This is a genomic window from Pseudomonas sp. C1C7, assembly GCF_013359595.1.
In the GTDB taxonomy this organism is placed as follows: domain Bacteria; phylum Pseudomonadota; class Gammaproteobacteria; order Pseudomonadales; family Pseudomonadaceae; genus Aquipseudomonas.
In genome coordinates this window covers 1-56,052 of sequence record NZ_JABFMP010000016.1, presented here as the reverse complement: position 1 = coordinate 56,052, position 56,052 = coordinate 1, and the positions used below count along the sequence as shown (strand labels likewise).

Sequence of the window (56,052 nt, the reverse complement as noted above, 5' to 3'; positions counted from 1 at the left end):
GCTATTCGTGTCTGACTACTTTTTCAGACCGTGCCCTGCCGGTTTTCGATCAGAACCTTTACTTACCCTAGCCGTTTCTAACAAGAGAGCATGATGGGCGAATTCGATGCCATCCGACCTTATGACGACAGTGAAGTCCCGGCAGTGCTGGCACGACTGCTCGGCGACAAGGCGTTTCTAGATATCCTCACCCACTTCCGCTTTCCGCGTTTTGCCGGCGCTTTGGGCTGGGCGCTCAAACCTCTTATAGCTCATCGTCTGCGCCGTGAGTTCGCCGGCGTCACGTCGGTGGCCACCCTGCAGGACAAAGTCGAGCACTACGTCGACCACACCATCGAACGCGCCACCGATGGCGTGACCTACACCGGTGTCGAGCAGTTCAAGTCCGGCAGCGCCTACCTGTTCATCGCCAACCACCGCGATATCGTCATGGACCCGGCCTTCGTCAACTACGCCGTGTACCACGCCGGCCTGCCGACGCCGCGTATCGCCATCGGCGACAACCTGCTGCAGAAGCCTTTCGTCAGCGACCTGATGCGCCTGAACAAGAGCTTCATCGTGCACCGCTCGATCACCGGCCGTCGCGAGAAAATGGCGGCGTACCAATTGCTGTCCGCGTACATCAACCATTCGATCCGCAACGATTGCGCGTCGATCTGGATCGCCCAAGCCGAAGGCCGGGCCAAGGACGGCGACGACCGTACCGAGTCGGCGATCCTGAAGATGTTCCACATGAGCCGCAAGGACGAGCCGTTCGGCGAGGTCATTCGTTCGCTGAACCTGACGCCGGTGTCGATCAGCTATGAGTACGACCCGTGCGACCAGGCCAAGGCCCGCGAGCTGTACATCCGCGCCACCACCGGCAGCTACACCAAGGCGCCGGGCGAGGATGACGTGAGCATTGCCAAGGGCATCACCGGCTACAAGGGCCGGGTGCACGTGAACTTTGCCGCGCCGATCACCGAGCTGTTCGAGGACACCAAGCAATTGGCGGTCGAGATGGACAAGCAGATTCTGGGCGGTTACCGCCTGTTCCCCGTGCATTACCTGGCGTATGCACAGTGGAAAGACGCCGATCCGCAGTTGCAGGTGCCAAAAGCTGCCCAGATGTTCGCGGCGGACGAATTGGCCAAGGCTCAGGAGCAATGGCAGCAACGTCTGGATGCCTGCCCTGAGGAGCATCGTCCGTACCTGGTGCTGCAATATGCGACGCCGGTGCGTAATCAGTATCGGGTCAAGGCCGGGTTGCCGCTGTAAGCTTTTTTCAAGATCAAAAGATCGCAGCCTTCGGCAGCTCCTGCATGAAGCCGTGCAGGCGCTGCCGAAGGCTGCGATCTTTTGCTTTAGATCTGGGTACTGATCCAAGAAACCAGCAACGCCAATCCCATGCAGGCAAAGCCGAAGCGATAGAAAAAGCGGTTCATGCGCAGGGTCGCCCAATCCAGCGTGGGCTCTTCGCCGGCACTGTTCTGGCGCTGAGCCTGCAGATTGGCCATCGCGCGCTGCTCGCGGCGGCGGGTGGCGTGCAGCAGCCAGCTACCCGGGAAGGCGAGGAGCAAGGCCAGCAGATTGATTAATTTGGCGGGATGGGCGGTAAACAGCGTCATCAAGTGCAGCGACATCACAAGCCTCAGGCAAAACAGTCAGGACGGACGCCGAGCGACGACCGCGGCGAGGGATTCTACCGAAAGCCTGCCTGACTGCCCTCTCTTTCCGACAATTAACCAAAGGCTGCCTGCAATCCTGTAGGGGGAGAGTGATCAGGCACGAAAAAGCCCGATGCCATCGCTGGCACCGGGCTTTTGTACATCCGGCAGACGCTTACTCGCCGAGAATCTGACCCACAGTCGGATCCTTGAACAATCGAGTCAGCGCATCGCTCAACACATCGCTGACCAGCTTGGTGTTGGTTTCCTGGTTCGGCGCCATGCCGAAACGCTGGTCCAGGGAGGCGCCATAACGGCCGCTGTAGCGACGATTGGCGTTCTGCACGTCGGAGCGGAAGGTCGCGCCGATGGTTGCCTCGGTCACGTACATGCCTTCCTTGGGCGACTGATACTTCAGCTCGGCCAGGGTCACGGTCAGTTGCGGGGCGTTCATCGCATTGGCGGTCGGGGTGAAGCCCAGCAGGCGGACGGCGGCTTCAGCCTGAGCCTGCAGTTTTGGCAGGATCTGCTGACCCTGCACGGTGATCGCGCTGGTCTCAGGGTACAGGCCGCCACGGGTGCCCAGGGTTGGCGACGGACGACCGTCGACCACACGCACCACCACCGGCTGACCATGACCTACCGGGGCAAGTTGCGCCGTCAGCTTCGGTTCCGGGCTCAGTTGTTGCGGGCTGTGGGCGCAGCCGACCAGCGCCAGGCTGGTCACAGTGATCAAACCGAACAACAGGCGTTGCAACATGCTCTTCTCTCCATAATCAGGCACAAACAGGCCGGCAGTATAGCGGTGCCCGATTGCAGCGAACCAGCGCAACAATCAAGGATTAGTCTGACACGATATTCAGACTTCGAGCCTGTCACACAGATTTCACCCTCCGTACACTTTCACGTCACGCTTTTTTGACAACCTTCACAACAGCCCCCTCCAAGGTATCTGTCCATGCGCTACCTGATCTCTTTGTTCGCACCACGCCCACTTCATCGCTGCTTCGCCCTGCTCGATCGCAACGGTCATTGCCAGGCATTCAAGCAGTGCAGCCTGCAGCCCATGGGCGACGGATGGGTGGAAATCGAGGAAGTACGCCTCAATTGGCTGCACAAACCCCTGCCTGCCAGCGCCCGTGTCGAGCAGAAACAGCACCGCCCACGGGTACGACAACTGTTGACCACCTGACCGGATGCCTAATAAAAGTCATTCAACACGCCCATTTCCCTGCATTTCTTAGATACAATCTCCCCCCGATTATAAGGACGTCTCCTGATCGGGCCTCGCAACACCGTCAATGCCCCGGTATTGGCCACCCGCACCGCCCCACAGAGAGCCGCCCACACAGATCGAGTGAAGCTGGCGCGCTTGCTGTTCCTCTGGCAAAACCTCCACTTTTCGCGAATCTGCAGAGCTGTCATTACGCTCGGTCACTGAGCTGTTTGCCCGATTTGCCCGTCATGCATTCCCTGGCGGCCAACCCCGCGGGCACGGTGCCAGGCTGGGACAGCCCTTTTTTGAGGTTCACGTCTTCAAAAGAGCGTGAAAAAAACGGGTTTTCACAACTTCACAAGAGTGTGGCGAGCAAATGAATAGTTTTGCGTCTGGATATGCACCATTAGCGTCTACATCAGCCCGACGACACAGGACCGAGTACCTCACGAATACCGGAGCCTGAAGCCTGTCCGCTACGGATTTGGTTGCACGAACGGATGTATCGACCATAAGTCGAATTGCCAGTCGCCCGTCGAAATGAGTTCATGTGAACTCTGATTAGACCCGGCAGGCAGCGTCCGTCGAAGTTGCAAAAAATTGCGAAGATTCGGACATGGCGATCCTGCCATGAGTTCGAGGGGCATCACTGACTCGCCCCGGAACGCCTGGCAGCCATGCCGTCAATTTGGTGCTGCAGATTTTGGAGACGCGTTAAATGGCGCATAACGAAGCAGTCGACGTAGTACTGGTTGGGGCCGGCATCATGAGTGCCACCCTTGCAGTGCTGCTCAAAGAGCTCGACCCCGCGATCAAGCTGGAAGTCGTCGAGCTGATGGATTCCGGTGCCGCGGAGAGTTCCAACCCGTGGAACAACGCCGGCACCGGTCACGCCGGCCTGTGCGAGCTGAACTACACGCCGCAGTCTGCCGACGGCAAAGTCGACATCAAGAAAGCCGTGCACATCAACACCCAGTTCGAGGTGTCGAAGCAGTTCTGGTCCTACCTGACCAAAAAAGGCACCTTCGGTTCGTGCAAATCCTTCATCAGTCCGGTGCCGCACCTGAGCTTCGTTCAGGGCGACAAAGGCGTGTCGTTCCTCAAGGAACGCTTCAACGTGCTGAGCAAGCACCACGCTTTCAACGACATGGAATACACCGAAGACAAGGCCATCATGGCCGAATGGATGCCGCTGATGATGCCTGGACGCGACAAGGACGAAGTCCTCGCCGCCACCCGCGTGATCAATGGTACCGACGTCAACTTCGGCGCCCTGACCAACCAGTTGCTCAAGCACCTGACCAGCGCACCCGATGCCCAGGTCAAGTACTGCAAGCGCGTGACCGGTCTGAAACGCAACAAGGCCGGCGGCTGGACCGTCAGCATCAAGGACGTCAACAGCGGCAACAGCCGTGAAGTCGATGCCAGGTTCGTGTTCCTCGGCGCGGGTGGCGCGGCATTGCCGCTGCTGCAGGCTTCGGGCATCGAAGAGAGCAAAGGTTTCGGCGGCTTCCCGATCAGCGGCCAGTGGCTGCGTTGCGACAACCCGGAAGTGGTCAAGCACCACCAGGCCAAGGTCTACAGCCAGGCCGCCGTGGGTTCGCCACCGATGTCCGTGCCGCACCTGGACACCCGCGTGGTCGACGGCAAGAAATCCCTGCTGTTCGGACCGTATGCCGGTTTCACCACCAAGTTCCTCAAGCACGGCTCCTTCATGGACCTGCCGATGTCGGTTCGCGCCGGCAACATCGGCCCGATGCTGGCGGTGGCGAAAAACAACATGGACCTGACCAAGTACCTGGTCAGCGAAGTGATGCAATCGATGGAACAGCGCCTGGATTCCCTGCGCCGTTTCTACCCGGAGGCGAAAGCCGAAGACTGGCGCCTGGAAGTGGCCGGCCAACGGGTACAGATCATCAAGAAAGACCCGAAAAAAGGCGGCATCCTGCAATTCGGTACCGAACTGGTTGCAGCCAAGGACGGATCCCTTGCAGCACTGCTCGGCGCTTCCCCAGGCGCCTCGGTGACCGTTTCGATCATGCTGGAACTGATCGAAAAATGCTTCCCGAGCAAAGCCTCCGGCGAATGGGCTGCCAAACTGGCGGAAATCTTCCCGGCTCGCGAAAAAGTCCTGGAAACCGACGCTGCGCTGTATCGCAAGATCAACACGCAGAACAACGTCGCCCTGGAGCTGGTTGAAGCCAGCAGCGAGACCGAAAGCTACGCTTGATTCGGCGCCATGAAAAAACGCCCCGTCCTCATTGAGGGCGGGGCGTTTTTTTGTGCCCTTGTTTCCTGCAGGAGCCGAGCTTGCTCGCGATGGCGATCTCAAGGACGCCTTTGCCGGCAAGCCGTGCTCCTACGGAAATAGGGTCAGCCGCGAGCTTTCTGGATCAGCTCGATGTATTCAGGCGCATTGCGCTGATCCTGGATCAGGGCAACGAAGTCATTCCCCTGCTCGTCCTTGCCATTGAGATCAAAGCCGGCCTCGATGAAGAAGGTCAGGAAACGTTCGAAATCGTCGATGCGCAGGCCACGGTAGGCCTTGATCAGTTTGTGCAACGAAGGCGAAGTGGCGTCGACCGGTTCGAAATCGAGGAACAACTTGATCTGCTCATCGCCGATCTCGTCACCAATCACTTGTTTCTTATCTTTACGCATTGCCGACTCCAGCTCGCAGACATTTCACGGGGCGGGCAGTTTACCCCCGCGCGGGCCCGGCACTCAACGCGGACGAACGCTGCCGGTGTGCAGATCGGCCCAGATATGGCCATTGGCGTAGCTGAGGAACTGGCAATACACGGTGTCATTGCGCAACAAGTCCATGATCACCCGGTACTGCGCCAGCGGGTAATACAGCGTCAGGGTCTTGCTCTGCTCGTCGTAGACCGGCTTTTTCAGGCTTTTGCTCTCGCCATCGAAATTGACCAGCACCTGATTGATCGTCGCGCCCTTGTTCAGGGATTTGCCCTTGAGGCGGATCAGCAACGGCGAAGTGACCGGAATCGGCTGCTGGTTGGACTGACGCTGATTGCCGACCACCACCGAATACTCGGTGACTTGCAGCAATTGTTGCTGCTCGGGCTCGGCGTCACGCAGGGTCAGGTCGTCCGGAGGCAAAAATTGCGCATGCATCGGCGCCGGGGCGGCGGCCAGGGGCAGGCTGAGGGTGAGCAATAGAGCGGCGCAACAGCGAATCAAAGGGCTCATGACAGGCTCCGGGGGCGGGGCCGGGCACTTTAGCATGCGCTAGCACACACATTCCCTTGTGCGAGCGAGCCTGCTCGCGAAAATTATCCGCGCAACGCGGGCATTCAGGACGCCCGCGTTATCGTTGACGTTTATCGCGAGCAGGCTCGCTCCCACAGGATGGAAAGGCGGGTCAGTCGAACTGCGCGCGCATCCAGGCGTGATACTCGGCGACGCCCGGCTCGCCCTCGCGCGGCGCCCAATGGGCCAGTTCACCCTCACCCACCGGACGATATGGGCCGGCCTTGCACTCGAACATCAGGCTATCGGCCTCCAGTACCACCAGACCGTGAAACACGCCCGTCGGCAAATCCACACCGACACAGTCGCCCCCGGCCTGCAGAACCTGCTTTTTCACCACCGCGCCGGTCTCGTCGAAAATCAACAGACCCAAGCGTCCCTTGAGGACCAGCAAGGTTTCAGCCTTGTTTTCGCCCAGGTGACGATGAGGCGGGATATAGGTGTCCGGTTGCAAACCGACCGCCATGCGATGGCAGGCCTCTTCCATCTGGTGGAAGTTGTGGTGCTGACGCCCACGAGGATTGGCCCCGGCTTTCTCGGCCAATTCGGTGAACAGCGTTTGATCAAGAAAGCTCGGTGCGGTCATTGCTTACATTCCTTTAACGGCAAAAATCCCGTTGGCGTTGCGCCAGTAGCCTTTGTAGTCCATGCCGTAACCGAAGATGTAGCGGTCGATGCATGGCAAACCGACGAAATCGGCCTTCAGGTCCGGACGAGCCTTGCGGTCGTGGTCCTTGTCGATCAGCACGGCGGTGTGCACTTTGCGCGCGCCGGCATGTTTGCAGAAGTCGATGATCGCGCCCAGGGTGTGACCTTCGTCGAGGATGTCGTCGATGATCAGCACGTCACGGTCGATGAAGGAGATTTCCGGCTTGGCTTTCCAGAACAGCTCGCCGCCGCTGGTTTCGTTGCGATAGCGGGTGGCGTGCAGGTAGGACGATTCCAGCGGGAAATTCAGATGGGTCAGCAGTTTGCCGGAGAAGATCAGGCCGCCGTTCATCACGCAGAACACCACCGGGTTGCTGTCCGCCAGTTGGTCGTTGATTTGTGCACCGACACGGGCGATGGCCGCCTCGACTTCAGCTTCGGTGTACAGGCAGTCAGCCTCTCGCATGATTTGACGGATATGCTCGAGATCAGCGGACATGGCGCTCTCCAGGGGAATAAGGGGGGTACGGATTTGGAAAAGCGGGCAAAGGTACGCATCCCGCACGGCCAGATCAAGCGTTTGTGGACTAACGTACTCTAATGTCTATAGGACAACACCCTCGGATAGATTAATCTAGGCCGGTTTTTTTGCCCGCCGCCGGAGCCTTTCCCCATGCCTACTCTCGAGATCCGCCATCCGCTGATCCGTCACAAACTCGGCCTCATGCGCCGCGCAGACATCAGCACCAAGAATTTCCGTGAGCTCGCTCAGGAAGTCGGCGCCCTGCTCACCTACGAAGCCACCAAGGACCTGCCGCTGGAAACCTACGACATCGAAGGTTGGTGCGGCACTGTGTCGGTGGAAAAAATCGCCGGCAAGAAGATCACTGTAGTGCCGATCCTGCGTGCCGGTATCGGCATGCTCGACGGCGTACTCAGCCTGATTCCGGGCGCCAAGGTCAGCGCCGTGGGCGTGGCCCGCAACGAGGAAACCCTCGAAGCCCACACCTACCTGGAAAAACTGGTACCGGAAATCGACGAACGCCTGGCCATGATCATCGACCCGATGCTCGCCACCGGCGGTTCGATGGTCGCCACCATCGACCTGCTGAAGAAAGCCGGCTGCAAGGACATCCGCGCCATGGTGCTGGTCGCCGCGCCCGAAGGCATCGCCGTGGTCGAGAAAGCGCACCCGGACGTGACCATCTACACCGCCTCCATCGACCAGAAGCTCAATGAACACGGTTACATCATCCCGGGCCTGGGCGATGCCGGCGACAAGATCTTCGGCACCAAGCAGAAGGACGCGTAACCATGCAGGATGAGTTCAACGATCCGCTCTGGCGCACGGTGCTGTCCGGCGCGCAGATGCTGTTCGTGGCCTTCGGCGCCCTGGTACTGATGCCGCTGATCACCGGTCTTGACCCGAACGTGGCGCTGTTTACCGCAGGCCTGGGGACGATTCTGTTCCAGATCGTCACCGGGCGTCAGGTGCCGGTGTTCCTGGCGTCGAGCTTTGCCTTCATCACCCCGATCATCCTCGCCAAGGGCCAGTTCGGTCTGGCGGCGACCATGGGTGGCGTGATGGCGGCCGGTTTCGTCTACACCTTCCTGGGCCTGGCCGTGAAGATCAAAGGCACCGGCTTCATCGACCGCCTGCTGCCGCCGGTGGTCATTGGCCCGGTGATCATTTCCATCGGCCTGGCCATGGCGCCGATTGCCGCCAACATGGCGATGGGCAAGGCCGGGGACGGTTCCGAACTGATTCACTACCAGACCGCGATGCTGATCTCGATGCCGGCGCTGCTGACCACCTTGATCGTGGCGGTGTTCGGCAAGGGCATTTTCCGCCTTGTGCCGATCATTTCCGGCGTACTGGTGGGGTTTGCCCTGTCGTTCTACTTCGGCGTGGTCGACACCGCGAAGATCGCCGCGGCGCCCTGGTTCGCCCTGCCCGCCTTCACCGCTCCGGAATTCAACTGGCAGGCGATCCTGTTCATCGTTCCGGTGGCCCTGGCTCCGGCCATCGAGCACATCGGCGGCGTGATTGCGGTAGGCAGCGTGACCGGTCGCGATTACCTGAAGAAGCCGGGCCTGCATCGCACCCTGCTCGGTGACGGCATCGCCACCACCGCCGCCGGCCTGTTCGGCGGCCCGCCCAACACCACCTATGCCGAAGTGACTGGCGCGGTGATGCTGACCAAGAACTACAACCCGAAAATCATGACCTGGGCGGCGATCTTCGCCATCTGCCTGGCGTTCATCGGCAAGTTCGGCGCGCTGCTGCAAAGCATTCCGGTGCCGGTGATGGGCGGGATTCTCTGCCTGTTGTTCGGCTCGATCGCGGCGGTGGGCATGAACACCCTGATTCGCCACAAGATCGACCTGGGCGAAGCGCGCAATCTGGTGATCGTTTCGGTGACCCTGGTGTTCGGGATTGGCGGCGTGCTCGTCGGTACCGGTACCGGTCCGGACGATTTCGGCCTCAAAGGCATCGCGCTGTGCGCGGTGGTGGCGATTGCGCTGAACCTGATTCTGCCGGGCAATGACAGCTGGAAGCACAAGAAGGCGGAAGAACCGCTTCTCTAACAAACCATTCGCGGGCAAGCCTTGCTCCTACAGGCCTGTAGGAGCAAGGCTTGCCCGCGAAGCTTTTAAAGCGCCGTTGTAAATGAAATAGCTATCGCGAGCAGGCTCGCTCCCACAGGTTAAACACCTTATCTGTGGGAGCGAGCCTGCTCGCGATCTTTCAAAGCGCCAAAGGCGCTCGCTCACACAACGCACTCAACGCATGCGCCCAGCGCGGATCATCGTTGAGGCACGGCACCAGCACCAACTCCTCCCCTCCTGCCTCGCGGAACTGCTCCAGACCGCGATCGCCGATTTCCTCCAGCGTCTCGATGCAATCGGCCACGAAGGCCGGGCACATCACCAGCACCTTCTTCACGCCGTTTTTGGCCAGCTCATCAAGGCGTGCCTCGGTGTAGGGTTCGATCCATTTGGCGCGGCCCAGGCGCGACTGGAACGACACCGACCACTTGCCGTCCGGCAGCCCCATGCGCCTGGCAAACTCCCGCGCGGTGCGCAGGCACTGGCCGCGATAACAGGTGGCGACCACTTGCGGCGGTGCGCCGGCGCAGCAATCGCCGTCGCCGTCGAAGCGGTGCCCCGGGTTGAGCTTGGTCAGATGGCGTTCCGGCAGGCCGTGGAAGCTGAGCAGCAGGTGATCGTAATCCTGCTCCAGATACGGTTTGGCCGTGGCCACCAGGGCGTCGAGGTATTCCGGTTGATCGTAGAACGGCTGTAGCACCGACAGCTGCACATCGAGCTTCTTCTCGCGCACCACGCGCCTGGCTTCCTCGATCACCGTGGTCGTGGTGCTGTCGGCGAACTGTGGATAAAGCGGCGCCAGGGTGATGCGTTTTTGACCCTGGGCGACCAGACGCAACAGTGCCGATTCAATCGACGGCTCGCCGTAACGCATCGCCAACTCCACCGGGCCGTGATGCCATTGCGTGGTCATCGCCTGCTGCAGGCGCCGGCTGAGCACCACCAGCGGCGAGCCCTCCGCCCACCAGATCGAGGCATAGGCGTGGGCTGATTGCTCGGGTCGCTTGATCAGAATCAGCGACACCAGCAACCGCCGCACCGGCCATGGCAGGTCGATCACGTAAGGGTCCATCAGAAACTGATTGAGGTAGCTGCGCACGTCCGCCACCGAGGTGGAGGCCGGTGAGCCCAGGTTGACCAGGAGCAACGCGTGATCGGTCATGCAACGTCCTATTTCAGAGGCGGCTGGACAGATCGTCCAGGGCCGCGCGCAAATCAGTGAACTGGAAAGTGAAACCCGCCTCGAGCAGGCGAGCCGGCATGGCGCGCTGGCCACCCAACAGCAGCAACGACAATTCGCCCAACCCGACCTTCAACGCAAGCGCCGGCATCGGCATGAACGCCGGACGGTGCAACACGCTGCCCAAGGTCTTGGCGAACTCGCGATTGCGCACCGGCTTCGGCGCGCAGGCATTATAGGGACCCTGGGCTTCATTGCGATGCAGAAGAAAATCGATCAGGGCGATTTGATCCTTGATGTGGATCCACGGCATCCACTGCCGACCGTTGCCAATCGGCCCGCCCAGCCCCAGTTTGAACGGCAGCAACAGCCGCGACAAAAAGCCGCCCTCGGCGGACAGCACCAGCCCCGTGCGCACGAGTATGACGCGAATACCCAGGGTTTCGGCGCGCTGAGCGGTTTCCTCCCAGGCGATGCACAACTGACTGGCGAAATCATCGATGACCGGGGGCGATTCCTCCGTCAGCTCACGCTCGCCACCGTCGCCATACCAGCCCACCGCGGAACCGCAAATCAGCACCTGTGGTTTCTGCTCGCGACTTTCGAGCCACGCCAGCAGGGTTTCGGTCAGCGTGATGCGGCTGCTCCACAACAACGCTTTGCGCTTGTGCGTCCACGGGCGATCGGCGATCGGGGCGCCCGCCAGATTGACGATGGCATCGACAGGCTCCTGCCCCACCTCTTCCAGCCTCGCGATTCCACGCACTTGCGCACCACAGATTTTCGCCACTTTTGCAGGCGTGCGACTCCAGACAGTCAACCGATGCCCCTGGCTCGACCAGTGCCGACAGAGCTGACGTCCTATCAAACCAGTACCGCCGGTCAGCAATATGTGCATGACTTCTTCCTCGCGTGGCGTTTTACCCTGATCACTAGTCTATTTTTATAAGCAAGGGATCTTTGATATCGGGCAGTGTCTGTGTTTAACAATAGGCCAAGCTGTCAGAACGAGAACACACCAAGTTGTACCAAAAAACAAAATTGTACAGGTTTTAACCACGGCGTAGTCTGTACAGAAAGGTAAACGAGGCCCTTATGACTGTACCTATCGCAATCATCGGCACCGGCATTGCCGGGCTCTCAGCCGCCCAGGCCCTGACTGATACAGGGCATGTCGTGCAATTGTTCGATAAAAGCCGCGGCAGCGGCGGACGCATGTCGAGCAAGCGCAGCGATGCGGGCGCTCTGGACATGGGGGCGCAATATTTCACCGCTCGCGACCGCCGCTTCGTCACCGAAGTCCAGCGCTGGCAAGCCAAAGGCTGGGTCGCCGAATGGACGCCGCAGCTGTACACCTACCACGGTGGCCGGCTCGATCTGTCGCCGGACGAACAGACGCGTTGGGTAGGCACCCCGCGCATGAGCGCAATCACCCGCGCCCTGCTCGGCGATCTGGAAGTGCATTTCGCCTGTCGCATCACCGAGGTCTATCGCGGTGAAGAACACTGGCATTTGCAGGACGCCGAAGGTTACACCCACGGGCCGTTCAGCCACGTCGTGGTGGCCACGCCCGCCCCTCAGGCAACCGCCCTGCTGGCCTCCGCGCCGAAGCTCGCCGGTGCCGCCGCCGGGGTGAAAATGGACCCGACCTGGGCCGTCGCCCTGGCGTTCGAAACCCCGTTGGATACGCCCATGGAAGGCTGCTTCCTGCAGGACAGCCCGCTCGACTGGCTGGCACGTAACCGCAGCAAACCCGGACGCGACAACACCCTGGACACCTGGGTGCTGCATGCCACCAGTGCCTGGAGTCGCCAGCACATCGACCTGCCCAAGGAAGCGGTGATCGAGCAATTGCACGGCGCCTTCGCCGAGCTGCTGCACAGCGCCATGCCCGCCCCGACCTTCAGTCTCGCCCACCGCTGGCTCTACGCCCGCCCGGCGAGCAACCACGAATGGGGCACCCTGGCCGACGCCGATCTGGGCCTGTATGCGTGTGGCGACTGGTGCCTGTCCGGACGCGTGGAAGGTGCCTGGCTCAGTGGCCAGGAAGCGGCTCGAAGGCTGCATGAGCATTTGCAGACGCACTGAATTCCATAGGTAGGAGCTGCCGAAGGCTGCGATCTTTTGATCTTGATCTTCAAAAAAGCAAAATCAAAAGATCGCAGCCTTCGGCAGCTCCTACACAAAGCCGCATCACCGCAAGACCCTGTACAAACAATTTGACTTGCACACCTTTGAATCTATGATGAACCTCAGTTATACAGAAAAACCAATCTGTATAGGTTTTCATTCCGAGGTGCGCCCATGCCCCTGCCCGCCGCCAAACCGAAAATCGCCATCAGCGCCTGCCTGATGGGCGCCGAGGTGCGCTACAACGGCGGACACAAGGCATCACGACTCTGCAGCCAGACCCTCACCGACTACTTCGATTTCGTACCGGTCTGCCCGGAAGTCGCCATCGGCCTGGGCATTCCCCGCGAACCCATCCGGCTGGTGGGCGATGCTGATCAACCTGAGGCGATCGGCACCGTCAGCCCGGAACTCAACGTCACCCGACCATTGGCCGAATACGGCCAACACATGGCGATGGAGCTGGATGACATCTGCGGCTATATCTTCATGCAGAAATCGCCGTCCTGTGGCCTGGAGCGGGTCAAGGTCTACCACGCCAACGGTGCCCCGCACGGCAGTGGCCAGGGTATCTACGCCCAGGCCTTTTGCGCGCGGCACCCTGACTTGCCGGTGGAAGAAGACGGTCGACTGAACGATCCGGTCCTGCGGGAAAACTTTCTCACCCGGGTTTTCGCCTACCACGCCTGGCAGCAACTGCTGCAGGAAGGCCTGAGCCGTCGCGGCCTCACGGATTTTCATGCGCGCTACAAGTACCAGCTGATGGCGCACAACCCTGAGCAATACAAAGCCCTGGGCAAGCTGCTGGGCAGCATGGGCGACGCCGATCCGCAGACTTTGGGCCCGCGTTATTTCAGCGAGCTGATGACCGCCCTGAAACGCTGCGCCACCCGTGGCACCCACACCAATGTCCTGCAACACATAAGCGGTTATCTCAGAGAGGCGATAAGCGCCGAGGACAAACAGGAAGTGCAGCACGTGATCGGCCAATATCGCCACGGCATCGTGCCGCTGGTGGTGCCGCTGACCCTGCTCAAGCATCACTTTCGCCAACACCCGGATCCTTACATTGCGCAGCAGGTCTACCTGCAACCGCATCCGGAAAACCTCAGTTTGCGAAACGCCATTTAATGAAAGACCGTCCTGACAGCAGCGCCAGCGAAGATCTCGGCACCGACTTCAAGAAAGCCCTCGACGAAGGCTGGCTACCCATCAGGGAAGTGGCCCGCCAGACCGGCGTCAACGCCATCACCCTGCGCGCCTGGGAACGGCGTTATGGCCTGATCGTGCCGCAGCGCACGCCCAAGGGGCATCGGTTGTTCTCGGCCGAACATGTACAACGCATCCACAACATCCTCATCTGGCTCAACCGTGGCGTCGCCGTCAGCCAGGTCAAGCAGTTGCTCGACGCCCCGCAGGCGATCAGCGAGCCGGTGGAAAACGATTGGCAACGGCTGCGCCAGACACTGCTGCAAGCGGTGACGCGACTGGCCGAGCGCAGCCTGGACGACACCATCAATCAGGCCATGGCGCTGTACCCGCCGAGGACCTTGTGCGAACAGCTGCTGATGCCCTTGCTGGCGGACCTGGAGCAGCGCTGGCAGGGCCAGTTTGGTGCACAGATGGAGCGGGTATTTTTTTATTCCTGGCTACGTAGCAAATTCGGCGCGCGCATCTACCATAACAACCGCCAGTTACACACTTCGCCCCTGCTGTTGATCAATCAATCCGACCTGCCGCTGGAACCGCATCTGTGGCTCACCGCGTGGCTGATCAGCAGTGCCGATTGCCCGGTGGAAGTGTTCGACTGGCCGCTGCCTGCCGGCGAACTGGCGCTGGCGGTGGATCACCTGCAACCCCGGGGCTTACTGCTGTATTCCAGCAAAGCCATGAACCTTTCGCAGCTGAGGAAACTTTTGACTGGCGTCAGCTGCCCAAAAATGATCGCCGGACCAACGGTGTGCATTCACCACGCCGAGTTGTCCGAAAGAGTTTGCGAAACTGCCGAGCTGTACCTGGCTGAAGACCCATTGTTGGCTCACCAGGCACTGATTCAGCGTGGGCTCATTTAATGCGGGCGTGTACATGCAATTGATCTGGCTGCGCTGCGACTTGCGCGTAAACGACAACACCGCCCTCTCGGCCGCCGCCGCGGCCGGGCCTTGCGTGGCGGTGTATCTGCTGAGTCCCGGGCAATGGAAGGCGCACGACGATGCAGCCTGCAAAGTGGACTTCTGGCTGCGTAATCTGCAACAGCTGAGTTCGGCGCTGGGCAAGCTGAACATCCCGCTGTTGATCCGCACGGCTTCGCACTGGGATCAGGCGCCGAAGGTACTGCTCGAGCTGTGCCGGGAACTGAAGATCGACGCCGTGCATTTCAACGAGGAATACGGTGTCCATGAAAGCCGGCGCGATGCGGCGGTGAGCGAGAAGCTGCAAGACGAAGGCATCGCCGTGCACAGCTACCTCGACCAGTTGCTGTTCCAGCCCGGCAGCGTGCTGACCAAGACCGGCACCTACTTCCAAGTGTTCAGCCAGTTCCGCAAGGTCTGCTACGAACGCCTGCACCAATCGTTACCGCATCCGGTGAAGGCGCCCAAGGCGCAAAAGCCATTGAAGCTCGCCAGCGACGAAATTCCCGACCACATCAGGGGTTTTGCCTCTCCCGGCGATCAACTGCGCGAGTTGTGGCCGGCTGGCGAAGCTGAGGCGAAACGTCGGTTGGACAGCTTCACCGATGCTCAGATCGAACACTACCTGGACGAGCGGGACTTTCCGGCGAAACCCGGCACCAGCCAACTGTCGACCTATCTCGCCGCCGGGGTGATTTCCCCGCGACAGTGCCTGCATGCCGCGCTGCAATCCAATCAAGGGGAATTCGACAGCGGCAAAGCCGGCGTATCGACCTGGATCAATGAATTGCTCTGGCGCGAGTTCTATAAACACATTCTGGTGGGCTACCCCAGGGTCTCCCGCCACCGTGCCTTCCGCCCGGAAACCGAAGCCCTGGTCTGGCGCGACGCGCCCGACGACCTTGCCGCCTGGCAGGAAGCCCGTACCGGCTTGCCGATCATTGACGCGGCCATGCGCCAATTGCTGGAAACCGGCTGGATGCACAATCGGCTGCGCATGATCGTGGCCATGTTCCTGACCAAAAACCTGCTGATCGACTGGCGAGAAGGCGAGCGCTTTTTCATGCGTCACCTGATCGATGGCGACCTGGCCGCGAACAACGGCGGCTGGCAGTGGAGTTCATCGACCGGCACCGATTCGGCGCCCTACTTCCGCATTTTCAACCCGCTGAGCCAGTCGGAAAAATTCGACGCCCAAGGCCTGTTCATCAAACACTGGCTACCGGAACTCGCAGATCTCGACAAAAAAGAAGTGCACAACCCGGACGTCAACGGACTGTTCGGGGTCGCGGGCTACCCCTCGCCGATCGTCGACCTGCATGCCTCCCGCGCACGGGCCCTGGCCGCCTTCAAGAACCTGCCCCCGCGTCAAGGCGCTGGAGGCGATCATCAATAGCCACGATTTTCCTGGCCCTCGGCATCGTTTGAATGCCGAGCCACTGTTTTTTGATCTTTTATCGATTTGGGATCGGGGAACCCCTCGGTCAAGAAGGAGCACGGGATGAGTATTACGCCTCCACGACGATACTGGCTGACGGGAGCAGGCAACGGCCTGGGTGCCTCGCTGGCCGAGGAGATATTGAAAAGCGGTGCCCACCTGGCCGTCAGTTCACGCTCGCTGGCGCCATTGAAAGTCCTCTCGCAACGCTATCCGGGGCAAGTGCTGGTGCTCAAAGGCGATATGACCAACAGCCAGACCGTGCGCGAGACAGGCGAGCAGATTGCCGAGATCTGGGGTTCTCTCGACACGCTGATTCTCAATGCCGGCACCTGTGAATACGTGGATGCCAAACAGTTCGATGCCTCGATCGTCGAACACATCGTGCGCACCAACCTGCTTGCCAGCAGCTATTGCGTCGAAGCAGCACTGCCGCTGCTGCGTGCCGGCACCGCGCCGCACCTGGTGGGCCTGGCCAGCCCGGTGACCTACCTGCCACTGCCGCGTTCGGAAGCCTATGGCAATGCCAGGGCCGGCTTGCGTTCCCTGTTCGAATCCATGCGCCTGGACGTTGCATCGGAAGGCGTCGAAGTCACCGTGATCAGCCCCGGCGCCCTCGACTCTTCGCCAGTCGGCAAAAAAGATCCGTCGACGCCCTTCCTCTGGCCAGCCGCTAAAGCGGCACGCTACATCTTCGAAAAACTCAAAAGCCGCCCGCTGGAGATTCACTTTCCGGGCATGACCGTCGCAGAGCTGTGGCCGATGGCGAAACTGCCGGGCAAGACGCAATTGACCATCGGCAGGAGCATGGTGCGCAGCAGTCCGCCAATCCTGGATTTGCCGTAATCACCCGGCCCTGACGGAGGCGGCGCAGCGTCCGTCAGGGCTTTCACACGCAGTCGCTGTCCTGCCTTACACTGCGCGCCATGAAAACCATTCCCCACCTGCAAATCGCCGAATCGGCCGTGACCTGCTCGAGCTGTGCAGCCTGCTGCTGCCAGCTGGAAGTGATGCTGATCACCGACACCGGCGTGCCCGAGCGTTACATCGACACCGATGAATGGGGTGGGGAAGTCATGCTGCGTCTGGATGACGGCTGGTGTGCCGCGCTGGATCGCGACACGATGATGTGCACCATCTACGAAAAACGCCCGCTGATTTGCCGGGAGTTCGAGATGGGTGCGCCGGAATGCCTGGATGAGCGTGAGGGGATTGCGACGGCGTATCGCTGAGACTCCCAGCCCCCTTGCCCTCTGTAGGAGCCAAGCTCGCGATGGTCTGGAGAACGCCGCCGGGTGTCAGATTCCCAGCGTTATCGTTGACGACCATCGCGAGCAAGCTCGGCTCCTACAGGGGGTACAGGCGTTACAGCGGCATCGTGTAATGCAACGCGTAACTCTCTACCCCATCGTTCGGGCTGCTGATCCCGGCATTGGAATAGTGCGTCGCGCGAATGCCGACTTCATGTCCGCCGGCAAAGCGCAGGCCGACACCAAAGCGGTCTTCGAACTGAAAGGCACCGCCCAGTTCGTTGCCTTCCACTTCCGTGTTGGCGAACAACGCCACGCCTACCCCAAGTTCCACATAGGGTTTGACGTTCTGGCCGGAAAACTCGTAAACGAACACAGGCGAGAAAGACAGGCTGTGGTTGCTGGAGGACTCGTCACCTTCCCAGTAGGTATAGGCACCGCTCCAGTAACCGGTGAGTCGACCGACGTCGGTCTGCCACCAACTCTTGTCCCAATCGAATTGCATACCCAGACGATAAGTCATGGTCGAATCACTGGTCTGACCGACCCCGAACTCCACCCCCGCCGCCTGTGCCGTAAAACTTTGCCCCATCAACGCGGCCGCAATCGCGGCCAAACAGAATAGTCGCTTCATAGAAACATCCTTTTCCGAACGATTTCGTTTGGTTTTATTGTTGCTTGACGCTCACAGCTATAGAAGTCGACGGTTTATCAGAAGTTCACCCCAATTGCTGTTTCCCCCTAACTACCTTTCAAAGCTTTGCACAACACCGCGGTTATGCCACAGGATCGGCAATATATTTGTGAAATGCGCAGGGTCGGCGCTGCTCCAGAACTGCGCGGTTCGCGCAGGTCCTTCGGCGAGCAATTCGCGCTCGGCGAGCAGGCGTTGAAGCTGCCGCGCGACGGCGGCGCCGGTGTCGATCAGACTGATGTCATCGGGGATCATCTGCTTGAGCAGCGGCTTGAGAAAGGGGTAATGGGTGCAGCCGAGAATGATGGTGTCGGCGCCAGCGGTGAGCAGCGGCCGAACGTAGCTTTCCAGCAACTGGCGCAGGGCCGCGCTGTGCAGATCGCCACTTTCGATAAGCTCCACCAGCCCGGGGCAAGGCTGAGTGATCACGCGCACATCGCTGGCGAAGCGGTCGAGCAATGCGGCGAACTTGGCGCTCTGCAGAGTGCCCGTCGTCGCCAGCACGCCAACCACGCCGCTGCGGGTCGCGGCCGCCGCCGGCTTGACCGCCGGCTCCATGCCGACGATGGGCCACTCTGGGTAATCGCGCCGCAAATCCGCGACACCGGCAACGGTGGCGGTATTGCAGGCCAGCACCAGCGCCTTTGCGCCGTGCCCTTGAAAGAAATCGGCAATCACGCTGCAACGTTGCTGGATGAATGCCGGCGACTTTTCGCCGTAAGGAACATTGCCGCAATCGGCGACGTACAACAGCGATTCGTTGGGCAGCAAGCGCTGGATCTCGGCCAGCACCGACAGCCCGCCAACACCGGAGTCGAAAACGCCGATCGGCGCTTCACGCATGCGTTGACCCACAGACACTGCAGCCCGGATCGCGCTTGACCCGCAACTCGCGAAAGCGCGAGCCCAGCGCATCGATCAACAGCAGACGCCCCACCAGCGGCTCGCCGAAACCGGCCAGCAACTTGAGTGCTTCGAGCGCCTGCAAGCTGCCCACCAGCCCCACCAACGGACCGACCACGCCAGCTTCGCTGCAGGTCAGTTCGGCCTCGCTGCCGTGCCCGTACAGGCAGTGGTAGCACGGGCTCTCGGCGCGGCGCGGATCGAACACCGACAACTGCCCTTCCAGGCGAATCGCCGCACCACTGACCAGCGGCTTGATCGCCGCGACGCAAGCGGCATTGACCGCTTCGCGGGTGGAAAAGTTATCGGAGCAGTCGAGGACCAGATCCACCCCGGCCACCACTGCCGCGAGTGAGTCTTCATCCAGCGCGGCGCGATGGGCCACCAGCCGGACTTCGGGATTGATGGCCGTCAGACGCTTGATCGCCGAATCGACCTTGGTGGTGCCGACGCTGTCGGTGTCGTGAATGATCTGGCGCTGCAGGTTGGTCAGGTCGACCGTGTCGAAGTCCGCCAGATGCAGTTCACCGACACCTGCCGCCGCCAGGTACAGCGCCACCGGGGCGCCGAGACCACCGAGGCCGACGATCAGCACGCGACTGTCCTTGAGCTTCAGCTGACCGTCGATGTCGATGTGGGCCAACAGGATCTGTCGGCTGTAGCGCAGCAATTCCTGATCATTCAGCACGGCAGGCGTCCCAGACTGATGCGTTGATGGCCGCCCAGGTCGGTGCGGCTGTGGACTTCTTCGAAGCCGCGGGTCAGCAGCAGATCGCGCACGGCTTCGGCCTGATCGTAACCGTGTTCAAGCATCAACCAGCCACCGGCTTCCAGATGATCCGGTGCCTGGGCGACGATCAAGCGCAGATCGTCGAGCCCGTCGACACCGGCGACCAAGGCACTGGCCGGCTCGAAGCGCACATCACCCTCGACCAGGTGCGGGTCGGCGGCGGCGATGTACGGCGGGTTGCTGATGATCAACTGAAAACGCTGGCCTTGCAGCGCACTGAACCAGTGACTGCTGAGCACCGTGGCGTTGTTCAGATGCAGGCGCTGGCGATTGCGCTCGGCCAGGGCCACGGCTTCCAGCACGCGGTCCACGGCGGTGACTTTCCATGCCGGACGTTCGCTGGCCAACGCCAGTGCGATGGCGCCGCTGCCGGTGCCCAGATCCAGGACCTTGGCCGGTGTGGCGGGCAACAGTTCGAGGGCGGCTTCCACCAGCAACTCGGTGTCCGGACGCGGGATCAGGGTGTGCGGCGCCACTTCCAGGTCGAGCTTCCAGAAGCCCTGCTGACCAAGAATATAAGCCACCGGCTCACCGCCACGACGGCGTTGCAGATAATTGGAGAATGTCAGCGCTGCTTCACTGGGCACGATGCGCTCGGGCCACGTGTGCAGAAAGCTGCGGGACTTGCCCAGCGCCGCCGCCAGCAACAGTTCGGCGTCCAGGCGCGCAGTGGGCGAATCGGGCAAATCGGCGGCGCGCAACAGACTGGCGATGATCGTCATTTACTCACCTATCGCTGCCAGTTGATCGGCCTGATATTCGGCCAGCAGCGGCTCGATCACCGCCTCGACACCACCGGCGAGGATTTCGTCCAGGGAGTACAGCGTCAGGTTGACCCGGTGGTCGGTCACCCGGCCCTGGGCAAAGTTGTAGGTGCGGATGCGCTCGGAACGGTCACCGGAACCCACCAGCAACTTGCGCTCGCTGGCAATCGCGTTGGCGGCGGCACTGGTCTGCTGATCGTTGAGCTTGGCCGACAGCCAGGCCATCGCCCGCGCCCGGTTCTTGTGCTGCGAACGCTCTTCCTGGCACTCGACCACGATGCCGGACGGCAAGTGGGTGATGCGGATCGCCGAGTCGGTCTTGTTGACGTGCTGACCACCCGCACCGGAGGAACGGTAGGTATCGATGCGCAGGTCCGCCGGGTTGATCTCGATGGCTTCCTGCTCGTCAGGCTCGGGCAACACGGCCACGGTGCAGGCCGAGGTGTGGATCCGCCCCTGGGACTCGGTCGCCGGAACGCGCTGCACGCGGTGGGCGCCGGATTCGAATTTCAGTTTGCCGTAGACGTTCTCGCCCTCGACCCGGGCGATGACTTCCTTGTAGCCGCCGTGTTCGCCCTCGTTTTCCGAGAGGATTTCCACGCGCCAGCCACGACGCTCGGCGTAACGCGAATACATGCGGAACAGGTCGCCGGAGAAGATCGCCGCCTCGTCACCGCCGGTGCCGGCGCGGATTTCGAGGAACACGTTGCGTCCGTCGTTCGGGTCCTTGGGCAGCAACATGCGTTGCAGGCTGGCTTCCAGTTCGACCAGTTGTTCCTTGGCTTCGCGGACTTCTTCCACGGCCATTTCGCGCATGTCCGGGTCGCTGTCCTTGAGCAGGGCCTGGGCGCTTTCGAGGTCGCCCTGCACTTTGAGCAACTGTTGATAGGCGCTGATGATCGGTTCGACTTCCGCGTATTCCTTGGAATAGGTGCGGAATTTGGCCTGATCGGAAATGACCTCGCCGTCGCCCAGCAAGGCGGTCAATTCCTCGAAGCGGTCCTGGAGAATGTCCAGTTTTTTAAGCAGTGACGCTTTCATTGCGATTTCTTATCCGAAAAGCTTTCCGATGAGCCCTCATTGAGGGCAAAGAGTTCCTGGGCCATCGCCAGCGCATCGAGGCGCCCTTCGGCAGAGAGCTTTTTCAACTGCACGCTCGGGGCGTGCAACAGTTTGTTGGTCAGGCCACGGGCCAGTTGCACCAGCACCTCTTCGGCACTGCCGCCGTTGGCCAGCAGGCGCTGGGCCTTTTGCAGTTCTTCGTCGCGCAGGCGTTCGCTCTGTTGACGATAGGCCTTGAGCACGTCCACCGCCGCCAGTTCGCGCAGGCGGACCATGAAATCCTCGGCGCCGACCGAGACCATTTCTTCCGCGGCCTGCGCGGCGCCCTGACGACTCTTGAGGTTCTCGGCGACCACTTCGTGCAGATCGTCGACGCTGTAGAGGTAAACGTCGTCCAACTCGCCGACTTCAGGTTCGATATCCCGGGGAACGGCAATGTCCACCATGAAAATCGGCTTGTGCTTGCGCAGTTTCAGCGCACTTTCCACAGCGCCCTTGCCAAGGATCGGCAATTGGCTGGCGGTCGAACTGATGACGATATCGCTGCGCACCAGCTCTGCCGGAATGTCCGACAGCAGCACCGCATGGGCGCCGAACTGCTCGGCGAGGATGCTGGCACGCTCCAGCGTGCGGTTGGCCACGACGATGCGTTTTACGCCCAAGTCATGCAGATGGCGGGCGACCAGGGTGATGGTCTCGCCGGCGCCGATCAACAGGGCCTGGCTACGCTGCAGGTCGCTGAAAATCTGCTTGGCCAGGCTGACCGCGGCAAACGCCACGGAAACCGGGTTTTCGCCGATGGCGGTGTCGGTGCGCACCTGCTTGGCCGCGTTGAACGTGGCCTGAAACAGCCGACCGAGCAACGGACCGACGGTGCCGGCTTCGCGGGCCACGGCGTAGGCCGACTTCATCTGGCCGAGAATCTGCGGTTCGCCCAGCACCAGCGAGTCGAGCCCGGAGGCGACGCGCATCATGTGACGAACTGCCGCATCATCTTCATGCACATAAGCGCTTTCGCGCAGCTCTTCGAAGCTCAATTGATGGTATTCGGCCAGCCAGCGCAGCACGATTTCGGCCGACAGGTGATCCTGTTCTATATAGAGTTCACTGCGATTGCAGGTGGAGAGGATCGCAGCTTCGCGGCTGTCGGTGAGTCGGCAGAGCTGCTGCAGGGCCTCAACCAGCTGCTCAGGGGTAAAGGCCACGCGCTCGCGGACGTCTACTGAAGCAGTCTTGTGGTTAATACCGAGTGCGAGGAAGGCCATTCAAAGTCGCTGATGGTGACGTGAAGCCGGCAATTGTCCTACTTCGAAAGATTCAGGACAACTACCCGATATCTATCGCCCCGGTAGAGATCGCCGGCGATTGCGAGCCGTTCTCGTTTGAGCGGACGCCACTGCGGTGAAATCGGTAAATTGGCGGGCCGGTTATGTTTGACCGAAAGCTTGTGTCATGATGGCCCGACCGCAGGTTAGTCGCCCTCTTCCTATATGAATAGATCCTCCGCGTTGCTCCTCGCATTTGTCTTCCTCACCGGCTGCCAGGCCCTGGCCCCGGTATCGCCCGACAGCGCCTCGCCGGTCGAAGACAGCACCCCGGCACCTGAAAAACCCAAGGTTTACAGCTCGTTCAGCCAGGACACGATCTTCAGTCTGCTGAGCGCCGAACTGGCAGGCCAGCGCAATCGCTTCGACATTGCCCTGGACAATTACGTGACCCAGGCGATCAATACCCAGGACCCGGGCGTCTCCGAACGGGCATTTCGCATCGCCGAATACCTGGGCGCCGACCAGCCCGCTCTGGACACCGCCCTGATCTGGGCCAAAAACGCTCCGGACGACCTCGAGGCGCAACGTGCCGCTGCCGTGCAACTGGCGCGCGCCGGGCGTTATGACGACTCGATGGTCTATATGGAGAAAGTCCTGCAGGGCAAGGGCGATACCCATTTCGACTTTTTGGCCCTGTCCGCGGCGGATACCGACCAGGACACCCGCAACGGTCTGATGAAGAGTTTCGACCGTCTGCTGCAACGTCACCCGAACAACGGCCAGCTGATCTTCGGCAAGGCCTTGCTGCTGCAACAGGATGGCGACTCCCGCGCAGCGTTGACCCTGCTGGAGGACAATCCGCCGGAAGACGGCGAAATCGCCCCGATCCTGCTGCGCGCGCGCCTGCTGCAAACCCTGGGTCGCAGCGATGAAGCCCTGCCGCTTCTGCAAAAAAGCATCAAGAAATACCCGGACGACAAGCGCCTGCGCCTGACCTACGCGCGCATGCTGGTCGAACAGGACCGCATGGATGACGCCAAGGCCGAGTTCTCCAGCCTCGTTCAGCAATACCCGGAAGACGACGAACTGCGTTATTCCCTGGCGCTGGTCTGCCTGGAAGCCAAGGCATGGGATGAAGCCAAGGGCTATCTGGAAGACCTGATCGCCCGGGAAAGCCACGTCGATTCGGCGCACCTGAACCTGGGCCGGATCGCCGAAGAGCGCAACGATCCACAGGGCGCGCTGATCGAATACGGCCAGGTCGGACCGGGCAACGACTACCTGCCGGCCCAACTGCGTCAGGCCGATATCCTGATGAACAACGGCAAGACCGCCGAAGCCCAGAGCAAACTGGCCGCCCAGCGCGACGAACAACCGGATTACGCGATCCAGCTGTATCTGATCGAAGCCGAAACCCTGGCTGCCAACAAGCAGGGCGACAAGGCCTGGCAGGTTCTGCAAAAGGCCCTGCAACAATACCCGGATGATCCGAACCTGCTGTACACCCGGGCGATGCAGGCGGAAAAACGCAATGACCTGGCGCAAATGGAGAAAGACCTGCGCCTGATCATCAAGCGCGACCCGGACAATGCGATGGCACTGAACGCCCTCGGTTATACCCTGTCCGATCGTACGACCCGTTATGCCGAAGCCAAGGCCCTGATCGAGCAGGCACACCAGATCAATCCGGAAGATCCGGCGGTACTCGACAGCCTCGGCTGGGTGAATTTCCGCCTGGGCAACCTGGACGAAGCCGAACGCCTGCTGCGTCAGGCCCTGGAACGCTTCCCCGATCAGGAAGTCGCCGCACACCTGGGCGAAGTCCTGTGGGCCAGCGGCAAACAGCGTGAAGCCCGGCAAATCTGGGACAAGTTCCTCAAGGCACAACCCGACAGCCCTATCCTGCGCAGCACCATCAAGCGCCTGACCGGTTCAGAGACTCTTTAAGATCATGTTTTTGCGTCACATCATCGTTTTCAGCTTCATCGCCCTGCTCGCCGGTTGTGCGGGTTTCGGTGCCCGCGAATCGGTCGAGGGGCACGGCAACCCCGCGCAATGGCGCGAACACAAACAGCAACTGACCAACCTCGACGGCTGGCAGATCGACGGCAAGATCGGAATTCGCGCACCGAAAGACTCGGGCAGCGGCACGCTGTTCTGGTTGCAGCGCCAGGATTACTACGACATTCGCCTTTCCGGCCCACTGGGTCGCGGTGCCGCACGCCTGACCGGGCGGCCGGGCAAAGTGTCGCTGGAAGTTGCGAACCAGGGCCGCTATGAAGCGCCGAGCCCGGATGCGCTGCTCGAAGAACAGCTGGGCTGGAAACTGCCGGTCTCCAATCTGGCCTGGTGGGTCCGCGGGCTGCCGGCGCCGGACAGCAAGAGCCGCCTGACCCTGGACGGCGACAGTCGCCTGGCCAATCTGGAACAGGACGGCTGGCAGGTCGAATACACCGCCTACGCCGAGCAGAACGGCTACTGGCTGCCCGAGCGGATCAAGCTGCACGGCAGTGACCTCGACGTCACGCTGGTGATCAAGGCCTGGCAACCGCGCAAGCTGGGGCAATGACATGTCGACCGCTCGCCTGACCCTGCCCTCCCCGGCCAAGCTCAATCTGATGCTGCACATTCTTGGTCGCCGCGAAGACGGTTATCACGAATTGCAGACGCTGTTTCAGTTCCTCGATTACGGCGACGAAATCACCTTCGCCTTGCGCGAAGACGGCGTGATTCAACTGCACACCGAGTTCGAAGGCGTTCCTCACGACAGCAACCTGATCGTGAAGGCGGCGAAAAAACTGCAGGAACAATCGGGCTGCACCCTGGGCATCGATATCTGGATCGACAAGATCCTGCCCATGGGCGGCGGGATCGGCGGCGGCAGTTCGAATGCCGCGACCACCCTGCTGGGGCTCAACCATCTCTGGCAACTGGGCTGGGATGAAGACCGGCTGGCCGCGCTGGGCCTGACCCTGGGGGCCGACGTTCCGGTTTTCGTTCGCGGCCACGCGGCCTTTGCCGAAGGCGTGGGCGAGAAACTCACCCCCGTCGATCCGCAAGAACCCTGGTACGTCGTGCTGGTGCCGCAAGTCTCTGTAAGCACAGCGGAAATTTTTTCCGATCCGTTGTTGACACGTAACACGCCGCCCATTAAAGTGCGCCCCGTTCCTGAGGGAAACAGTCGAAATGACTGCTTGCCGGTGGTAGCAAGACGTTATCCAGAGGTTGGTAATGCCTTGAATTTGCTAGGTAAATTTACCGAAGCAAAACTCACCGGGACTGGAAGTTGTGTGTTTGGGGGCTTCCCAAGCAAAGCTGAAGCTGATAAAGTCTCGGCCCTTCTTACAGAGACCCTTACAGGTTTTGTAGCAAAAGGAAGCAACGTTTCGATGTTGCATCGCAAGCTGCAAACTCTGCTCTAAAGGAACCGAGTACCGGGTACTCGTTGCAACAGATACAGGGGCGTCGCCAAGCGGTAAGGCAGCAGGTTTTGATCCTGCCATGCGTTGGTTCGAATCCAGCCGCCCCTGCCATTTTCCTATACTCATCCAGGTATACCCTCAGCCTTCAGGTACTGCGCGTGTCCAAGATGATGGTCTTTACGGGGAACGCTAACCCCGATCTGGCTCGGCGTGTCGTACGTCAGCTGCATATCCCTCTCGGTGACATCTCTGTCGGCAAGTTTTCCGACGGCGAAATTACTGCCGAGATCAATGAAAACGTTCGCGGTAAAGACGTCTTCATTATTCAGCCGACTTGCGCTCCGACCAACGATAACCTGATGGAACTGGTAGTGATGGCTGATGCCTTCCGCCGCTCCTCGGCTACTCGTATCACTGCTGTTATTCCTTACTTTGGTTATGCCCGTCAGGATCGCCGTCCGCGTTCCGCACGTGTGGCCATCAGCGCGAAAGTCGTTGCTGACATGCTCACCGTAGTCGGCATCGACCGTGTTCTCACGGTTGATCTGCATGCTGACCAGATTCAGGGCTTCTTCGATATTCCGGTAGATAACATCTACGGCTCCCCGGTTCTGGTGGATGACATCGAAGATCAGCGCTTCGAAAACCTGATGATCGTGTCCCCGGACATTGGCGGCGTCGTGCGTGCACGTGCCGTTGCCAAATCCCTGGGCGTGGATCTCGGGATCATCGACAAACGCCGTGAGAAAGCCAATCACTCTGAAGTGATGCATATCATCGGTGATGTCGAAGGGCGTACCTGCATCCTGGTCGATGACATGGTCGATACCGCCGGCACCCTGTGCCACGCGGCCAAGGCCTTGAAAGAGCATGGCGCTGCCAAGGTTTTCGCCTACTGCACGCACCCTGTGCTGTCGGGTCGGGCGATCGAAAACATTGAAAATTCCGTGCTGGACGAGCTGGTGGTGACCAACACCATTCCGCTGTCCGCAGCCGCACAAGCCTGTGCGCGTATCCGTCAACTGGATATCGCACCGGTTGTTGCCGAAGCGGTCCGCCGCATCAGCAACGAAGAATCGATCAGCGCGATGTTCCGCTAAGGGCCCTGCCCTTTCAGAACATCCCGTTGACGAAAAGCGCCCCGCCCCGGCATTCCTGTCGGGGCGGGGCTTTTTTGCCCATACCGTGTCCGGCGCTGGTCGCAAACGCCAACCGGTGATGGCTATTTTGGAGATACAAAATGACTGACTTTACTCTGAACGCTCAAGCGCGTACTGACCTGGGGAAAGGTGCGAGCCGCCGCCTGCGTCACGCCGCCAACATCCCTGCCGTTGTTTACGGTGGTGACAAGCCTGCTCAATCCCTGACCATCGTGGCCAAGGAAATCACCAAGCTGTTCGAAAACGAAGCTGCTTTCAGCCACGTTATCGAGCTGAACGTCGACGGCACCAAGCAAAACGTCGTTGTCAAAGCGATGCAGCGTCACCCAGCCAAGCAATTCATCATGCACGCTGACTTCGTGCGTGTTGTTGCTGGCCAGAAACTGACTGCAAAAGTACCGGTTCACTTCATCAACGAAGAAGCTCCGGTCAAGAAAGGCGGCGAAATTTCTCACGTTCTGAACGAGATCGAAGTTTCCTGCGAAGCCAAGGACCTGCCTGAATTCATCGAAGTTGACCTGGCTGATGCCGAAGTCGGCGCGATCATTCACCTGTCCGACCTCAAGGCTCCTAAAGGCGTTGAGTTTGTTGCTCTGGCACACGGCGATGACAAGGCAGTTGCCAACGTCCACGCTCCACGTGTTGCTCCAGAAGCTGCAGAAGGCGCTGCAGAGTAATTTCACTCTGTACGCCGGAGTGACGGAAACATCGCGGACTGGAACGTAGCGAGAAAGCGGGCGGGAACGCGGAGTTTACATTCATGGTAAATGAGCATTTTTCGTCCACTTTCGCCGCTCGCACCTTTTGCGGCGATGTTATCCACCACTTCAAGGAAGGGCCCCTATCGTGACTGCCATCAAACTGATCGTTGGCCTGGGAAATCCAGGCGCCGAATACGAACAGACCCGGCATAACGCAGGGGCCCTTTTTGTTGAGCGCATCGCGAACGCACAAGGTGTGAATCTTGTGGCCGATCGCAAATATTTCGGCCTGACCGGGCGCTATTCGCATCAGGGTCAGGATGTTCGTCTACTGATTCCCACCACCTACATGAACCGCAGCGGCCAGGCCGTGGCGGCACTCGCCGGTTTCTTCCGCATCAAGCCCGAAGAAATCCTGGTGGCACACGACGAACTCGATCTGCCTCCGGGCGTCGCCAAGCTCAAGGTTGGCGGCGGCCATGGCGGTCACAACGGGTTGCGCGACATCATTGCGCAATTGGGCAATCAGAATACGTTCCATCGCCTGCGGCTTGGCATCGGTCACCCGGGCGTCGCCAGCATGGTTTCAAATTTCGTCCTGGGTCGTGCGCCACGCGCCGAACAGGAAAAACTCGATGCCAGCATCGACTTTGCCCTCGGCGTGCTGCCGGATATCCTCGCCGGTGAATGGAACCGTGCGATGAAAAACCTGCACAGCCAGAAGGCCTGACTCTACTCCGAGGGGAAACACCATGGGATTCAATTGCGGCATCGTCGGCCTGCCTAACGTCGGCAAGTCCACCCTGTTCAACGCCCTGACCAAATCCGGTATCGCGGCCGAGAACTTCCCCTTCTGCACCATCGAGCCCAACAGCGGTATCGTGCCGATGCCGGATTCGCGTCTGGATGCCCTGGCAGCCATCGTCAATCCAAAGCGCATCCTGCCGACCACCATGGAATTCGTCGACATCGCAGGCCTGGTAGCCGGCGCGTCGAAAGGTGAAGGCCTGGGCAACAAGTTCCTGGCCAACATCCGCGAAACCGATGCCATCGCCCACGTGGTCCGCTGCTTCGAAGACGAGAACGTGATTCACGTCTCCAACAGCGTCGACCCGAAACGCGACATCGAGATCATCGACCTGGAACTGATCTTCGCCGACCTCGAGAGCTGCGAGAAGCAACTGCAGAAAGTCGCGCGCAACGCCAAGGGCGGTGACAAGGATGCCGTCGCGCAGAAAGCCCTGCTCGAGCAACTGATCCCGCACTTCACCGAAGGCAAGCCGGCACGCAGCCTGATGAAGAACATGAGCGCCGAAGAAAAGGCGATCATCAAGGGCTTCCACCTGCTGACCACCAAGCCTGTGATGTACATCGCCAACGTGGCTGAAGACGGCTTCGAGAACAACCCGCACCTGGACGTGGTCATGGCCATCGCCGCCGAAGAAGGCGCCGTGGTCGTTCCGGTCTGCAACAAGATCGAAGCAGAAATCGCCGAACTGGATGATGGCGAAGAGAAAGACATGTTCCTCGAAGCCCTGGGCCTGGAAGAACCTGGCCTGAACCGCGTGATCCGCGCCGGCTACGAAATGCTGCACCTGCAGACCTACTTCACCGCCGGTGTCGAAGAAGTCCGCGCCTGGACCGTCCGCGTCGGTGCCACCGCACCACAAGCCGCCGGCGTGATCCACACCGACTTCGAAAAAGGCTTCATCCGCGCCGAAGTGATCGCCTACAACGACTTCATCCAGTTCAAGGGTGAGCCTGGTGCCAAGGAAGCCGGTAAGTGGCGCCTGGAAGGCAAGGACTACATCGTTAAAGACGGCGACGTGATGCACTTCCGCTTCAACGTGTAAGACTGAAGCTCAAGAAAAAGCCGCGCTCATGCGCGGCTTTTTTGTTCCCGCAAATCACTGTAGGAGCGAGGCTTGCCCTAATGCCAGTCACTTAAAAGGTTGAACTGGCGATGAGTACATTGTGGCGAGGGGACTTGTCGAAACGTCGCACCGCCCCTCGCCACAAGTGTGTGTTCGACCAACACATCGACTTCATCGGCGCAACGCTGATAGCTCATCGCCATGGTCTGAATCTTGCCTTGCTTATCCGCTTCAACGCGGCCTCCTTACAAAGGGGGCCGAGAATGGGAAGTTTCGCCACAGAGTCGGCCTACAGAGCTGACGAGGGTGAATTTTCGAGGCCTTTTTGCGGACACGGGTCGGGGACGTACGCACCTCGACGCACACCAATGGTGCGTGGTGTCCAGGGGAGTCGTGGGGCATGCAGGCTTTTTTATCACCGGGGATCGGACTGCTGGGGCGTTTTGGCTTCGCACGCAAATTCCAGCTGTTGTTTCTGTTGTTCATCCTGCCGCTGGCCGGCAGCTTGTGGATGATCGGCCAGGACTATCGCGACAAACTGAACCTGATCTCCGGCGAACGTGCCGGGGTTCGCCAACTGTTGGCCCTCGATGCACTGGATAACCTGCTGGCGGCACAACGCGATCGCGCAGCCCGTTGGCGCGCCACTGAAACCAACCGTCAACCGACGCCTGCCACCCTCGCCGCCATGGCCTCGTTCGATGCGGCTCAACCCGCCGTCGCCCAGGCCACTTCGGACTTGAGCAACACCCTGCAAAAGGAAGGCGCCGAGGGCGAAACCCTGGCTCGCTTTCAGGCGCTGCAAAAAGCCCTCGAAGGCCTGGACTCGAAAAGCCTGGGCAGTGTCGGCTGGTGGCCGGACGGCTACGATCGCTTCACCAGCGCCTTGAGCGCCCTGCAAGCCTTGCGCGAACAGATCGCCATGGACAATCGCCTGACATTGGCGCCATGGCTGGAAACCTATTTGCTGACGCAGATCTCCACTCAGCACGCCCCGGATTTGATCGAACGGGTTGGTCGTCTGGCGGCGGTTGGCCAGGCATCAGTGGTGTCCGGGCAGTTCACCCTGCAGAGCCGCCTGCAACTTCGCGACTTGCGCAGCCGTATCGGTGATGCCCGCGAGCAATTGGTGAAAACCGCGAGCCTGCTGGAAGCGCGGCTGCCCAGCGCCCTGCAAACCTGGGCCGGGCAGTACCAGGACAGCCTCAAGCGTCTGGACGGCGGCCTGAAAGTCCTCGATGACGGCGTTTTCGGCGGCAGCATCAACCTCAAGCCGGAAGACTTCGAGCGCAGCATGGACGCCCTGCTCGCCGACCTCGCGACTTTGCGCCAGCAATCGCTGGTGTCACTGGATCAACGCCTGGATTACTACCATGGTTCGGCGATTCGCCAGTTCATCGTGGTGGCGAGCGTGTTCGGCATCCTGCTGCTTGCAGCCTTGTACCTGTTCATCTGTCTGCAGGCATCGATTCGCCGCAGCGCCAGCGGCATCACCCTGCTCGCCGAAGGCCTGCGCGATGGCAATCTGAGCCTGCAGGCGCCGGTACAGGGTCGCGACGAACTGGCCGCCATCAGCACGGCCCTGAATGTCGCCGTCGTGCAATTGCGCAGCAGCCTGCTGGGTGTCGATCACGAAACCTCGCAATTGAGCCACGCGGTCCAAACCCTCAATCACCACTCCAGCGATGCCCTGGGCGAAGTCGAAGCCCAGCAGTTGCAGATCAGCCAGATCGCCGCAGCCGCCACGCAACTGGCCGCCACCTCCCAAGGGGTCGCCGAAAGCTGCGAACGGGCTTCCGGCAGTGCCCAGCAAACCCGGCGCATCGCCGCCGACAGCAGCCGTGACAGCCAACGCACCACCGCAAGCATCCAGCAGCTGAATCAGCGCCTGAATGACACCGCGGCCGCCCTTGGCCGGGTCAGCGAGCAGGGGCAGCAGATTCAGATGGTGGTCGACACCATTCGCGGTGTCGCCGAGCAGACCAACCTGCTGGCACTGAACGCCGCCATCGAGGCCGCTCGTGCCGGGGAGCAGGGTCGTGGTTTTGCGGTGGTGGCCGACGAGGTGCGCAGCCTCTCGCAACGCACCCAGTCCTCCACCGCGCAGATCGCCGGGACGGTCGACAGCTTGCGCAACACGGTGAACGAAGCGGTCGGCCTGATGGAAGCCGCCTGCGGCCAAGCGCAATCCGATGCGCAGGCCGTGACCGGGCTGGGTGAGCGCCTGGGAGAAATTGCCAGCGCCGTGCAGGGTGTCACCGACACCCTGGCGCAGATCGCCACGGCCGTCGATGAACAAGCGAGCACGGCCGACGAGGTCAGCGGCAACATCCAGCAAGTCGACCAGGCGGCGGTTCGCCTGCTGGAAGGTGCGCGGGCGGTGAACCTTGCAGCCGACACCTTGAGCCACGGCAGCAAGGCCCTGAGCGCGAATACCGGCAGGTTCCAGCTCAAATGATGACCTCCCCCGGGCCGTTTTTCCGGCTCGGGAGGATAAGCGGTTGAAAATGTAGAAAAATATTTTGGAATTACGCTTGACGCATCTGCATTACCGGTGAATAATGCGCGCCACTTGGCTACATAGCTCAGTTGGTTAGAGCATAGCATTCATAATGCTGGGGTCCGGGGTTCAAGTCCCTGTGTAGCCACCAAGTACTAAAAACGGCTTACCGCAAGGTAAGCCGTTTTTTTATGCCCCAAGAAAAGTCAGCTGCCATGCAGAGCGGCAGGACCGCTTTGCATGGCGCTTCGTCTCAGGTGCGAATCGTCGGCAGCGCCGACAGCGCCTTCTCCCAGATCTGCCAAGTTCGAAGCCAGACCATCGCCTGCCAGTCGCTGTCGGCGGGAAAGAATTGCTCCAGCAGGTTGAGCTTGATGTCGCGCCCCGTCGCATCGCTCGGATTGCCATGCAGGTGCAGCCAGTGATCATCGCGGAGATGGCGATGCACGTCCGGCCCGGGATAAGTCCCGCACTCGATGACGAACGGCATCAACCGCACCTGCGGCAAAGCATTGATCAGCGCCTGCGAGGTATAGCCGGTTGCGGTCGCCGCCACGCCGGTTTCGCTCACCGTGCCGGCACCGGTGTGCAAGGTGTAGAGCCACGGGCCATAAATTGCCTGGGCATCGGCCAGCGCCGGATAAGCGGATTCGGTGATGGTCAGCAGCATCGGATGACCGTATTCCCCGGCGCCGGTGTGCAGGTCGAAACACATCGCGACCTCGGCATGGCTCAGGTGCGCTTGCAGGATCCGGTGCAGCGTGCGGTTCGACCAGCTCGGCGCCAGCCCGCCGTAGAACAGGCCATCGGCATGCCCGTGCTGCCCGCCCTCGACAATCGACATGACCGCCGACCAACCGTGCTGGTGGATTTGCTCATTGAGCAGCGCATCGGCCTGATCACGTTCGGGACCTTGCAGCTGCGGGCACCCATAGATGCCGTGCAGCGCGTCATAGGCCCGGTTGTCCGGCAACGGCCCGTCGAAGTTCAGGTGATTGCGGTTCAGGTCGATGTTGTCTTCGTTGACCCGACGCAGCCACGCCATGCCCCACGGGTTGATCGCATGGATCATCACCACCGCGACATCGTCCGGCAACGTGCGTTTGCCGAGGTCTTGCAGCCATTTGATCTGACAACCCGAGCCATAGAAGCCTTCGACGCCGTGGGTGCCGCTGAGCGCGACCAGCAGGCGTTTGGCGCCGGGATCGCCGAGCACCGCCACATCCGTACTCAGATCCTCGCCAAACGGCCCCTTGAGCGGGTGTGGGTACTCGGTCAGCGTCGCTCCGGCTGCACTGACAGCCGCGAGGAATTGTTCGCGCTGGGATCGGTAGCTCGGCTGGGTCGGGAATTCGCTCTGCATGTCGGCCTCTTGTAGATTTTTCTGGCGGGCTATCGGCAATGACCCTACAGAAATTCCATCCATTGATGAAGGATAAAAGCACCGTTGCTGTAGGACGCGGTTTGCGCCCCTTCTCAACGGTGGATAAAGTCCCTGAACCTTTCCCAAGGACAGAGGCCTCCGCGCATGTTTTCAGCCCTCCACTTTCGTCTGCCAGCGCTGTCGCTGCTGGTCGCTGCGTTAACGCTGGCCGCCTGCAACGCACCGCCCTCCTCACCCTCGGTTTCGACCCTGCCCCAGGCCCCGGAAAACGCTTCCGGTTTCCGCACCGACCTGCAAACCCGTCACGCTTCCCGGCACATGGCCGCTGCCGCGAACCCGCTGGCCGCCGAAGCCGGGCGAGAGATGCTGCGTCGTGGCGGTTCGGCGATCGATGCGGCGATTGCGATGCAGGCGGTGCTGACCCTGGTCGAACCGCAATCTTCAGGCATTGGCGGTGGCGCGTTGATCATGCTGTGGGACGGCAAATCCGTGCGCACCTACGATGGCCGGGAAACGGCACCGGCTGGCGCCACGGAGAAACTTTTCCTGCAGGCCAACGGACAACCGATGGCATTTCCCGAGGCGCAGATCGGTGGTCGTTCAGTGGGAACGCCCGGGGTGCTGCGGGCCCTTGAGCTGGCCCATCGAAAACACGGTCGCCTGCCGTGGGCGCAATTGTTCGAACCGGCCATCGAACTTGCCGATCAAGGTTTTGCCATCTCGCCCCGCCTTCATCTGCTGATCGCCTCGGATTCGAAGCTGCGCACCTCGCCCGACATGGCGGCGTACTTCCTGAATGCCGACGGCAGCCCGAAAGCCGTCGGTACGCGCCTGAAGAACCCGGCACTGGCCAATGTCTTCCGGCGCATCGCCAGCGAAGGCGCAGACGCCCTCTACAAAGGCCCCATCGCCGAGGAGATCGTGGCCAAGGTCCAGGGTCACGCCAACCCGGGCAGCCTGTCGCTGAATGACCTCAAGGGCTACAGCGCCAAGGAACGCGCGCCACTGTGCACCGACTACAAGCGCTGGCAGGTCTGCGGCATGCCGCCGCCGTCATCCGGCGGGATTGCCGTGGCTCAGATTCTCGGCACGCTGCAAGCCCTTGAGGGGCAGGACAAGCGCCTTGCCCTGGCGCCGCTGAAGCCGGTCAAGACCAGCGCACCAGCGGGCATCGAGCCATCACCAGAGGCGGTGCACCTGATCTCCGAAGCCGAGCGCCTGGCCTACGCCGACCGCGCCCAGTACGTGGCCGATACCGACTTTGTGCCGGTGCCCGTCAAAGGTCTGGTGGACCCCGCCTATCTGGCCAGCCGCGCCGAACTGATCAGCAATCGCAGCATGGGCACGGCCAAACCCGGAACGCCGCCGGGCATCAAGGTGGCGTTCGCGACGGATCGTTCGCCACTGCGAATCTCCACCTCGCAAGTGGTGGCGGTGGATGATCAGGGTGGCGCGGTCTCCATGACCACCACCATCGAATCCGCCTTCGGCTCGCACCTGATGGTTCAGGGCTTCCTGCTCAACAACGAAATGACCGACTTTTCGTTCATCCCCGAAGAGTACGGAAAGAAAGTCGCCAACCGCGTCGAACCTGGCAAACGCCCGCGCTCGTCCATGGCCCCGACGCTGATCTTCGACCGCCAGAGCGGCGAATTCGTCGCCAGCGTCGGCTCCCCCGGCGGCTCGCAAATCATCGAATACGTCGCCAAGACCACCATCGGCCTGCTCGACTGGAACCTCGACGCACAGTCCGCCATCAACCTGCCCAACTTCGGCAGCCGCAACGGCCCGACCGAACTCGAGGAAGGTCAATTCAGCCCCGCGCTGATCCATGCACTGAAGGACAAAGGCCACAACGTCAGCGAAATAGACATGACCAGCGGCACCCAGGCGATCGTTCGGGTCAAGGACGCACAGGGCAAGGCCTCACTGACAGGAGGCGCCGACCCTCGGCGTGAGGGGGAAGCGTTGGGGGATTGAGTCTTACGTGAGTGTGGGAAAGGGCTTACCGGGAGGTAGGCCCTTTTTGTTGCGATCTGAAATCAGGTCACCGACTGATTTTCAACGCCCGCCGAGCCTGGTGCTTCTCCAGCGCCAACTCGATCAACCGCGTGACCAGCTCGCTATAGGTCATGCCCGCGGCCTGCCACAGTTTCGGGTACATGCTGATGCGGGTGAATCCTGGGAGGGAATTGATTTCGTTGATCAGCACCTCGCCGCTCTCGGTGAGGAATACATCGACCCGCGCCAGGCCGGAACAGCCCAGCACCTCGAACGCCTCGACCGCCATCGCGCGGATGCGCTCGCTGGCTTGCGTGCTGATGTTGGCCGGGACCACCACTTCGGCGGCCTTGTCGTCGATGTATTTGCTGTCGTAGGAGTAAAAGCCGCTGTGCACCACGATCTCGCCGCAACCGCTGGCGATGGCGCTTTCGTTACCCAGCACCGCGCATTCGATTTCACGGCCACTGACGGCGGACTCGACCAGCACCTTTTCATCGAACCCCAGCGCCAGCTCGATTGCCGCGTTGTATTCGGCTTCGTCGGCGGCCTTGCTCACGCCCACGGATGAGCCCTGGTTTGCCGGTTTGACGAACAGGGGCAGGCCCAACTTGGCGACCACCTCGGCAAAATTCGTGCGCCCTGCGGTCCGCCGAGTCAGGGTCACGAACGGCGTAACCGCCAGCCCCGCATCGCGCAGCAGGCGCTTGCTGATGTCCTTGTCCATGCACACCGCCGAACCCAGCACGTCGGAACCGACAAAGGGTAGATCCGCCATGCGCAGCAGGCCTTGCAGGCAACCGTCTTCGCCCAGGGTGCCGTGGACGATCGGGAAGATCACATCGACGTGCCCCAGCAACTCCTGGCTGGCGGTTTCCACCAATTGCTGATGGGGCTTGCCGGGGACGACCGCCAATTCACGATTGGATTGATTCAAGGCAATCAGGGCCGGATTTTCCTGGTTCAGCAGGAAATTCGAAGGATCGTTGAGATGCCAGTGCCCTTGTTTGTCGATGCCGATCAGGACCGGCTCGAAACGCGAACGATCCAGGGCATCGACGATGTTCTTCGCCGATTGCAGCGACACTTCATGCTCGGCCGAGCGGCCGCCAAAGATGATTCCTACACGCAATTTACTCATTGCCTGGCCTCGATGTGAGTGTGTTTAGGGCTGCAACGCTTTGCCGTCCACCGGCGCGCCAATGGTCAAAAAGTGTCCGCCGGCGACGTGATGCAAGGTACGCAGCGCGTCATGGCCCTCGAAGTGCCAGCGCCCGTCACTGAACACGCGCTCATCGGCCTGGGCGGCGATCACTTCGGCGACGAACAGGTCGTATTGCTGATGATTGCCGGGCTCGGGCAGCAACTTGCATTCGAGCCAGGCGACGCAGCCCTCGAGCATCGGCGCGTCGATCTTCTCGGCGTCGAAGGTGGGTAAGTCGTAGATCTGGAATTTGTCGCGCCCGTGTTCTCGGGTCAGTTCAAGGCCAGAGGTCGAGCCGACGGTTTGCGCGATATCGGCCTGTGCGGCGCAGGGAACGTTGAGGACGAAGGTGCCGGAGGCTTCCAGCAGTTGCCGGGTCCAGGTGGATTTATCCAGTACCACGGCGATTTTCGGCGGTTCGAAATCCAGCGGCATGGCCCAGGCCGCGGCCATGATGTTGCGTTCGCCGCCATGGGCCGCGCTGACTAGCACGGTCGGCCCGTGGTTGAGCAAACGATAGGCCTTGGACAAGGGAACCGGGCGGCGGTGGGAGACGCTCATGGATGTCTGCTCCTGGAGAAATGAGCCGATTGTAGCGACATCCCAAATGAAAAGATCGCAGCCTGCGGAGCATCCTGCAGGAGCTGCCGCAGGCTGCGATCCTTTACGAATCAGCTCGCCAGTTGATTGGCAAACTGCCCCACCGCATTGACCACTTTCTGTGCACCGTCCTGGATCTCGACGATCACAGTGCCCGCTTCCGCCGCCAGTGCCAGGCCCTGTTCCGCCTGGAGCTTGCCATCGGTCATCAGGGCCACTGCATTGCGCGCCATGTCCTGATTCTGTCGCACCACCAGCACGATCTCATCGGTGGCCTGGCTGGTGCGCGAGGCCAGTTGCCGGACTTCGTCGGCCACCACGGCAAACCCGCGCCCCTGCTCGCCGGCACGGGCCGCTTCGATGGCGGCGTTCAGCGCCAGCAGGTTAGTCTGTTCGGCAATACCGCTGATGGTTTTGACGATGGTGCCGATGACCAGCGACTGTTCGTTCAAGGCTTCGATGCCATCGCCAGCAGTCTGCATGTGCTTGGCCAAGTCACGCATCACATCCACCGCCTGGGTCACCACGGCGTTTCCGCGCTGGGCGCTCTGGTCGGTCTGCTGCGAGGTGCTGTAGGCGATGTTCGCCGCTTGCGAGACGGCCTGTTCCTGATTGACCTGATCGGTAATCACCGTGGCGAACTTCACCACTTTGTAGAGCTTGTTGTTGGCATCGGCCACAGGGTTGTAAGTTGCCTCCAGCCAGACAGTACGACCATGGCTGTCGACACGCTGGAAACGGTCAGCCACAAACTCGCCAGCGTTCAGGCGGCGCCAGAAACTCTGGTACTCGGCACTGTTGGCGTCTTCCGCCCGGCAGAACATGCGGTGATGTTTGCCCTTGATCTGCGCCAGGCTGTAACCCATGCCGGAGAGGAAACGGTCGTTGGCCGAAAGCACGTTGCCATTGAGGTCGAACTCGATCACCGCCGTCGAACGCACCAGCGCGCCGATCAGGTTTTCATGTTCGCGCGAGGCTTCGATGGTGCGGGTCAGGTCGCTGGAGAAGATCGAGAAATGCCGGATCCGGCCGTCGGATGAGCGTATCGGCTGCACGATCGAGCGCAGCCAGGCTTCTTCTCCCGTTCCGCGCAACAGGCGCACGGCACCGGCAAAGTGCTCGCCGCGGGTCAGTGCTGCCTTGAAACGGTGATGGAAGTCATCGGCCTTGACGTGATCGGGAACGATTTCCTCGATATGCCGACCGATCAGGTCGCTGCTCTTGTAGTGCATCTCGCCGAGGAAGTTCTGGTTGACCGATTGCACCCGCCAATCCGGGTCGAGCGTCAGCACCAGCATCTCGCTTTCCAGGCTTTCCTTCACTTGCTGAAGGCTGGAGAGTTCTTCGCGAAGAGCCTGCAGCTCCTGCTTCAAGCGTTTATTGAACATGGGAAAGCACCGATGGACAGGGATGGAAAACGGTATGCAGCCTAACCATCGGCCTGTCGGGTGTTTTCTGAAGTGCCTTAAGGGTTTGTCCTACAAAAATAATCAGGGGCCTGTGCAAGGCCCCTTTTCAATCACACCGCGCCGGCGACTGAACAACTGCCGACTTTCGGCATGCGCGCCCCGAAATACGCGGCGCTGCCCACGCCCACCGCGCCCATCACCGCGCAGAACATCACGCAGATCCATGGGCTCCACGGCATCAGACCGATCAACAGCAACGGTGTGAAACTCGCCCACGCGGCGTAGGCAATGTTGTAGGTGAAGGAAATGCCGGAAACGCGAATCCGCGCCGGGAACAGGCTGACCATCACCGAGGGCACCGCGCCGACGACGCCACAACTCAGGCCGGCCACCGAATAGGCCAGAGCGATCCAGTTGCCGCCATTGATCAGGCAGGCGTAGAGCACGCCAATGCCCAGCGGCAGCAGCAGGCTGTAAATCATGACCGTGCGCCAGGCACCGATACGATCGACCAGCAACCCGGCCAGCACGCAGCCGATGTTCAAAAAGACGATACCCAACGCGCTCAGGGCGAAGGTGTGGCTGGCGGTCATGCTGAAGGTTTTCTGCATCATGGTCGGGGTGATGACCACGAACACCACCACGGCCGAGGTCAGCACGCAGGTCAGGATCATCGCCGGCAGCATGGCCAGCCGATGTTCGCGCAGGACCGCCCGCAGCGGCAGTTCCATGTGCTCTTCGCGGCGCGCCTGCATGGCCATGAACACCGGGGTTTCACTGAGCCAGCGGCGTAACCACACACCGATCACGCCGAACACGCCGCCGAGCAGGAACGGATATCGCCAGGCGTAATCGAGGATCTCGGTCGGGGTGAAAAGCTGGGCCAGGAAGGTCGCCGTCAGGGCACCCAGCAGGTAACCAAAAGTCAGCCCCGCCTGCAAAAAGCCCAGGGCGTAGCCGCGATGGCCAACCGGCGCATGTTCGGCCACGAACACCCAGGCGCTGGGCACTTCCCCGCCCACCGCGGCACCTTGCAGGACGCGCAGCAACAACAGCAACAGCGGTGCGAAATAGCCGATTTGCGCGTAGGTCGGCATGACCCCGATCAGCAGGCAGGGCAGCGCCATCATCAGGATGCTCAGGCTGAACACCCGCTTGCGCCCCAGCCGGTCGGCGAAATGCGCCATCAGGATGCCGCCCAGGGGGCGTGCCAGGTAGCCGGTGACGAAAATCCCGAAGCTCTGCAACAGGCGCAGCCATTCGGGCATTTCCGGCGGGAAGAACAACTGGCTCAGGGTCAGCGCGAAAAACACGAAGATGATGAAATCGTAGATTTCCAGCGCCCCGCCGAGGGCAGCGAGCCCCAGGGTCTTGTAGTCCGAGCGGCGAAAAGGCGCCGGGCGCGAATCGGTAATGGCATTCATGTAAAAGAACTCTGGCACAGGCAAAAACCAAGGCGCCCATGGTCTACGCAAACGCCGCAAGGAACAACCCGCTAGACCAAAGTCGCATAGCCGTAAAACAGCGTCACAAAATATTTCGCCTTGATTTACTGTAACCGCCTGTCCAGACGGGCCGTCGAGCCCCGAAGACCACAACAAACATAAAAATTCGAGGTATTCCCGTGGCCGCTGATATCGAAGATAGCCGCTCAGCCCGCTTTGCCCTGCGCTGCTCAAGTTTTGCCGAACGCTGGTTTCCCGACTCCTGGGTATTCGCCGCCCTGGCGGTGATCATCGTCGCCGTGGCCACGATGTTCATGGGCGCCAAGCCGACCGATGCCGCGATGGCATTCGGTGATGGTTTCTGGAGCCTGATCCCCTTCACCATGCAGATGGCGTTCGTGGTGATCGGCGGTTATGTGGTGGCCAGCTCGCCGCCCGCGGTGAAGCTGATCGACCGGTTGGCCAGGATCCCGAAAAACGGCCGTTCCGCCGTGGCCTGGGTCGCCCTGATTTCCATGGTCGCTTCGCTGCTGAACTGGGGCCTGTCGCTGGTGTTCGGCGGCCTGCTGGTACGCGCCCTGGCCCGCAGAACCGATCTGAAAATGGATTACCGCGCCGCCGGTGCCGCCGCCTACCTCGGCCTTGGCGCCGTGTGGGCCCTGGGGCTGTCGTCGTCCGCAGCGCAATTGCAGGCCAACCCGGCAAGCCTGCCACCGTCGATTCTGTCGATCACCGGGGTGATTCCATTCACCCAGACGATCTTCCTCTGGCAGTCCGGCGTGATGCTGCTGGCGCTGATTGTCATCTCGGTGATCATCGCCTACGCCACCGCACCGGGTAAAAATTCGGCGCGCGACGCCGAGGCCTGCGGCGTCGACCCGAGCTTCAACCTGCCACCGCTACAACCGCGCACCCGTCCCGGCGAATGGCTGGAACACAGCCCGCTGCTGATCATCCTGCTGGTGCTGCTGGCCGCTGGCTGGCTGTTCCACGAGTTCTCGACCAAACCTGCGATCACCGCGATTTCCGGCCTGAACACCTACAACTTCCTGTTCATCATGCTCGGCGCCCTGCTGCACTGGCGCCCGCGCAGCTTCCTCGACGCCGTGGCCCGCGCAGTACCAACCACCACCGGCGTGCTGATCCAGTTCCCGCTGTATGGCTCGATCGCCGCGCTGATGACCACGGTAAAAGGCGCCGACGCCCAGACCCTGGCCCACCACATCTCGACCTTCTTCGTCAGCATCGCCTCCCATGACACCTACGCGCTGCTCATGGGCGTGTACTCGGCGATCCTCGGCTTCTTCATTCCATCCGGTGGCGGCAAGTGGATCATCGAAGCGCCGTACGTCATGCAAGTGGCCACCGACCTGAACTACCACCTGGGCTGGGCCGTGCAGATCTACAACGCCGCCGAAGCCCTGCCCAACCTGATCAACCCGTTCTACATGCTGCCGCTGCTGGGCGTGCTGGGCTTGAAGGCCCGGGACCTGATCGGGTTTTCGTTCGTGCAGCTGCTGGTGCACACACCGCTGGTGCTGGTGTTGCTGTGGGCACTGGGGACGACGCTGGCGTATATGCCGCCAGTGATGCCTTAAGGCAGAGGGAATTGCACCTGCTGCGAGGCAGGTGCAATCACGAATCGGAAGGCAGGACTTTCAATAATTCAGGTAGTGATCAGTCATACCGGACGCGCCTGATCGAGTACCTGCTGACGAAACTTCAATGGCAAATCCCCTGGCGTCAGCAGATCAACGCTGACCCCCAGCAAATCCTCCAGCTCGAGCTGGAGCCCTCCAAGATCGAACAAGGTAGCACCCGGCAGCGTATCCACCAGCAGGTCAAGATCGCTCCCTTCCTGATCCGTCCCGAACATCACCGAACCGAACACTCGGGGAATGGAAGTCCGAAAGCGGCTTACAACCTCGCGAACGGCTGCTCGTTGCAGATCAAGCGCGCCTGATGTTTCACCTTTTATCGAGGGCGGTATTGCGCCAGTCTAGCAGCGGTCCGGTGCGCCAGACACTGCACGAGCGGTAACGCGAGTGCTACATATAATGTATCCACCCTGTTCAAGGGATCACGCTGAAAGGATCTGAGCATGCAAAAACTCGCAGGACTTACCCTCGCGGCTCTCACCCTGAGTGCCGCTGCTCACGCCGATGTCGGCATGAAGCTGGGCAGCACCGAACGCGTTACCCGCCTGTTTGCCTATCCCAACAACTGCAACGTCATCTGCTTTCGCAACTGGACGCTTGAGCAGACTGTCGAGCATTACCTGACCCAGAGCCTGCAACGCGATGGCTACGGCGATGCGAAGGTGCTGGTCAAAAACGATAACAACCAGCTGCATGCCGAAATCACCGGCGTCCCCAAAAGCTATGAAAAACCGCTGACAGCGCTGCTGGACGCCGGTGATCTGGCGTACAACGGCGCGACCAAGCTCAATGCCGACGGCAAGTGGGCCTATAGCTGGTATTTCTTCCTACCGCTGGGCATGGCCCTGGAAAACCGCAGGAGTGTCGAGCTGCTGCACTTCCCGCCGGACTATTCGCTGACCCAGGCCCAGGATTACCTGAAATCCGCCACCACCGACCGCTGGGCCTCCCTGCTGACCGTGAACGGCATCCCCGCCGAGCAGACGCCGGCCTTCCAGACGATCATCGATATCGCGCCGATTGCAGCGCCTTCCAATGCCGGCAAGGACCTCGAAGGTGTCTACGACTACTTCAAGGATTATCAGACCGCCATGGTCAGGAACATGAGCGTGACGGCCAGCGGCGATCCTTTGCCGATGGTCGCCTTCGGTACGCCGGTGCGTAACTGGATCAAGCAACAGTACGGGCCGACCGTGAACGTACTGAGCCTGGTGAACATCAGCCCGAGCGACGGGACGAAAGTGCCTGTGCTGGGCGCCAATCACCCGAGCTACATCTGGTACGCGTCTGATCCGGACAACTACACAGGCAACGATGCCAAGGCCAAGGCCGATACGGCGGGCCTGAAAGTCATGGGTCAGGACCTGAGCGTCGCCTGCTGGCAGGCCGCCATGGGCCGTCAGCCGGACAGCAATCCCGACATCGAGCTCAAGAGCTGTACGCAAACCTGGCAAGTGGCCCAGAAAGAAAAGACCTGTGCGCTGTTCTACACCTCGATCCGCAACCTGACGCCTGCTCAGGCCGCCGGCAAGTGCGCGACGGCGACCATTGCACCGCAGCTCAAACAGCTCAAGGCGCCAGCCCCCGCTACCACGGTCCCCGCGCCAGGGCTGTAAAACGATGAACGGCAGTCCAACTGTCATTTGTGACAGTAGACCGCCGGTTCCATCTGCGAGAGGCTTGGGGCTGAACTCATGCGCTGCAGCGCTGACAGGATCGTCAGCTGATCGAGGTCGCAGCCCCCGCCGACAAGGATCGTTAGATGAAAGCCAGTGCCCTGCGCAAATCCCCCGCGCCGCCCCCTGCGGGCATTTATCCGTTTACCGAACTACCCACCGACCTCGGCTTCCCCTCCCTCACCGACTTCGAGATTCTCACCAATAGCGCCGGCAAACCGATCGCCGCAATGGTGTTGCGCGAATTTCCGCGAATCAGCCGAATCTGCCGCGTTTCCGGCCATCTGCTTCCCTATCGTAGCCGGCACACACGGCAGATGGCCCCCGGGGTGCATGTCTACGACCCACGGTTCTGCGGATTGCTGAGGCACTCGTGCGATCCCAATGTCTATCTCGACATGAGTGAGCTGTGGTTATGGGCGCTGAAGGACATCAGGAAGGGGGATTGGCTGGCGATGGACTATGCCGCCACCGAGGACAAGTTGCTGCGACAGTTTGCCTGTCTGTGTGGCTCGTACAACTGTCGGGGCTGGATTACCGGCTATGACGAGGCGCCAAATGCCGACGGCCAGCTGTTTTTACAACACTGGCGTCGGCAGAGTTTGTCCTGACGCGTACTACAGCGGTTCGAAAGGACGCAGGCGGTATTGCGGCGGCAACTGCTCAGGGCCGCTGATGGTGGTGTTCAGGCTCTTCCAGCGACCGTCCTTGATGCCGTAGATGCAGCCGTGGATCGACAGCTTCTGACCACGGTGCCAGGCGTTCTGCACGATGCTGGTGTGGCCGACGTTGGCCACTTGCTGGATCACGTTGAGTTCGCACATGCGGTCGACCCGCTCTTCTTCGGTCGGCAGTTTGGCGAGCTCTTCGCGCTTTTCGTAGTACAGGTCGCGAATGGTGCGCAGCCAGCCATCGATCAGGCCGAACTGACGATCCTGCATCGAGGCGCGCACACCGCCACAGCCATAGTGGCCGGTGACGAGGATGTGTTTGACCTTGAGCACGTCGACCGCGTACTGAATCACCGACAGGCAGTTCAGGTCAGTGTGCAGCACCACGTTGGCCACGTTGCGGTGAACGAACAGATCGCCCGGCAGCATGCCCACGATCTCGTTGGCCGGTACCCGCGCATCGGAACAGCCGATCCACAGATACTCCGGCGTCTGCTGGCGAGCCAGTTTGGCGAAGAAGTCCGGATCTTCCTTGGTGATCGCGTCAGCCCAACGCTCGTTGTTATCAATCAGGTCTTGTAAGTCGTGCATGCTGGGAAGCCTCAAGAATGATTTGCTGCTTTGACAGACGACCGCCCGTCGGGGTCACCAAAGGATGGCAAGTGTTTTCGTTGGAATTCTCGTGTGCCGGGTGAGTCCACCCTTGTAAGGCCCACAGTATGAGGATTTGCCATGAATGATTCACGACGCCCATACGATGCGATACAACCGCAACCCATCGATGATAACGAAGACCGCATGGGATCGGTGCACGAGCTGGATTTCGACGACGAACAGCCCAGCGCGAAAATCGGAGACGAACTGTCCGAGCGTGAACGCGAGCAATTGATGCCTCGGGAACGGGTGCGCGAAGCGGGCATGACCGGTGCCTCCACCGACGATCATCAACCGACGGACGACGATTTGAGCCCGGAAACCCTGATCCGCGAAGACGGCGCCCGGGATGCTCGCGAAATCGGCCGGGGCAATGAGTCGGGTTGGGATCTGAGCATCGTCGATGAAGACGAGATTGGCGGTGGTGACGGACTGGATGAGGCGGAGTTGGCGCGGCGCAAGCCGCTGGACGGAAAACGCTGATCCGCTGGCCTATGGAAACGCTGACCCGCTTTTCTGTAGGAGCTGCCGAAGGCTGCGATCTTTTGATCTTGCTTTTAAAAGACAAAATCAAAAGATCGCAGCCTTCGGCAGCCCCTATAGGTGATCAATCGACCAGAGTGCAGGCCATGACCACCGCATCTTCGCGCCCACCCACCGCCGGGTAGTAGTCCCGACGCCGGCCAATCTCATTGAATCCATAACGCTCATACAGCTTGAACGCCGCCGTATTGCTGTCACGCACCTCCAGGAAACACTCCCGGGCTTCGGCCTTGCAGGCAATCGACATCAGATGCTCCAGCAGCGTCAATCCCAGGCCACGGCCCTGATTTTCCGGTTTGACGGTGATGTTCAGCAGATGCGCTTCATCAAGAATGACCTGCACCACACCGTGCCCGACCTGCTGCTGCCCTTCGAACATCAGCCAGATCTGGTACTTGCCCAGGCCATCGAGAAAAATGCCGCGGGTCCAGGGATGGCTGTAGGCCGCGTATTCGATCTTCAGTACAGCGTCCAGATCCGCCTCGGTCATCGGGCGGAACGATACAGAGTCACTCATTCGATTCTTTCCAGCGCGCCATCAGCCGACGCATGGCTTGCCAGACATCCGCCTTGCGCCGTGGCTCTTCCATTAATAACTCCAGGCCCGGCAAGGCCCAGACCGAACCCAGGCCTTCGACCTGAAGTTCGCGGTTGTAGGATTCGGCATCCGCCTCGCCGGCAAAACGCACCGCGGGCAGGCCGATCAACCACAGGCAGGCGCATGGACCTTCCTCAAGCCGCGCGCCGAGGAAGCCCTGGACGAAGTCGCGAGCCGCTTCCGGCCCCTGATCCATGGAGCTGCGCACCAGCAGCGGCCAGCGCACCGGCTCGCCGACGATCTGCGGGCTGTCCGGCAGGCCGGCGGCACGCAGCATGTCCTTGAGCAGCAAGTAGGCAGGATCTCGAGACTGGAAGGCTTCGCCTGTGGGTAACTCCACCAGCAGCAGACAGCGCCCGGCACGCAGCAATTGCAGGGCGAATCGCGGAGGCGGCATGACGGGGGCCTTCGCGACAGGTGCTTCTTCGGCCTCTTCCACCGGCTTGGCCGCCGTGCGCGGGCTGGCGGTCGAAGGTCGAGGCACTTCGATTTTCACCCGCTCGGCCGGTTTGGCTACTGGAGCGGCAGCCGCTTCAGCCACGGGAGCCGGTGCCACAGGCTCGACCACAACCGGCTCGAGCGGCTCCAGCAATTCGGGCCGCGACGGCGCAGCAAAGGGCAATTCGGTGCGCGGCAGCCAATTGACCACCTGCATGGCGCTCAGATAGGCACGGCGACGGGACTCGATAAGCAAAGGTCGGCCACTTGTGGATAACTAAAGTGCACCGATTCTACAGCCCTTCGCTCAAGATCGCCCGCAGTTGATCGATAGACTTCACCAACAGAAAAGATGTTGTCCGTCCCGAGAGTGAATCGCATCGGCTGCGATGCAGTACAATCGCGGCTTTTATTCGCCAACCAGCCGGCCATTCCGATGATCGAACCCAAGCGCGTCTTGCGCGCCCTCGCTGAACACTGGGCCCTGCTAGAGCCACTGTGCGAGCACTTCGACCAAGGCACCCTGAGCCTCAACGAACTGCGTTCACAGTTGGCCGCCCAGCAAATCGACAGCACGCCGCAGGACATCACCAACCTGCTCGACGTGTGGATTCGCCTCGACATTCTGGTTCCCGTGGCGAAAAGCCCGAACCGTTTCGAGCTCAACGCGCAGATTCACGACTTCCTCGCCTACCTGCGCCGGGAACACCGGCTGGGCCTGTGCCTGGAGATCGAAGCCTACCTGCGCCATCTTGAGCGCCTGGCCGGTTATATCCAGGACGCTTTCGACATTCGCGACGGCAACGACCTGGCGCGTCAATTGCGCCTGCTGGACATGCGCGTTCGCGATGTATTGAAAAAGCTGGCCAACGACGAGCAGGCCCTGGTGGCCGTCGCCGAGCGGGCCAAGACCAGCGACCGGCAGATTCCGCTGCGTCAGCGTTATGCCGAAGTACTGGCGACCTGGGACGAATACGTCGAGCCGATGATCCAGTTGGTGAACGCCGACGGCGCCTTCGAACAGGGCGTGCGCAAGGTCGAAAACGTCTTGCTGAAGATGCTCACCGAACAGCAGCGCCTCGGCCATCTGGTCGACGACGACATGCTGCTGCGCACCCACGCGCGCATCCTCGAAATGCAGACCAGCGCGCAACTGACCCTGCGTCATGCCCGCGAGCTGCTGCTGCCGCTGCGTGAGGAAGCGCGCCGGCACAACGCCGTGACCCGTGGTGCGGCGCTGGCGCTGTCGATGATTCGCCGCAAGGGCATCGATGCCGTGCCGCAGGCAGCCATGCCGATGTTCACCCGGCCGCAAAGCACTTTTCTCGGCAGCGCCAGTCAGGTGGAAGCCTACGTTTACGCCCTGGCCCGTTTCGAACCGAAACCGGCACGCTTCCCCAAGGCCCACAAGATCCACAAGGGCGGCGATGCCCCGCGCGCGCCACGCACGGTCCGCGAGATGCTCGATCGCTGCGAAGACGCCCTGCCGATGCCGGACCTGATGACCTGGCTGCTGGAGCAGGAGCCGGACGGCGCCACCGACGAATTGCTGTACTGGTTCTCGCGCCTGTCCCGGGAAAAACGCTTCAAGCGCGAACGCCTGGAACGCCGCGACTACTTCACACAGGAGCACCAGGTCAGCCTGCGCTCCTTCGCCCTGCTCTCGGCCGGCACAGATACCGCCGAGAATTCTGCGAGCCCCCTCTCTGCAGGTACGCCCCATGCATCTTGATCTATCCGAACTGTCCCATCTGGCGCCGATCTTTCGCGAGCTGTTCAAGGGTTACCACGTCAGCCGCCGCGATCCGGAGCTGTACGCCCAACTGTCGAACTTTCAGGACCAGTACCGCACGCTGTTCAAGGCCCTGGGTTTCGAGTTGGTGTGCGATACCCGCGGCTTCTACTATTTCGTGCCGGAGCTCGCCGCTGCAGCGGTGAACAAGACCGCCCAGCGCCTGGCGCTGTTCACCTTCATTCTGGTCGAGCATCTGGCCGACCAGGGCCGCGACCCGATCTCCGTGCTCGACGGAGGCAGCCTCGGGCGCGATGAACTGCCATCGTTGCTGGAAAAATACCGCGACCTGTTTATCCAGGCCGAAGTGCAGACCCAGGATGAGCTGGAAGAAAAAATCATGCGCCGCATGACCCAGCTCGGTTTCGCCAGTGAAGACAACGGCGTCTACCGTTTCCTGCCGCCGATGCACCGCTTCCTCGATGTCTGCCTGTCGGTCCAGCAGGACCGCGACCTGGCGGCCAGTCTGCACAGCGTATTGCCGCTGCCGACGCCGGTGCTGATCGACGAAGACAGCGACGAAAAACTGCTGCAGACCGACGACCCGCTGGATCTGGCGGAGTTTGATGAAGAAGAAAGCGAAGAAGACGCTCTGGCCCGCGCCATCGCCGAAGAACAGGAGCTCGACGCATGAGCAAGGAACGCTACGGCATCCGCCGCTTTGCCCTATTGAACACCGCCGGTTACAGCCTCGGCCTGTTTCCGCTGGAGGAGCCGCTGTCGGTCTACGGCGCGAACAACCTCGGCAAATCCGCTTCGATCAACGCCCTGCAGTTCCCGATTCTGGCACGTATGTCGGACATGAGCTTCGGCAAGTACAGCCTGGAGCAGTCCCGGCGCTTCTACTTCGCCTCCGACACCAGCTACATCCTGGTGGAAGTCTCGCTGCCCCACGGCCCGCATGTGATCGGCGTGGTCGGTCGCGGCCCGGGTGGTGGTTTCGGTCACCAGTTCTTCGCCTATGCCGGCAAACTGGACCTGGCCCACTACCAGAAAAACGACACCTGCCTGCGTCAGAAAGAACTGTTCACCAACCTCGAGCGCGAAGGCCTGAAAGCCTATGAACTCAAGCCGGATGAACTGCGTCGCCTGCTGGTCGGCGGCCACACTTCGATTCCACTGGACCTGACGCTGATCCCGCTGCGCTCCACCAGCGAACAGAGCCTGAAGACCTTCCGCGCCCTGTTCATCAACCTGCTGCACATGCGGGAAATCACCGCGGCCAAGCTCAAGCAACTGTTCCTCGATGCCTTCGAGCACAGCCTGCGTTCCGGTAGCGTGGACTACATCGCCGCGTGCGAAGAAGCCTTCCGCGATGTAAGACGCATGGAGCAGGACTACAACTCGCTGGTCGCCGCCGGTCCCTTGGTCGAAGCACTGGCCAACGGCGTGAAACAGCGCGACGTGCTGCGTGGCAAGCTGCATCGCCTGTCGCCACTGCTCGACTCGCTGCTCGGCACCTGGTCTGACTACGCCAGCGCGCGCAAGGAAGAGCTGACCATCCAGGCCGAACACTACCGTCGCGAGCAGGACGACCTGCAAAACGACCAGCGTGGCGGCACTCAGGAGCTGATGCGTCTGGAGCGGGAAATCACCGGCATCCAGCGCTGGCTAGGCGAGCTGTCCGTGCTCAAGCACCGCTTTGCCCTGGTCGATGACGTCAAAGTGCTGGAGCAGCAACTGCTTGCAGCCAAGGACGCCCACGATGAGCTGGCCGGTGCTTTGGCCCAGTCTCGTCAGTTCAGCGCCGAAGATCTGGAAGAGCGTCTGCGCGACCTGGAAAAACGCCTGAAGTCGGTCAAGCAGCAACTCGATCACGCCGACAACAACAGCTATGCCCGTCTGCGCGAAGAGTTTTCCCAGCAGGACGTCGAACGCCTGATGCGCCTGTTCAACAGCGCGCTGTTCAGCCTGCCGCTGGGCGAGCATGGCATCGCGCTGGACGAAAACGGTGACTGGGTCAAATCCGTGGAGCTGATCCTCGATGGCTTCAAGGGCGAGCGCTTTGAAGTCCCGGGCCTGTCCATCGATCTGTCGCACATCGAACCGCCGGCGCTGCAAGCCCTGGCCGACCGTGCGGCACTTCGCGACCAGAAAGAACGCCTGGAAAAAGAGCTCAAGCAACTCAAGACCCAGCAAGCCGTGGCCGCCGACCGTGCCGCGAGCAAGACCCAGACCGAAGCGCTGTACCAGCAGGTTCTGGATGCGCAGAAGGCTCTGGAAGATTTCCGTCGCACGCAAACCCTGAGCGCCGAGGAAGGCGAGAAACTCGAGCAACTGGCACAGATGGAAGCCGCCCAGGAAGAGCTCAAGCGCTCCAGCGACGCCTTCACCGAACGCGTCCAGCAACTGTCGGCCAAGCTGCAATTGGTCGGCCGGCAGATCGCCGACATGGAAGCCAAGCAACGCACCCTCGACGACGCCCTGCGCCGTCGCCAGCTGCTGCCGGCGGACCTGCCGTTCGGCACACCGTTCATGGATCCGGTCGACGATTCCATGGACAACCTGCTGCCGCTGCTCAACGACTATCAGGACAGCTGGCAGGGCCTGTTGCGCGCCGATGGCCAGATCGAAGCGCTGTACGCTCAGGTGCGCCTCAAGGGCGTGGCCAAGTTCGACAGCGAAGACGATATGGAGCGTCGCCTGCAACTGCTGATCAACGCTTACGCGCACCGTACCGACGAAGCCCTGACCCTGGGCAAGGCCCGTCGTGCCGCCGTGACCGACATCGCGCGGACCCTGCGCAACATTCGCAGCGACTACGACAGCCTCGAACACCAACTGGCGCTGTTCAACCGCGAGATCAACAAGCGCCAGGTCTCCAACCTGCAGAGCTTCCGAATCGTGTTGGCGCCGAACAAGGAAGCGCTCAAGCACATCGACCAGATCATCCACAGCGCCGGCCAGTACGAAGAAGGCGAGACGCTGTCGGTGTTCGACCTGAGCCAGAGCGCGGAACAGGACAACAAGAACGAAGAGGCCAAGGAATACCTGGCGCGGCTGGTGGCGGCCAACCACAACCAGCTCGGTCTGAAGGACTTGTTCGAACTGGCGTTCGAGATCACCAAGGTCAATGGTCAGCCGGTTATCCACACCGACATCGACGGCGCCGCCTCCAACGGCACCACCATGACCATCAAGGCGCTGACCAACATGTACCTGTTGCTGCACCTGATGGACCGCGACCTGGCCGGCCGCGTACGCCTGCCGTACTACCTCGACGAGGCGGCGGACATCGACGAACGCAACCAGGCTGCGTTGCTGGAAACCAGTCTGCAACTGGGCTTCGTGCCGATCCTGGCGAGTGTGAAGCCGCAGGTCTGCGCCAGTGTCGCCATCGACCTGGAAGGCGGCAGCGGCCCGGCGGGTATCTACATCGACGAGGCGGACTGGAAGTACATTCGTCGTCGTGATCAGGTGAAGGCCACGGTCAACGTCGAAGCCGATGAGCCGGAGCTGGATGCGGTTTGATCGGTTTTAGCTGACGCAATCAGAAAGGCCGCGATCCTCATGAATCGCGGCCTTTTTTGTTTGAGGGCGACACAAAACCCTGTGGGAGCGAGCCTGCTCGCGATGGCGCCCATACAGACGCCATCACCTCCCGCTATTTACCCAGAGTAATCTTCGGCGCCCAGGTCAGCCATTCCTCTTCAAACTTGTCGAACAACGCAAACGTCTGCTCCGGCCGCGCCGCAGCGCCCATGCGATCGCCATCCGGTGTGGCAAACGCAACACCACCCTGAATCATGGTTTCCAGCGATTCGGTACGCACCGTCGCGCCCTTGAACAGCCCGACATCAAAGTCGAAACCGCTGGTGTTCCAGAAGCGGGTACCGCTGCGCACCAACGGCGCGTACTTCGGCTCGATCAGGATATGGATCAACACACGGTCCGCCGTCTGCCCCAGTTCGTAACCCGTTACCTTGCCCACGGTAATCTCGCGATAGGTCACCGGCACGCCAGGCTTCAACGAGCCGCGACGGGCAGCGCTCAACACCAGACTCAACCCGGCCTCCTGCTTGGCGGTTTCCGGAGCGGCGGAAAGGGCAACGAAGTTCTTCTGCGGGCCGAGGTTTTTCGCCGCCGGCTGTACTTCGATGTACTGCCCGGTGACCAAGGTTTCAAGGTTTGAGGTCTTGATCAGACCCAGCTCCGGCTTGACCACCCAGAACTCACTGCCAACCCGCGCAATGCGCTCAGGCACCTCAGTGATACGTGCGGTCAGCAGCACCGATTGCAGATCATCGCTGAGATCGACGTTCTCGATCTTGCCGACATCCAGCCCCTTGAAGCGAACCGGGGTCCCGGCGCGCAAGCCATCGGCGCGATCGACTTTGATCGTGATGAGCGCGCCTTTCTGGTTGGCCTCTTCACGGTTGGCGAACAGACGGAAGCGCGGGATCCGCTTTTTCAGCGGCACCTTGGCCTCGGGCGTTTCAAAGGCGATACCGCCGGCCATCAGGCTTTGCAACGACTCGCTTTTGACTTGAATTCCGCCAGTAAGGCCACCGGTGAGCGTCACACCGCTGGCATTCCAGAACCGGGTCGAGCCGTTGACCAGATCTTCGTATTCCTTTTCGATGTGAACACCGATCACCAGCTGATTTTTCTTGCGCGAAAACTGATAGCTCTGAACCGAGCCCACCTTGACCTGCTTGTAGAGGACCGGGCTGCCGACTTCCAGGGAGCCCAGGTTTTCGGTGAACAACACCAGATGCAATCCCGGCGAACGCAGGTCCAGCGGCGGCGCCTTGGGCCGCGCGACGAATTCCCGTTGCGGGGCGTTGCCTTTATCACCGGGACGTACGGCGATGTAGTTGCCTTTTACCAATGCTTCGAGCCCGGTGATGCCCGCCAGGGAAATCGACGGTTTGACGACCCAGAATTGAGTACCGTCCACCAGGTAATCCTCGGCGAGCGGATCAAGGGTCAACTCTGCGCTGGCGCCGGAGAGATCCGGGTCGACCTTGAGTGCCTTGAGCGTGCCCACCTGAATGCCCTTGTACATCACCGGTGTGCGCCCGGCCTGCAGACCTTCGAAATCGCTGAGTTTGACCTTGACCTTGATCCCGGCCGCAGCAGCGTCGAAGTCTTCATAAAGACGGAACGGCAGGCTTGGATCGGTAGGCGGGCTGTCCTTGCGATTGTCCGGCGTAGCGAAGGCGATGCCGCCGGCGACGATGCTGGCCAGGGACTCACTGCGGACTTTCACACCCGACAGGTTGGCGTCGATGCTGATACCGCTCGCGTTCCAGAACCGCGTATGTTTGCGCACCAGCTTGGCGTAGGTCGGTTCGATGAACACCTTGAGCTCGACGGTACTCTGGTCGTCGGACAGCAGGTAGCTTTTGACCTGACCAACCTTGATCTGCTTGTAGAACACGGGACTGCCGCGATTCAGCGAGCCCAGGCGATCGGCTTTGATCGTCAGGTGCAGACCGGGCTGGGCATCGGAAAGAGGTGGCTCTTCAGCCAGTGCCTTGAACTTGCGGGTGGGCTCGCCTTCGCCCGGGCTGATCGCAACATAGTTACCTGAAACCAGCGTTTCCAGCCCCGTGATGCCGGCCAGACTCACGCTTGGTTTGACCAGCCAGAAACGCGTGCTGGTACGCAGGTACGGCTCCACGTCCTTGTTCATCTCGACGGTAGCGATTACACCTTTGGTGCTGCCTTCATCATCGAGCTTGAGGGTCTTGACCTTGCCGACCGACATGCCTTTGTAGACCACTTCAGTCTTGTTGGCCTGAATGCCTTCACCGCTTTCGAAGCGCACCTGGATCTCGATGCCGGTCTCGTTATAGGCACGCCAGCCGAGCCAACCGCCGATGATCAAGGCGATCAGGGGCAATACCCAAATGGCGGACCAGTTCGAGGCTGGTCGGGTTTTAGCTACGGGCAAATCAGTCATGGTCGGCGTCCGACTCCGTGTTATCCCAAATCAGTCGGGGATCGAAAGTTACTGCAGCAAGCATTGTCAAAATCACCACGCTGGCGAAGGCGATGGCCCCCAGGTGGGCTTCGACACTGGCAAACCGTCCAAAATTCACGACCGCCACCAGAATGGCGATCACAAAGATATCGAGCATCGACCAGCGACCGATGAATTCGATGAAGCGGTACATCCAGATACGCTGCCTTGCCGAGAGCGGCTGGTGGCGTTGCACCGAGTACAACAACAGCGCGATGCCCACCAGTTTGAAGGTGGGTACCAGGATACTGGCGATGAAGACTACGGCAGCGATAGGAATCATGCCGTGCTGAACCAGTTGGATCACACCGGACATGATGGTACTGGGATCACCTTTGCCCAGTGAGCGAACGGTCATGATCGGCAGCACATTGGCCGGGATGTAGAGAATTGCCGCAGTAATCAGCAATGCCCAGGTGCGCGTGAGACTGTTAGGGCGTCGAGCGTGGACCTGCGCACCGCAGCGAGTGCAGAGTTGCTCGTCGGTATCAGCTTCCTGCCTGTTCAATTCGTGACATTCGGTACAGATCAGAATGCCTGCATCAATCGCCCGCATGGGCATCCTCTCCTGATAAAGCCTGCCAGATCTGGTGAGGCGACATCACAACCTCCAGCCAGACCTGAACCAGTAACAAACCGATGAAACATGCCAATCCGAGGCCTATGGTCATGGCTGCCATATCTGCCAGTTTCACGATCGCCACCAGCACGCCCATCAGGTAGACCTCAAGCATCCCCCAGTCTCGCAAATGGTGGTAAATGCGATAGAGCAGCAAGCCGTAACTGCGGCCGATGTTGAAACGGATGCTCAACAGGACAGCCAGCTGGCAGAGCAACTTGAGCAACGGGATTGCCATGCTGCACAGGAACACGACCACGGAAACGCCACGCATCTCCGAGTTGAAGAGGCCGACAACGCCGCTCCAGACCGTGTCTTGTGACGACTGTCCGAGTAGATTGAGCTGCATGATGGGTAAAAAGTTCGCGGGGATGTACAGCAGAAGCGCTGCAATCACCAGGGCGAGACTGCGCTGTACGACGTTGTATCGATGGGCGTAGAGCTCATAACCGCAACGCGGGCACAGGGCTTTCTCGCCATGAGCGAGCTTGGGCTTACGCATCAGCAAGTCGCACTCATGACACGCCACCAAATCGTCCAGCGGTAATTCTGACAGCCCGGAGGCGTCACCCGGATCTGGCATAAAGGCTCTGGCTCCGAAAAAGGTGGACCTATTCTAGTGTCCTGAACCAAAAATAACTGCGCAAATTTGCACTGGGGTGCATCGTGCTTTTTCACACGCAAAAACAAAACCCCAACTGCTTTCGCAATTGGGGTTTCGGAATTTAATCTTG

At 60.9% G+C, this 56,052-nt stretch carries 52 protein-coding genes, 2 tRNA genes and 2 pseudogenes; 29 read left to right on the top strand and 27 right to left on the bottom strand.

All coding sequences use genetic code 11. The features are described 5' to 3' along the window. The first annotated feature begins 93 nt into the window (after positions 1-93). Positions 94-1,257, top strand: coding sequence for a 1-acyl-sn-glycerol-3-phosphate acyltransferase (locus tag HNO86_RS15180; RefSeq protein WP_175377756.1), 1,164 nt, complete (start codon positions 94-96; stop codon positions 1,255-1,257). Positions 1,258-1,343: 86 nt separating this feature from the next. On the opposite strand, the gene HNO86_RS15175 is transcribed toward HNO86_RS15180, so the two are convergent. Further along, positions 1,344-1,622, bottom strand: a complete 279-nt coding sequence (locus HNO86_RS15175) for a hypothetical protein (protein WP_175377755.1) — start codon at positions 1,620-1,622, stop codon at positions 1,344-1,346. A 199-nt stretch (positions 1,623-1,821) separates the two neighbouring features. Then, a complete protein-coding gene (locus tag HNO86_RS15170) occupies positions 1,822-2,406 on the bottom strand; it encodes a YajG family lipoprotein (RefSeq protein ID WP_175377754.1) in 585 nt (194 codons plus the stop codon). 198 nt (positions 2,407-2,604) lie between these two features. Here HNO86_RS15170 and HNO86_RS15165 point away from each other — a divergent pair, with 198 nt between their 5' ends. Both HNO86_RS15165 and mqo read left to right on the top strand, forming a co-directional pair. After that, positions 2,605-2,838: a hypothetical protein gene (locus HNO86_RS15165; RefSeq protein ID WP_175377753.1), complete on the top strand. Its 234-nt coding sequence runs from the start codon at positions 2,605-2,607 to the stop codon at positions 2,836-2,838. A 742-nt stretch (positions 2,839-3,580) separates the two neighbouring features. Next, entirely contained in the window at positions 3,581-5,092 is a 1,512-nt protein-coding gene (gene mqo / locus HNO86_RS15160; protein WP_175377752.1) for a malate dehydrogenase (quinone), read from the top strand. Positions 5,093-5,235: 143 nt separating this feature from the next. Here the strand turns inward: mqo and HNO86_RS15155 are convergent, their stop codons facing one another. The 4 genes from HNO86_RS15155 to HNO86_RS15140 all read right to left on the bottom strand — a co-directional run bounded on the left by HNO86_RS15155 (position 5,236) and on the right by HNO86_RS15140 (position 7,279). Continuing rightward, positions 5,236-5,523, bottom strand: a complete 288-nt coding sequence (locus tag HNO86_RS15155; protein WP_175377751.1) for a PA4642 family protein — start codon at positions 5,521-5,523, stop codon at positions 5,236-5,238. Positions 5,524-5,586: 63 nt separating this feature from the next. Next, positions 5,587-6,072, bottom strand: a complete 486-nt coding sequence (locus tag HNO86_RS15150) for a hypothetical protein (protein WP_175377750.1) — start codon at positions 6,070-6,072, stop codon at positions 5,587-5,589. A gap of 172 nt (positions 6,073-6,244) precedes the next feature. After that, the gene (locus tag HNO86_RS15145) at positions 6,245-6,718 is read right to left on the bottom strand and encodes a WbuC family cupin fold metalloprotein (RefSeq protein WP_175377749.1); all 474 of its coding nucleotides are present in this window, start codon (positions 6,716-6,718) and stop codon (positions 6,245-6,247) included. A gap of 3 nt (positions 6,719-6,721) precedes the next feature. After that, entirely contained in the window at positions 6,722-7,279 is a 558-nt protein-coding gene (locus HNO86_RS15140; RefSeq protein ID WP_175377748.1) for a hypoxanthine-guanine phosphoribosyltransferase, read from the bottom strand. 174 nt (positions 7,280-7,453) lie between these two features. On the opposite strand from HNO86_RS15140, the gene upp reads away from it, so the two are divergent. After that, a complete protein-coding gene (upp, locus tag HNO86_RS15135) occupies positions 7,454-8,092 on the top strand; it encodes a uracil phosphoribosyltransferase (protein ID WP_175377747.1) in 639 nt (212 codons plus the stop codon). Between the two features lie 2 nt (positions 8,093-8,094). After that, positions 8,095-9,369, top strand: coding sequence for a uracil-xanthine permease family protein (locus HNO86_RS15130; protein ID WP_175377746.1), 1,275 nt, complete (start codon positions 8,095-8,097; stop codon positions 9,367-9,369). A gap of 160 nt (positions 9,370-9,529) precedes the next feature. Here the strand turns inward: HNO86_RS15130 and hemH are convergent, their stop codons facing one another. Further along, a complete protein-coding gene (hemH, locus tag HNO86_RS15125) occupies positions 9,530-10,552 on the bottom strand; it encodes a ferrochelatase (RefSeq protein ID WP_175377745.1) in 1,023 nt (340 codons plus the stop codon). 13 nt (positions 10,553-10,565) lie between these two features. Beyond that, the gene (locus HNO86_RS15120) at positions 10,566-11,468 is read right to left on the bottom strand and encodes a TIGR01777 family oxidoreductase (RefSeq protein WP_175377744.1); all 903 of its coding nucleotides are present in this window, start codon (positions 11,466-11,468) and stop codon (positions 10,566-10,568) included. A gap of 197 nt (positions 11,469-11,665) precedes the next feature. Here HNO86_RS15120 and HNO86_RS15115 point away from each other — a divergent pair, with 197 nt between their 5' ends. From HNO86_RS15115 to HNO86_RS15090, 6 genes are all read left to right on the top strand, one after another. Beyond that, positions 11,666-12,658, top strand: a complete 993-nt coding sequence (locus HNO86_RS15115) for an NAD(P)/FAD-dependent oxidoreductase (protein ID WP_175377743.1) — start codon at positions 11,666-11,668, stop codon at positions 12,656-12,658. Positions 12,659-12,874: 216 nt separating this feature from the next. After that, the gene (locus HNO86_RS15110; RefSeq protein ID WP_175377742.1) at positions 12,875-13,831 is read left to right on the top strand and encodes a DUF523 and DUF1722 domain-containing protein; all 957 of its coding nucleotides are present in this window, start codon (positions 12,875-12,877) and stop codon (positions 13,829-13,831) included. Next, the gene (locus HNO86_RS15105; protein ID WP_175377741.1) at positions 13,831-14,772 is read left to right on the top strand and encodes a MerR family transcriptional regulator; all 942 of its coding nucleotides are present in this window, start codon (positions 13,831-13,833) and stop codon (positions 14,770-14,772) included. The genes HNO86_RS15110 and HNO86_RS15105 overlap by 1 nt, the downstream gene beginning before the upstream one ends. A 13-nt stretch (positions 14,773-14,785) precedes the next feature. Continuing rightward, positions 14,786-16,228, top strand: a complete 1,443-nt coding sequence (gene phrB, locus HNO86_RS15100) for a deoxyribodipyrimidine photo-lyase (RefSeq protein ID WP_175377740.1) — start codon at positions 14,786-14,788, stop codon at positions 16,226-16,228. Positions 16,229-16,333: 105 nt separating this feature from the next. Further along, entirely contained in the window at positions 16,334-17,116 is a 783-nt protein-coding gene (locus HNO86_RS15095) for an SDR family oxidoreductase (RefSeq protein ID WP_175377739.1), read from the top strand. Positions 17,117-17,196: 80 nt separating this feature from the next. Continuing rightward, a complete protein-coding gene (locus tag HNO86_RS15090) occupies positions 17,197-17,502 on the top strand; it encodes a YkgJ family cysteine cluster protein (protein WP_175377738.1) in 306 nt (101 codons plus the stop codon). Positions 17,503-17,635: 133 nt separating this feature from the next. On the opposite strand, the gene HNO86_RS15085 is transcribed toward HNO86_RS15090, so the two are convergent. The 6 genes from HNO86_RS15085 to hemA form a co-directional block, all read right to left on the bottom strand. Further along, positions 17,636-18,154, bottom strand: a complete 519-nt coding sequence (locus tag HNO86_RS15085; protein ID WP_175377737.1) for an acyloxyacyl hydrolase — start codon at positions 18,152-18,154, stop codon at positions 17,636-17,638. 111 nt (positions 18,155-18,265) lie between these two features. Then, a complete protein-coding gene (gene murI, locus HNO86_RS15080; protein WP_175377736.1) occupies positions 18,266-19,057 on the bottom strand; it encodes a glutamate racemase in 792 nt (263 codons plus the stop codon). After that, complete coding sequence (locus HNO86_RS15075; protein ID WP_175377735.1) at positions 19,050-19,805, bottom strand: molybdopterin-synthase adenylyltransferase MoeB; 756 nt, start codon at positions 19,803-19,805, stop codon at positions 19,050-19,052. The genes murI and HNO86_RS15075 overlap by 8 nt, the downstream gene beginning before the upstream one ends. Further along, entirely contained in the window at positions 19,799-20,629 is an 831-nt protein-coding gene (prmC, locus tag HNO86_RS15070; protein WP_175377734.1) for a peptide chain release factor N(5)-glutamine methyltransferase, read from the bottom strand. Before prmC ends, HNO86_RS15075 begins: the two co-directional genes overlap by 7 nt. Then, positions 20,630-21,712, bottom strand: coding sequence for a peptide chain release factor 1 (prfA, locus tag HNO86_RS15065; protein ID WP_175377733.1), 1,083 nt, complete (start codon positions 21,710-21,712; stop codon positions 20,630-20,632). After that, positions 21,709-22,998: a glutamyl-tRNA reductase gene (hemA, locus tag HNO86_RS15060; protein ID WP_175377732.1), complete on the bottom strand. Its 1,290-nt coding sequence runs from the start codon at positions 22,996-22,998 to the stop codon at positions 21,709-21,711. Before hemA ends, prfA begins: the two co-directional genes overlap by 4 nt. 225 nt (positions 22,999-23,223) lie before the next feature. Here hemA and HNO86_RS15055 point away from each other — a divergent pair, with 225 nt between their 5' ends. The 10 genes from HNO86_RS15055 (at position 23,224) to HNO86_RS15010 (ending at position 32,809) form a co-directional block, all read left to right on the top strand. After that, complete coding sequence (locus tag HNO86_RS15055) at positions 23,224-24,948, top strand: tetratricopeptide repeat protein (RefSeq protein ID WP_175377731.1); 1,725 nt, start codon at positions 23,224-23,226, stop codon at positions 24,946-24,948. Between the two features lie 4 nt (positions 24,949-24,952). After that, a complete protein-coding gene (lolB, locus tag HNO86_RS15050; protein ID WP_175377730.1) occupies positions 24,953-25,570 on the top strand; it encodes a lipoprotein insertase outer membrane protein LolB in 618 nt (205 codons plus the stop codon). Position 25,571: 1 nt separating this feature from the next. After that, entirely contained in the window at positions 25,572-26,423 is an 852-nt protein-coding gene (ispE, locus tag HNO86_RS15045) for a 4-(cytidine 5'-diphospho)-2-C-methyl-D-erythritol kinase (RefSeq protein ID WP_175377729.1), read from the top strand. A gap of 36 nt (positions 26,424-26,459) precedes the next feature. Then, a tRNA-Gln gene (locus tag HNO86_RS15040) sits at positions 26,460-26,534 on the top strand. A gap of 47 nt (positions 26,535-26,581) precedes the next feature. Then, complete coding sequence (locus HNO86_RS15035; protein ID WP_003171603.1) at positions 26,582-27,523, top strand: ribose-phosphate pyrophosphokinase; 942 nt, start codon at positions 26,582-26,584, stop codon at positions 27,521-27,523. Positions 27,524-27,663: 140 nt separating this feature from the next. Then, positions 27,664-28,260 (top strand): 50S ribosomal protein L25/general stress protein Ctc, encoded by a 597-nt coding sequence (locus HNO86_RS15030; protein ID WP_175377728.1) that lies wholly within the window; start codon positions 27,664-27,666, stop codon positions 28,258-28,260. Between the two features lie 169 nt (positions 28,261-28,429). Then, a complete protein-coding gene (pth, locus tag HNO86_RS15025; RefSeq protein ID WP_007973893.1) occupies positions 28,430-29,014 on the top strand; it encodes an aminoacyl-tRNA hydrolase in 585 nt (194 codons plus the stop codon). A 22-nt stretch (positions 29,015-29,036) separates the two neighbouring features. Then, positions 29,037-30,137, top strand: a complete 1,101-nt coding sequence (gene ychF / locus HNO86_RS15020) for a redox-regulated ATPase YchF (protein ID WP_175377727.1) — start codon at positions 29,037-29,039, stop codon at positions 30,135-30,137. A 421-nt stretch (positions 30,138-30,558) separates the two neighbouring features. Then, the gene (locus tag HNO86_RS15015) at positions 30,559-32,616 is read left to right on the top strand and encodes a methyl-accepting chemotaxis protein (protein ID WP_175377726.1); all 2,058 of its coding nucleotides are present in this window, start codon (positions 30,559-30,561) and stop codon (positions 32,614-32,616) included. Positions 32,617-32,732: 116 nt separating this feature from the next. After that, positions 32,733-32,809: transfer RNA gene (locus HNO86_RS15010), tRNA-Met, on the top strand. 102 nt (positions 32,810-32,911) lie between these two features. Here the strand turns inward: HNO86_RS15010 and HNO86_RS15005 are convergent. Next, positions 32,912-34,021 carry a DUF2817 domain-containing protein gene (locus HNO86_RS15005; protein ID WP_175377725.1) on the bottom strand — a complete coding sequence of 370 codons (1,110 nt, stop codon included), beginning with the start codon at positions 34,019-34,021 and terminating at the stop codon, positions 32,912-32,914. 165 nt (positions 34,022-34,186) lie between these two features. On the opposite strand from HNO86_RS15005, the gene ggt reads away from it, so the two are divergent. Beyond that, positions 34,187-36,022: a gamma-glutamyltransferase gene (gene ggt, locus HNO86_RS15000; protein ID WP_175377724.1), complete on the top strand. Its 1,836-nt coding sequence runs from the start codon at positions 34,187-34,189 to the stop codon at positions 36,020-36,022. Positions 36,023-36,089: 67 nt separating this feature from the next. Here ggt and ddlA read toward each other — a convergent pair whose 3' ends face one another. The 5 genes and pseudogenes from ddlA to HNO86_RS14980 form a co-directional block, all read right to left on the bottom strand. Continuing rightward, a complete protein-coding gene (gene ddlA / locus HNO86_RS14995) occupies positions 36,090-37,184 on the bottom strand; it encodes a D-alanine--D-alanine ligase (RefSeq protein ID WP_175377723.1) in 1,095 nt (364 codons plus the stop codon). Between the two features lie 24 nt (positions 37,185-37,208). Beyond that, positions 37,209-37,808, bottom strand: coding sequence for a flavin reductase family protein (locus tag HNO86_RS14990; RefSeq protein WP_175377722.1), 600 nt, complete (start codon positions 37,806-37,808; stop codon positions 37,209-37,211). Positions 37,809-37,918: 110 nt separating this feature from the next. Next, a pseudogene (locus tag HNO86_RS30605) lies at positions 37,919-38,356 on the bottom strand (methyl-accepting chemotaxis protein); the annotation flags it as partial. Between the two features lie 150 nt (positions 38,357-38,506). Continuing rightward, positions 38,507-39,145: pseudogene (locus HNO86_RS30600) on the bottom strand (PAS domain-containing protein); the annotation flags it as partial. A gap of 221 nt (positions 39,146-39,366) precedes the next feature. Beyond that, positions 39,367-40,680 carry an MFS transporter gene (locus tag HNO86_RS14980; protein ID WP_175377720.1) on the bottom strand — a complete coding sequence of 438 codons (1,314 nt, stop codon included), beginning with the start codon at positions 40,678-40,680 and terminating at the stop codon, positions 39,367-39,369. 200 nt (positions 40,681-40,880) lie between these two features. Here HNO86_RS14980 and HNO86_RS14975 point away from each other — a divergent pair, with 200 nt between their 5' ends. Next, positions 40,881-42,299 (top strand): TIGR00366 family protein, encoded by a 1,419-nt coding sequence (locus tag HNO86_RS14975; RefSeq protein ID WP_175377719.1) that lies wholly within the window; start codon positions 40,881-40,883, stop codon positions 42,297-42,299. A gap of 83 nt (positions 42,300-42,382) precedes the next feature. Here the strand turns inward: HNO86_RS14975 and HNO86_RS14970 are convergent, their stop codons facing one another. Further along, positions 42,383-42,679 carry a nucleotidyltransferase domain-containing protein gene (locus HNO86_RS14970; protein ID WP_175377820.1) on the bottom strand — a complete coding sequence of 99 codons (297 nt, stop codon included), beginning with the start codon at positions 42,677-42,679 and terminating at the stop codon, positions 42,383-42,385. Positions 42,680-42,802: 123 nt separating this feature from the next. On the opposite strand from HNO86_RS14970, the gene HNO86_RS14965 reads away from it, so the two are divergent. Together HNO86_RS14965 and HNO86_RS14960 are read left to right on the top strand one after the other, a co-directional pair. Further along, on the top strand, positions 42,803-43,975 hold the full coding sequence (locus tag HNO86_RS14965) for a hypothetical protein (protein ID WP_175377718.1): 1,173 nt from the start codon (positions 42,803-42,805) through the stop codon (positions 43,973-43,975). 146 nt (positions 43,976-44,121) lie between these two features. Continuing rightward, a complete protein-coding gene (locus tag HNO86_RS14960; protein WP_175377717.1) occupies positions 44,122-44,646 on the top strand; it encodes a lysine methyltransferase in 525 nt (174 codons plus the stop codon). A 6-nt stretch (positions 44,647-44,652) separates the two neighbouring features. On the opposite strand, the gene can is transcribed toward HNO86_RS14960, so the two are convergent. Beyond that, a complete protein-coding gene (gene can / locus HNO86_RS14955; RefSeq protein WP_175377716.1) occupies positions 44,653-45,297 on the bottom strand; it encodes a carbonate dehydratase in 645 nt (214 codons plus the stop codon). Between the two features lie 141 nt (positions 45,298-45,438). Here can and HNO86_RS14950 point away from each other — a divergent pair, with 141 nt between their 5' ends. Continuing rightward, on the top strand, positions 45,439-45,843 hold the full coding sequence (locus HNO86_RS14950; protein WP_175377715.1) for a serine kinase/phosphatase: 405 nt from the start codon (positions 45,439-45,441) through the stop codon (positions 45,841-45,843). A gap of 124 nt (positions 45,844-45,967) precedes the next feature. Here HNO86_RS14950 and rimI read toward each other — a convergent pair whose 3' ends face one another. Together rimI and HNO86_RS14940 are read right to left on the bottom strand one after the other, a co-directional pair. Further along, positions 45,968-46,420, bottom strand: coding sequence for a ribosomal protein S18-alanine N-acetyltransferase (gene rimI, locus HNO86_RS14945; protein ID WP_175377714.1), 453 nt, complete (start codon positions 46,418-46,420; stop codon positions 45,968-45,970). After that, the gene (locus tag HNO86_RS14940; protein ID WP_175377819.1) at positions 46,413-47,156 is read right to left on the bottom strand and encodes an energy transducer TonB; all 744 of its coding nucleotides are present in this window, start codon (positions 47,154-47,156) and stop codon (positions 46,413-46,415) included. Before HNO86_RS14940 ends, rimI begins: the two co-directional genes overlap by 8 nt. A gap of 219 nt (positions 47,157-47,375) precedes the next feature. On the opposite strand from HNO86_RS14940, the gene mksB reads away from it, so the two are divergent. From mksB to mksF, 3 genes are read left to right on the top strand one after another with little or no spacing between them, the layout of a single operon-like run. Beyond that, positions 47,376-48,671 (top strand): Mks condensin complex protein MksB, encoded by a 1,296-nt coding sequence (gene mksB, locus HNO86_RS14935; protein ID WP_175377713.1) that lies wholly within the window; start codon positions 47,376-47,378, stop codon positions 48,669-48,671. After that, positions 48,661-49,365, top strand: coding sequence for an Mks condensin complex protein MksE (mksE, locus tag HNO86_RS14930; RefSeq protein ID WP_175377712.1), 705 nt, complete (start codon positions 48,661-48,663; stop codon positions 49,363-49,365). Before mksB ends, mksE begins: the two co-directional genes overlap by 11 nt. Next, the gene (mksF, locus tag HNO86_RS14925; protein WP_175377711.1) at positions 49,362-52,202 is read left to right on the top strand and encodes an Mks condensin complex protein MksF; all 2,841 of its coding nucleotides are present in this window, start codon (positions 49,362-49,364) and stop codon (positions 52,200-52,202) included. Before mksE ends, mksF begins: the two co-directional genes overlap by 4 nt. A 133-nt stretch (positions 52,203-52,335) precedes the next feature. Here the strand turns inward: mksF and HNO86_RS14920 are convergent, their stop codons facing one another. From HNO86_RS14920 to HNO86_RS14910, 3 genes are read right to left on the bottom strand one after another with little or no spacing between them, the layout of a single operon-like run. Continuing rightward, positions 52,336-54,639 carry a PqiB family protein gene (locus HNO86_RS14920; RefSeq protein WP_175377710.1) on the bottom strand — a complete coding sequence of 768 codons (2,304 nt, stop codon included), beginning with the start codon at positions 54,637-54,639 and terminating at the stop codon, positions 52,336-52,338. Continuing rightward, a complete protein-coding gene (locus tag HNO86_RS14915) occupies positions 54,632-55,255 on the bottom strand; it encodes a paraquat-inducible protein A (RefSeq protein ID WP_175377709.1) in 624 nt (207 codons plus the stop codon). The genes HNO86_RS14920 and HNO86_RS14915 overlap by 8 nt, the downstream gene beginning before the upstream one ends. Next, positions 55,242-55,901, bottom strand: a complete 660-nt coding sequence (locus HNO86_RS14910) for a paraquat-inducible protein A (RefSeq protein WP_175377708.1) — start codon at positions 55,899-55,901, stop codon at positions 55,242-55,244. The genes HNO86_RS14915 and HNO86_RS14910 overlap by 14 nt, the downstream gene beginning before the upstream one ends. Between the last annotated feature and the right edge of the window lie 151 nt (positions 55,902-56,052).

Excerpts from the sequence above, each read along its gene's own strand:
- HNO86_RS15180 (WP_175377756.1), top strand. The coding sequence starts at position 94 with ATGGGCGAATTCGATGCCATCCGACCTTATGACGACAGTGAAGTCCCG.
- HNO86_RS15175 (WP_175377755.1), bottom strand. The coding sequence starts at position 1,622 with ATGTCGCTGCACTTGATGACGCTGTTTACCGCCCATCCCGCCAAATTA.
- HNO86_RS15170 (WP_175377754.1), bottom strand. The coding sequence starts at position 2,406 with ATGTTGCAACGCCTGTTGTTCGGTTTGATCACTGTGACCAGCCTGGCG.
- HNO86_RS15165 (WP_175377753.1), top strand. The coding sequence starts at position 2,605 with ATGCGCTACCTGATCTCTTTGTTCGCACCACGCCCACTTCATCGCTGC.
- mqo (WP_175377752.1), top strand. The coding sequence starts at position 3,581 with ATGGCGCATAACGAAGCAGTCGACGTAGTACTGGTTGGGGCCGGCATC.
- HNO86_RS15155 (WP_175377751.1), bottom strand. The coding sequence starts at position 5,523 with ATGCGTAAAGATAAGAAACAAGTGATTGGTGACGAGATCGGCGATGAG.
- HNO86_RS15150 (WP_175377750.1), bottom strand. The coding sequence starts at position 6,072 with ATGAGCCCTTTGATTCGCTGTTGCGCCGCTCTATTGCTCACCCTCAGC.
- HNO86_RS15145 (WP_175377749.1), bottom strand. The coding sequence starts at position 6,718 with ATGACCGCACCGAGCTTTCTTGATCAAACGCTGTTCACCGAATTGGCC.
- HNO86_RS15140 (WP_175377748.1), bottom strand. The coding sequence starts at position 7,279 with ATGTCCGCTGATCTCGAGCATATCCGTCAAATCATGCGAGAGGCTGAC.
- upp (WP_175377747.1), top strand. The coding sequence starts at position 7,454 with ATGCCTACTCTCGAGATCCGCCATCCGCTGATCCGTCACAAACTCGGC.
- HNO86_RS15130 (WP_175377746.1), top strand. The coding sequence starts at position 8,095 with ATGCAGGATGAGTTCAACGATCCGCTCTGGCGCACGGTGCTGTCCGGC.
- hemH (WP_175377745.1), bottom strand. The coding sequence starts at position 10,552 with ATGACCGATCACGCGTTGCTCCTGGTCAACCTGGGCTCACCGGCCTCC.
- HNO86_RS15120 (WP_175377744.1), bottom strand. The coding sequence starts at position 11,468 with ATGCACATATTGCTGACCGGCGGTACTGGTTTGATAGGACGTCAGCTC.
- HNO86_RS15115 (WP_175377743.1), top strand. The coding sequence starts at position 11,666 with ATGACTGTACCTATCGCAATCATCGGCACCGGCATTGCCGGGCTCTCA.
- HNO86_RS15110 (WP_175377742.1), top strand. The coding sequence starts at position 12,875 with ATGCCCCTGCCCGCCGCCAAACCGAAAATCGCCATCAGCGCCTGCCTG.
- HNO86_RS15105 (WP_175377741.1), top strand. The coding sequence starts at position 13,831 with ATGAAAGACCGTCCTGACAGCAGCGCCAGCGAAGATCTCGGCACCGAC.
- phrB (WP_175377740.1), top strand. The coding sequence starts at position 14,786 with ATGCAATTGATCTGGCTGCGCTGCGACTTGCGCGTAAACGACAACACC.
- HNO86_RS15095 (WP_175377739.1), top strand. The coding sequence starts at position 16,334 with ATGAGTATTACGCCTCCACGACGATACTGGCTGACGGGAGCAGGCAAC.
- HNO86_RS15090 (WP_175377738.1), top strand. The coding sequence starts at position 17,197 with ATGAAAACCATTCCCCACCTGCAAATCGCCGAATCGGCCGTGACCTGC.
- HNO86_RS15085 (WP_175377737.1), bottom strand. The coding sequence starts at position 18,154 with ATGAAGCGACTATTCTGTTTGGCCGCGATTGCGGCCGCGTTGATGGGG.
- murI (WP_175377736.1), bottom strand. The coding sequence starts at position 19,057 with ATGCGTGAAGCGCCGATCGGCGTTTTCGACTCCGGTGTTGGCGGGCTG.
- prmC (WP_175377734.1), bottom strand. The coding sequence starts at position 20,629 with ATGACGATCATCGCCAGTCTGTTGCGCGCCGCCGATTTGCCCGATTCG.
- prfA (WP_175377733.1), bottom strand. The coding sequence starts at position 21,712 with ATGAAAGCGTCACTGCTTAAAAAACTGGACATTCTCCAGGACCGCTTC.
- hemA (WP_175377732.1), bottom strand. The coding sequence starts at position 22,998 with ATGGCCTTCCTCGCACTCGGTATTAACCACAAGACTGCTTCAGTAGAC.
- HNO86_RS15055 (WP_175377731.1), top strand. The coding sequence starts at position 23,224 with ATGAATAGATCCTCCGCGTTGCTCCTCGCATTTGTCTTCCTCACCGGC.
- lolB (WP_175377730.1), top strand. The coding sequence starts at position 24,953 with ATGTTTTTGCGTCACATCATCGTTTTCAGCTTCATCGCCCTGCTCGCC.
- ispE (WP_175377729.1), top strand. The coding sequence starts at position 25,572 with ATGTCGACCGCTCGCCTGACCCTGCCCTCCCCGGCCAAGCTCAATCTG.
- HNO86_RS15030 (WP_175377728.1), top strand. The coding sequence starts at position 27,664 with ATGACTGACTTTACTCTGAACGCTCAAGCGCGTACTGACCTGGGGAAA.
- ychF (WP_175377727.1), top strand. The coding sequence starts at position 29,037 with ATGGGATTCAATTGCGGCATCGTCGGCCTGCCTAACGTCGGCAAGTCC.
- HNO86_RS15015 (WP_175377726.1), top strand. The coding sequence starts at position 30,559 with ATGCAGGCTTTTTTATCACCGGGGATCGGACTGCTGGGGCGTTTTGGC.
- HNO86_RS15005 (WP_175377725.1), bottom strand. The coding sequence starts at position 34,021 with ATGCAGAGCGAATTCCCGACCCAGCCGAGCTACCGATCCCAGCGCGAA.
- ggt (WP_175377724.1), top strand. The coding sequence starts at position 34,187 with ATGTTTTCAGCCCTCCACTTTCGTCTGCCAGCGCTGTCGCTGCTGGTC.
- ddlA (WP_175377723.1), bottom strand. The coding sequence starts at position 37,184 with ATGAGTAAATTGCGTGTAGGAATCATCTTTGGCGGCCGCTCGGCCGAG.
- HNO86_RS14990 (WP_175377722.1), bottom strand. The coding sequence starts at position 37,808 with ATGAGCGTCTCCCACCGCCGCCCGGTTCCCTTGTCCAAGGCCTATCGT.
- HNO86_RS14980 (WP_175377720.1), bottom strand. The coding sequence starts at position 40,680 with ATGAATGCCATTACCGATTCGCGCCCGGCGCCTTTTCGCCGCTCGGAC.
- HNO86_RS14965 (WP_175377718.1), top strand. The coding sequence starts at position 42,803 with ATGCAAAAACTCGCAGGACTTACCCTCGCGGCTCTCACCCTGAGTGCC.
- HNO86_RS14960 (WP_175377717.1), top strand. The coding sequence starts at position 44,122 with ATGAAAGCCAGTGCCCTGCGCAAATCCCCCGCGCCGCCCCCTGCGGGC.
- can (WP_175377716.1), bottom strand. The coding sequence starts at position 45,297 with ATGCACGACTTACAAGACCTGATTGATAACAACGAGCGTTGGGCTGAC.
- HNO86_RS14950 (WP_175377715.1), top strand. The coding sequence starts at position 45,439 with ATGAATGATTCACGACGCCCATACGATGCGATACAACCGCAACCCATC.
- rimI (WP_175377714.1), bottom strand. The coding sequence starts at position 46,420 with ATGAGTGACTCTGTATCGTTCCGCCCGATGACCGAGGCGGATCTGGAC.
- HNO86_RS14940 (WP_175377819.1), bottom strand. The coding sequence starts at position 47,156 with ATGCAGGTGGTCAATTGGCTGCCGCGCACCGAATTGCCCTTTGCTGCG.
- mksB (WP_175377713.1), top strand. The coding sequence starts at position 47,376 with ATGATCGAACCCAAGCGCGTCTTGCGCGCCCTCGCTGAACACTGGGCC.
- mksE (WP_175377712.1), top strand. The coding sequence starts at position 48,661 with ATGCATCTTGATCTATCCGAACTGTCCCATCTGGCGCCGATCTTTCGC.
- mksF (WP_175377711.1), top strand. The coding sequence starts at position 49,362 with ATGAGCAAGGAACGCTACGGCATCCGCCGCTTTGCCCTATTGAACACC.
- HNO86_RS14920 (WP_175377710.1), bottom strand. The coding sequence starts at position 54,639 with ATGACTGATTTGCCCGTAGCTAAAACCCGACCAGCCTCGAACTGGTCC.
- HNO86_RS14915 (WP_175377709.1), bottom strand. The coding sequence starts at position 55,255 with ATGCGGGCGATTGATGCAGGCATTCTGATCTGTACCGAATGTCACGAA.
- HNO86_RS14910 (WP_175377708.1), bottom strand. The coding sequence starts at position 55,901 with ATGCCAGATCCGGGTGACGCCTCCGGGCTGTCAGAATTACCGCTGGAC.